Genomic DNA, 57671 nt, shown 5'->3' with positions numbered 1-57671 from the left:
GGCAATTCAACATTGCTACGGATAGGACGAGCGTAGCCTTGCGCTAGATTAATTTGGCCTTGGTCACTAAAAATGTACTCACGCGCTAATTTCGCCGCGTTAGGGTTTTTCGCAAATTTATTGATGACGGTGGTATAGCCGGAGATCACTGAGCCGTCTTGAGGAATTGAAACGGCAAAGCGTTCACGGTCAATTTGATCACGATAGCTCAGTGCATTGAAATCCCACAGAATCGCGACTTCGACTTCACCTTTTTCCAGATTCGCGATGCTCGGATCGGTAAATGAAAGGCGCTTTTGCTTAGCTAATTCAGCAAAAAAATCGAGCGCGGGTTGTAAGTTCGCCTCGTTCCCCCCTTTGGCAAAAGCAGCAGCAAGCACAGCATTGTTGGCTTGAGCCGCCACACCGACATCGCCGACGGCGACTTTGTAATCACCCTTGAGCAGGTCATCCCACGTTTGTGGCACTTGCTTCACCAGTTGAGTATTGGTGATAAAAGCGATGGTTCCTGTGTACGCCAACGCCCAGTGACCTTCTTTATCTTTCGCCCACGCTGGGATTTCATCCCATGTTGATGGCTTGTACGCTTGAGTCACGCCTTTCTCTACCGCAACACGCGCAAATGCAAAACCCACATCGCCAATGTCAGCGGTTGCGTTTTTCTTCTCCGCTTCAAATTTAGCAATCTCTTGCGCCGAACTCATATCGGTATCTTGGTGCTTCACACCATATTTGGTTTGCAAATCAACCCAGGTATCTTTCCAGTTCGCCCAGCTATCTGGCATACCTACGCTGTAGACTGCACCTTCTTTTTGCGCAGCTTCAATCAAAGAATTCAGATCAGCATCTTTTGCCATGGCACTGGCTGAAATGCCCATCATCAGGCTTGTAGAAAGTAGTATTGAACGGCTCAGTAACGTTTTCATTGTCTCCATCCTTCTGGACTAGGTCAGTAAGTTCTACCCGTTACCTTAAGCCGAGAATGTGACGATTTATCAGCAGTTATTTGACACTTTTGTTCGCTTTTGATGACACTTTGGTTGCTTTACCACTGCTCTCAGCCTGTCTTGTTGTCATCAATCTGTTATCTGCATCCACTATGCTCAATACACATCATTCCATTGGACTAGATCAGAAGATGAGAAAAGCGGGCTCGACCCAATTAAGTCGAATTACTCACAGTTTGCGCCAACAAATTGCAGATGGTGTGCTGTCTCAAGGACAGAAACTGCCTTCCGAACGCGAGCTCAGCGAACTTTTTAGCACCACGCGAATCACCTTAAAAGACGCGTTAATTGCACTGGAAACCGAAGGATTGATTTATCGTGAAGAGCGGCGGGGATGGTTTGTTTCACCCGATCGTATTGTCTACAACCCACTCTCGCGTTGCCATTTCCACCAGATGATTCATGAGCAACATCGCAGCGCAACCACTCGGGTTATTAGCACACGCAGTGAGATGGCCAGCGGTGAATACGCCAAAGCATTGGCCATTCAGCACATTACGCCCATTCATATTATTGAACGTTTACGCAGCATTGACGGGCGTGCCGTACTGTTTGTCGAAAACTTACTGAAAGCGGCACTGTTTCCACACATCTTACAGTGTGATTTAAGCCAATCGCTCACCGCGCTGTATCGAGAAAAGTACGGCTACCAAACCTGCCGTTCAATATTTGAAGTGATCCCGACCTCAGCGCCTAGCCATGTGGCGAAAGCACTGAATTTAGCGGCAGGTCAGCCTGTGTTGAAAATTTGCCGAATCAATTATCAGCAAGAGGGGCGCTTAATGGATGCAGAGTTTGAATATTGGCGGCCAGATGCGGTGGTGATTCGCATCGATAGTGACAATCACTGAGGCCGCCAAGCGTCTTCCGTTAGTTTAACGGTGTTTCATCACCCGTGGAGGGTTCATTCAAAAGTTCCGTGCTCGGAGCTTCGCCACTGGCTAAGGGAGTGCCGACCACTTCATCACTGATCGCCACAATGTCACTTTTTGGCGGCTCAGGAAAAGCCACGAAAGTCGTACTCGCCACCAACAACAAAGATAACGCAGTCACGACCGAAGATGAAAAATTCATCAACTTATCTTTACGTTGTACTTGTAACCAAGCCGGAATCCACAATGTCGTGCAGAGCAGCAGAATGATCGGCGTGTGCCACATCGATTCGCGCGTAGTCAGAAGCCAAGGCGCCGTGACAAAAATCAGTACCGTTTGCCAAGTAAAAACTTGTAATGAATGGCGACCAAGATAACTCAGCGGCTCATACACTAACGCGGTAGGGAAAAAACGGATCACAACGGAGATTAAGTAGATCCACACACTCAAGCTCAGTACACGTAACCATCCAAGCTCTGGTTTACTCGATGCCGCGTACACCATTTTCTTGGGAATACCAAGTGGCGTTAAAAGATCACGATAGGCCATAAAAATGATCAAGGCGATACCAGCACACAGCCACGTTAATTTGGGCTGAAACCAAGCCAAATCGCCTTGACGCTTGCTGTAGCCTAGCGCACCACCAAAGAAAAACAGCAGTTGCCAAGCAAACGGATCAAAGTAACCCAGCTCAGGAATGTATTCCGCCGAAAGCCACTTAAACATAGGGGTTAACATTGAGGATTGAATCCAACCACTGCTCGCCCATATCACCACACTCAGCGCGAGTATCCATTTGAGATAGCCACGGCGAAACCCATACAGAGCCAAAGGAAACACCAGCATATACATAATATACAGCGGTAAAATTTCCAAATAAGCGGGTTTATTGAGTAGCAAGAAACTCATCAGCATGGTCATAAACGGCATGTTTGGCAGGTTGCTAAAGCTGCCACCAAACACAGTCACTTGCTCGGCAAAATAGTGGCTGCCCAATAAGAACCACAACATGGCAATAAAGAGTGCGGCCATGTGGTATTTGTAGATCGTGAAAGCACGATGCCACACTTTATTGGTCGCCTGACGGTCAGAATACTCACGGCGGCTATAAACCATGCCAGCCAGTAATCCAGACATAAAAATAAAGCCCTCTGCCGCACCAAATACGCCGATAGGCTCATGCGTAAAGATTTGCAGAATGGTTGTACCGCCGCTGTACCAGATGAGATGGTTGAAGGTGATTAACACCAACAAGAGTCCTCGGATGCTGTCCAATGCGGGGATGCGTTTCATGGGTAGTCTCCCTGCATTTTCAGTGCAAAAAAATCGGCAATAGACGGCGATTTTCAATCAACTAAAAATGCGGATAAGCGGTTGAATATATTAGGTAATATGGCAGGACGGTGATATCTAGTTTGGACTTCCCTCTCCCTGAGCACGCGGATCCTTGCACCACCTGATGTCTTTGTAAATAGGGGGCATAAAAAAAACCGAGAGGTCGCACAGCCTGTGTTCATTTTCATGCAACACTTTACCGCCAATCAACCAAGGTAATGAGAATTAATTGCAACAAAACTCATCTTTCATTAAGCTGCCTGCATTCATGCATTACCAGATGCCGATCTCATGACTGATCCTGTTTTCTTCGCCAAACTCTTTGAACACTCCCGCCAAGTCACGCCTTATCTCAAAGGTCAATGGGCATCAGATTCCCCTGAAACAGAACCAGTGATTCAATGGGATCACTCCTGCTCTGAGCGTATTCAAACTCTCTATCGAAATTTGCAAGAAACCCACCCAGAAGCGGGCGCCGCCTACTGGTTAACGCGCACTTGGACGCTGCTGTGCTGGCAACCTATCTATGTGGCTTTTGTGGCGATTTATGCTTGCCGTGGCTTACCGCAGTTATCTTCCATCGCCCAATACACTCAACCCCAGTTTGTTACTGGTTTTCACTTCAATTCCTTGAAATATCGTCAAGGCGCGCCACAAGAATTGATTGCACAAGCTGGCAAAGAGCTGGTTGAACTATTCGAATATTTTCGTCACGAGATGGCGAAGTGGACACGCATCCGTCCCGGATTTACTCAGCATCTCTTTGCCGACAGCGTGTTGGGTTGCTTAACCCGATTCCAGGCGTTTTACCCCCACCTTTCTGAGCAGGCGTTACTGGAACAAGCTCATTTATGGTTAGAAGCCTGTGGTTTACCCACCAAGTTAGCGCAATCCTTGAGTTACAACCCTGAGGCTCAGACTCTCTCTCACATTCGAACCAGTTGTTGTTTGGTGTATAAGTGCCAAGGGCGCCAACTCTGTCAAAACTGTCCAAGGCATCCTGACAATAAAACTAAGAGCCCCCAGCGGCATGAGCGGACTTAAGTGAGACAGAGGAAAAAGCCGTCCACACAATCAGCAACGCGAATAGAAGACATAGGTAGATCGGATAATGGGGTGAAAGCGTTGCACTAAAGGCCAACAAAGACGCTAAACCATAACCAATTGTGTGTGACATGGAAATGTAACCCGCGACGGCACCTGGAGCATCCGAATACTGAGTGGTCGCCGCAGTGGTATAAGCAGGAACAAGCAATGCCGCACCACATGCCGTTAATACCATCGCCAAGGCCAATACCCAAACTTGGGTGACTAAAAATAAAGCCAAACCCACGACCAACAGCCCTGCTCCAAAGCGGTACATCTGCTCTGGTGACAATTTCTTTTTCTTAATCACCATCACTTGAGTCACAAAAGTACAAGCCGCGCTAATAGTGAGAAGCAAGCCAATCGCATCACTAATGCGGCTCGTCGGCCAATCGGTCAGTGCGCTGAGCAGTGGTGAAAAGCTGTATTGCAGTAATGAAATGGCCGTACACAGCAGTAATCCACTGGCGAGAAAACGCCACAAACAGCGACTAGGCAGCCAAGGCAGAGAAGAAGAAGAAGGACGGTTATTTGGCGTAGAAACCTGCGGTGCAGGTAGGAAGTAAGTACCGACAAGTGCAAGCAGAGGGAGCAGCACCATCATGAATAAGGGCGCGAATGGTGACACTTTCAGCGCTAACAACGAAATAACGGGGCCAATCAAACGCCCCACACTCAACCCAATGCTGACGGAGGTGATGGCTTGCAACCGATGTTGTTCACCACACAACACTATCGCCCAGTGCTGGCTAGCAGGTACCATCCCCGAAACAGTGCAACCGTAAATCACGCGTGCTACTGCTAGCCCCATCAAGCACAGCGTTGAGATTGAAGTGTAATCTCGACTGGCCATAGCAAATAGAGCGAGTAAAGAGAAGCTCATCGCCATTCCGGCAAGAGCCTGAATTACCACATGTTTAGGGCCATGTTTGTCGCTAACCCGCCCCCAAAATGGCGCCGAAGGCAAAAACAAAAAACTGCCGAGTGCGATCAAAATAGACCATGTGGGAAGGTCAAACGCCGATTGTTCGACCAAAAAAGGCAGTGAAACCAAAAGTCCGTTTTGGCCAATCCCCATTAACGCTGCTGCCAAGCCAATCACCCCCAATTGGGAAGACTGTTTTTTCAAAAGAAACATAGTGATAGTCACTGTTGTTGAGCCGTATTAAGCCATCAATGTGGTGGTCTAATAACACACGTGATGACAATAAAAACAATTATCATTTATACTTTGATGTGCTAACATAACCTGCTAATAACCAATAAATCAACTTTCCATTACATTATGTTTCGACTTGTCGACGCCTCATTTAGCATTGATGAGAAGCCTATTCTCTCAACCACTAATCTGACATTCGAGTCTGGCAAGGTCACGACTCTACTCGGTCATAACGGCTGTGGTAAATCTACCCTCATTAAACTGCTCAGCAGACAAAATAAGCCTACTTCAGGCCACGTTTTCTATGGCGACCAGCCTGTCCATAACCTGAATAATATCGAGTTTGCTCACCAAGTGGCTTATTTACCCCAACATCCACCACTGACTACTGGGGTTACGGTGCGTGAGTTGGTTTGTTTTGGCCGCTACCCGTGGAAAGGAGCTTTGGGTCGTTACGATGCGCGAGACTACACCATTGTTGATGAAGCGATTACCAAAGTGGGCTTGAGTGAATTTTCCGATCGTTTCGTTGCCACCCTCTCTGGTGGAGAAAGGCAGCGTGCTTGGGTTGCCATGTTACTCGCCCAGCAAAGTAAAACCCTCTTGCTTGATGAACCTACTTCAGCCCTTGATGTAGCACATCAACATGAGTTGTTGGCTCTGATCCGCGAACTGAACCAAAGCTTAGCGCTCACGGTGATCATGGTGCTGCATGATGTGAATATGGCCGCCAAGTTCAGTGATCATCTTATCGCTCTTCATTCCGGCCGAGTCATCGCACAAGGCACACCAGAACAGTTAATGAATCACGATACTTTGATGCAAATCTATGGCATGGAACTGGCGCTTTTTCCTCACCCACGCACAGGGCAAGCCATTAGCTATATCCCTTAAACAACGTAGAAAAGGATTCTGTTGTGAAGACGTTTATCACCCTGCTGGTTTCCATGTTGGCAGTTCATGCATACGCCTTAGACATTCAGCATGAGATGGGCAGCGCATCCTTCTCAGCGCCACCAAAGAAAGTGGTTGCACTGGATTGGGCATTAGCCGAAACCGTGCTCAGTTTAGGTGTGGCGCTACAAGGCGTAGCGGATGCCAAAGGCTATCAAGAATGGGTGGTTGAGCCTGCACTGAATCCAACCGTAACGAACGTCGGTTCAAGACGTGAACCCAATATCGAACTACTGAGCGAACTCAAGCCCGATGTCATTTTGATGAGTCAGCAGATGGCTGCCGCTTATGAGTCCCTCAATAAAATCGCGCCTGTGGTGGTCTTTACCCTTTACGGGGAGCAAAAACAGCCATTAAAAACAGCAGAATCCATCACCCGTTCCTTGGGTCAGTTGTTCGGAAAAGAGCAGCAAGCAGAGCAAGTGATTACGGAAACCCAAGCCAAACTGACAACCAATGGCGAGAAAATTCGCGCAAAATCCCCAACAACCAAAAGCCTTCTGTTCGTACGTTTTATTAACGACAAAACCTTGCGCATACATGGTCAAGGCTCACTTGCTAGTGCCACTATCTCTGCCATGGGACTCAAAAATAGCTGGCAAGATCAGACCAATATATGGGGCTTTACCACCACGGGCTTAGAAAAGCTCGCCGAACATCAGCAAAGTAATGTGATGCTGTTTGGCCCACTCAAACCACAAGATCGCCAAGTGCTACAAACGTCTCCGCTATGGCAGGTCATGGCGTTTACGCGCGAAAATGCTGTCTATGAGCTTCCTCCAATCTGGACCTTTGGTGGCCTTATTGCCGCGCAGCGTTTTAGTGACCACATCGCAGAGCTGCTAGTCACACAATGATGAATACTGTGAACCTTCCCCACCCCAACAAAATGAAACTCCCAACAAACACTCTGCTCTTAGTTGGGGTTTTCTGTCTGATTGCCGTTTTGCTGCAGACGACAGCACCTTATTCACAAGGTATTAGTCTCATTTGGGATACCGTGTGGCACTTTGACCAGAGCAATTATCAGCATGTGATCACCTACCTGACTTATCTGCCACGGCTTTGTGTTGCGCTACTATGTGGCTTTGCCCTCGCAGTAGCAGGTTGTGTCATGCAGTTTGTACTGCGTAACCCGATAGCGTCACCAACCACGCTGGGTGTGGCCACGGGGGCAGAACTCGGCATGGTACTGAGTTTGCTGCTGCTTCCAACGGGGTTGGCGATACCTAACTTCATACCTGCATTTTTAGGTGGCTGCTTCGCAACTGGGCTGGTGTTTTTGCTCAGTGCCAGCCGTGGTTTTGCTCCACTGCACATGATCTTAGCGGGTATGGTAGTTAGCCTCTTCTTTGGCTCACTCAATACCATGCTGCTGATGCTGCACGAGCAAAAACTCACCAGTATTTTTGTTTGGGGAGCGGGAGCACTCAACCAAAATGGCTGGAATAGCACGCAAGTTCTACTGCCTTTAATCACTCTCCCAACATTACTACTACTGATGCTGCAACGCCCACTGTCCGCGCTGCAATTTGGGGATGGCGTGGCTTCGTCTTTGGGAGTCAACATCAAGCAGATCAAACTACTCTGTCTTGGGCTGGCGATATTCATTACCGCGGCCGTGGTCAGTGAAGTGGGCTTGATCGGTTTTATTGGAATCGTTGCTCCAGCCATCGCACGATTGCTCGGCATCCGACAACTCACCGCCCAATTGCTGAGTAGTGGCGTGATTGGCGCACTGATACTGTTGGTTGTCGATTTAGCCATTCAACCTTTCTCTGGCGTGGGGGGAGAACTGCTGCCCACTGGCGCGATGACTGCCTTACTGGGTGCGCCTTCCCTGTTGTGGCTACTGCAACGCACTAAACTTCTTTCCGAGCTTCGCGCTCGCGAAGAGCCAGTTGAGCATTATCGAAAAGTCAGTACCACGCGAGTTTTCTTCATTATGCTTGGCCTACTTAGCATAGTAACCCTGTGCGCGTTAGTGTTCGGGCAAGGGCAAGCGGGCTGGAGCCTAACTCTTAATCCAATGCTGTTGGAGCTTCGCGCTCCTCGTGTGCTCACCGCACTCCTTGCGGGAGTTGGACTGGCATTAGCGGGAACCCTCATTCAACGTCTATCCAATAATCCTATGGCAAGCCCAGAAGTGCTTGGGCTGAGCTCCGGAGCCGCACTGGCGATTGTGCTCGGCAGTACATTCGGTATCGCGATTGAACGTGATGAACAGATGCTGCTAGGGACATTAGGCGCGCTGACCGTCACTTCTTTGATTTGGCTTATCGGGCGCAAACACAATTTTGCACCAAGCCAAACCTTATTGACGGGGATAGCCTTGAGCGCGGGGCTGGATGCCCTGCTGCGTGTTGTGATGAGTTCAGGACATGACAACGCCACGGCGCTGCTCACTTGGCTTTCGGGCTCCACCTATCTGGTTGCCACTGCCGATATCTATTTACTGGCGATAGGCGTTGGGCTAGTCGCTAGCGTGGCACTGTTGCTCGAACGATGGATTGCGATTATCGAGTTGGGCGAGGTAACCGCCCGAAGCCTTGGCATGAACGCCACTCGAGTTCGCTTGGTTTTACTACTGCTTGTTGCTGCCCTCACCACACTCTGCACCATAGTGATTGGCCCTTTGAGTTTTATCGGCTTACTGGCACCCCATATGGCACGCTCGCTACACCAATACCAACCGCGCGCACAAATGCTAACCGCCGCTTTGCTCGGTGCAATCGTGATGGTGCTGGCGGATTGGGTTGGACGTAATATCTGGTTCCCTTGGCAATTCCCGGCGGGCCTGCTCGCTTCACTGATCGGTGGTGGTTACTTCCTGTATCTGATGAGGCGTTAACCGTATGCGATCTTCTAGAAGGCTACGCCGTTAGCCTTCTCTGCTATTTCCTCATTACCTGCCTTCTCAACACACATCTAACAAACTGATTTAATTATTCAATTACTTTTTTAACAAAAAATTCGCACAAATCTACAAAAACCTATTGATCATGCAAATGATAATAATTAGCATTACCGTACATTTTGATTAATAAGACGGCGAGAAACGGAATGCATCGCAACAACGAGCGGATTAACCTCGAAAAATCAAACGATTGGGCCAACACAAATGAACCTTCTATCGCGTGTTTTCTCAATTCATTAGCCCGTGAGAGTCAATCAGTCCAACTACTTTGTGGTGAAGATGGAAAACGTGTTTATCGACTCCCTCTGGCAAACTCAGACTCCATTAATATCCCTCTCAGTTATTTTTCTTCCCTTGGGAGCCATGAATATTGCCTACCTGCTCTTTTGCATACGCAAGACAGCATTAAAACGCTGAGTGTTGAACAGCTCATTGAACACATAGTTAACGAGCCGGCACTCGTCGGCATAGTCAGCGAAACGCAAAAAGCCATTTTCACTAAACGAGTTCTAGAAAGTCATCGCAACACTGAACAGGCCATCGAACACTCTCCCTATCAAGAGCAGTTATTTACCGAACAACTGGATTTTAAAACCGCAGAACAAGGGTTATTGATCGGCCACTCTTTCCACCCTGCCCCCAAAAGCCGTGAACAATTTAGCCTGAATGATGCCAAACTCTACTCACCTGAACTCGGTGGTCAATTCAAACTCTTCTGGCTGAGCGTCGAACAATCACTTCTCACTAGCGGTAGCTCTGCTGACATTCATTTCAACCAACGATTTGCAGCACTCGTCGCGCACGACCCCAAATTAGTTGAAGCTTTGCAGAGTGCGCAGCAACAAGGTCATGGGCTGCTTCCCGTACATCCATGGCAATGGCATGTCATGGCAGAGAACCCATCAATAAAAGGCTACATCGCCACCAAGCAAATCCAGAATCTAGGCCAACTCGGTGCAACTTGGTATCCGACCTCGTCCACGCGCTCACTTTACGCGCCGGGTTTGCCTTACATGCTCAAGTTCTCGCTCAGTGTCAAACTCACCAATTCCATCCGTAACCTGTCACTGAAAGAAGTGATTCGTGGAACACGACTCAATGATCTGTTCCAGCATCCTCAGCTGGCACAACAGCTCGGTAACGGACGAGGTTTCCAGTTGATGCAAGAACCTGCCTACATCGGACTGAAAGATCTGAACGGCAAAATCATTGACGAGAGTCTTGTGGCATTTCGAGACAATCCATTGATGGATAATCCAGCAGAAGAAGCCGTGGTATTGGCAACGCTCACCCAACAAAACCCATATGGTGGCAGTAGCCTTGTGGCGGCGCGCATTCAGCATTACGCCACACAACAACACCTTTCTTCACACCAAGCAGCTAGCCTATGGTTTGATGCTTATTGCCGCCATGCCGTTGTGCCTTTATTCCACTTGCAGGCCAATTTGGGGATTGTGTTTTTAGCCCACCAGCAAAATATCGTCATGCAGTTAGAGCAAGGCTTCCCAGTGGGTATGTACTATCGCGACTGCCAAGGCACTGGCTATACCGATTTGGCATTTAAGCTGTTTGGCGAACAACTTGGCGATCAAAAAGAAGCGCTCGAAAACTACTGGAACCAAGACAAAGTACGCCGCTACTTCGCTTACTACCTCATCATCAACTCCACCTTCAATCTGATTTCTGCGATCTGCGCGAATTTGGATGTGGAAGAGAGTGAGCTCATCGAGATTCTGTATCACAACCTCAACGCTCTACTGCAGAGCGGAGTGAAGGATGATCTCTGCCTGCACTATGTACTGACCAGTGAAGCGCTGTGCTGTAAAGGTAACTTTTTCTGTTACTTACAAAACTTTAATGAAAACTCCATTCCTGATCCGGCTGTGATCTATTTCGATTTACCTAACCCTCTGGCTCGTATTGAGGAAATTGCTCATGTCTAAGTTCAATACCTTTATTTTTAGCACCGATCCACAGCCGATTATTGAGTTAACCCTGCACGCCAGTGATTTGGTTTGCTCTGAAATTGCCCCGCAGCTCGTGCGCGAAATTGACCAGTTGTTCAGCCAAGATAAACAGATTGAAGCGCTGAAAGTGGTGACTCGTGACTCTGAGATTCAAACCTGGATTGAGCAACTCTTACCTTTGATTGATCAAAAGGTATCTCGCTGCGCTTTTTACCAATTGCCACTCGCTTGGCACCAACACAAACCGTCAAGCAATTTCCCACTGCAGCTTATTCAGTCCAACAACCAGTACCGCCATCACCCTTTACGTCCGCCTATGCCGCAAGGCCAGGTGTACCAAAGGTATGATTTTGATGCCGAGTTGAACGTCAGTTTCCGAGTGATTGAGCTGGATAAAGATCGGCAACGCTTCACACGCTGGATGAACGACCCTCGCGTGGCGCACTTTTGGGAACAAGCATGGAGTGAAGAAAAACTCGCCGAATTTCTTGAGCAGCGCCTTGCTGATCCACACATCATTCCGCTGATTGGCGAATTTAACGGTGAACCTTTTGGTTATGTGGAAGCCTATTGGGTTGCCGAGGATCGACTCAGCCCGTACTACGCAGTAGAGAATTATGACCGTGGTATCCATTTGCTTGTCGGCGAGCAAGCCTTCCGCGGCCCTAAATTTTTCAACGCTTGGATGCGCGCCATCAGCCACTACTTGTTTATTGACGATGTTCGCACCAACCGCGTTGTGCTTGAGCCTCGTTCTGACAATGAACGCTTATTTAATCGCATCTTGCCACTGGGTTACCGCAAGTGTTTTGAGTTCAACTTCCCCCATAAACGCTCGGCATTGTTGATGCTGAGCCGTGAACAGTTTTTTGCGGAGCGGTGGTAATGGAACAGTTAGCGCTACATCGTTACTGGGCAGTCGCCAATCAGAAGATGGTGGGCAAAATCCTCAGTGAGTTCGCTTATGAGCAAGCGTTTCAATTTGAGCCAACCGAACAGGGTTATCAGCTCAACTTAGAAAATGGCACACGTTATTGCTTTGCTGGCGAAGAGAATATTTGGGGGCAGGTCATGATTGACCCGACTTCCATTACTCGCCATGCCGACATCGAGGCGGAGCAGCCGATTTCCGCCGCGCTATTGATGCGCGATCTGCAACCTCTGCTCAAGATGCCGGATGACGCCTTCGCAGAACATCTCGAGGATCTCAATGCCACCTTACTCGGTGATTGCAAGCTGATGCAGCGCAAGCAAGCCATGATGGCGCGAGATCTGGCCATGCTGCCGTGCGAGCAACAGCAAACCTACTTTGATGGACATCCGAAATTTGTGTTCAATAAAGGCCGCCGCGGTTGGGGCAGTGATGATTTAAAGCGGTATGCACCAGAAGCGGAACGCGCTTTCCAACTGGGTTGGGTCGCGGTTCATCACTCGATTTTGCAGCTCGCCACCAACGATGAAGTCACATGGCAAGCCTTACTGCAAAGCGCCATCGCGCCCGATGAAATCAAGCAGATGGACAGTTTGTTGGCTTCCTATCAACTTGAACTGCATGAGTATCGTTATGTTCCGGTTCATCCTTGGCAGTGGAGCAATAAACTGGCACTGCTGTTTGTACGTGAAATCGCGACTAAGCAGTTGGTGTATTTAGGTGAGTTTGGCGATCACTTCTTGCCTCAACTCTCACTGCGTACCTTAAGCAATGTCACTCGTCCTGCGAGTTACGACATCAAATTGCCGCTCACGGTAATGAACACCTCCTGCTACCGCGGGATTCCGGGGCGCTACATTTTGGCCGGCCCTACGGCTTCTGACTGGATAGATCAGGTCTTTAAGTCTGATCCCCTGCTTACCGCGAAACAGGCCGAAGTGTTGCAAGAACCCGCAGCCGCCTTCGCCGCTCAAGCGGACTATGCACTGCTGCCCAATGCACCCTATCGCTACCACGAGTTGCTCGGTGTGATTTGGCGTGAATCGGCGGCTTCCAAATTAAAAGCCGGTGAACGCGCCATCTTAATGGCGGCACTGATGGAAAGTGACAATCAAGGTCAACCACTGATTGCAGAATACGTTCAAGCCTCTGGGTTAACCCTCGAAGCTTGGCTCAGCAAACTGTTTGATGCGGTGGTCATTCCCTATTACCACTTGCTGTGTAAATACGGTGTCTCGCTGATTGCGCATGGGCAGAACGTCACTTTAGTGCTGGAGAACCACGCTCCGAAACGCATTCTGCTCAAGGATTTCCAAGGCGACATGCGCTTAGTCAGCAGTGAGTATCCAGAACAGGCTTCACTGGATGACAGCGTGAAAAAAGTCACCGTTCGCCTGCCAGAACACCTGATTATTCATGACTTACAAACCGGGCATTTTGTTACCACGTTACGTTTTATTTCGCCCTTAGTGGCCAAATTGGGCTTCTCCGAGCCGCAGTTTTACCGCCTGCTCGGTGACCGACTGAAAGCTTACATGGCCGCCCATCAAGAGTACCAACCGAGGTTTGAACAGTTTGATCTGTTTAAGCCGAGAATTTTACGCATCGGGCTGAACTTAGCCAAGTTTCGCCATAGTACAGATGCCAGCACATCAAGGATGCTGCCTGACATGGATGACATGCTCAACAACCCATTGACCAAAGCACTGGAACACCAAGGCTAACTAACCACATAACCATAATTTTAGTGTTAACGAAGCCGACATTACCCAAAGAAAAGGATTGCTCTTATGGAACACACTAACAACGCCAAACTTGATTTCGCCGGTGTCGGCGTCGGTCCATTTAACCTTAGCATTGCTGCTCTACTGGCGGACAGACCGCAAATTTCCGCACGCTTCTTTGAAAGCCGTGACCATTTTTCTTGGCACCCGGGACTACTGCTTGATAACACCCACATGCAAACCATGTTTTTGAAGGACTTGGTGAGCGCGGTGAATCCAGAAAGTCGCTACTCCTTCATCTCTTATCTGGTGAAGAACAAAAAGTTTTATCGTTTCTTGTCTGCTGAGCTCAAATGCATCAGCCGTCACGAGTTTTCAGACTACCTCGCTTGGGTGGCTCATCAGTTGGATAACGTTCAGTTTTCAACCCGAGTTGAACAGGTGGAATACACCGGCGAGGCATTCACGCTCCACACCAATCAAGGCACCTACCAAGCGAAAAATCTCTGCATTGGCACAGGCAAGGTTCCTTCAGTACCCGAATGTGCTAAAGCACACCTTGGTGAGCGAGTGTTCCACGCCGCAGACGTGGGGCTACAAGAGCGAAACTTCACTGGCAAACGTGTGCTGATCATTGGTGGCGGGCAAAGCGGTGCAGATATTTTCATTAACGCTTTGCAGCAGAAATGGGGCAAACCCAAGTCACTCGACTGGCTATCTCGCCGCGCCAATTATCAACCCCTCGATGAAGCCGCGTTTACCAATGAGTTTTTCGCGCCCGATTACGTGGATGCTTTCTTTCATTTGTCACCTAGCGTCAAACGTAAAGAGGTGGCAAACCAGAAACTGACCTCGGATGGCGTAACGCAAAAAGCCTTGTTAACCATTTATCAAGAGCTTTACCACCGATTCGATGTACTCAAGGAAGACAAATGGGTAAGGCTGCTACCACACCGCTCCTTAACTCAAATGAGTGCACAAGGCAGTGCGTTCAAACTGACCGCCAGCAATGCACTGGGGCAGTGTTTAGAAACGTACGAAGCAGACATCGTCATTCTGGCGACGGGCTTTGAAGCGCCCTATCCCGCCTGTTTGAACACGATTCTGCCTCTGCTCGATCTTGATGAGTACAACCGCTACCAAATGACACCAGATTTTGAGCTTAAGTGGGAAGGACAGCAACGTAACAAGATCTTCGCCGTGAATGCGGGGATGCATAGCCATGGTATTGCCGAGCCGCAGCTTAGCCTTATGGCTTGGCGCAGTGCACGCATCATCAATCGCCTTGCGGGACAAACTATTTTCGATGTTGATGCAGGCAAAGGAATGATTGATTGGCTATCGCCTAGCGCCATCGCGAAAAAATTGGTCGCTTAAGCTCACTTTTTTGTCACTCACTCCAAAGGTGAGTGGCATTTCAATCAGCCCCGAACACCCAAGTGGCCTAAGGGCTTATTTTTACCTACGTATAGAGAAGAAAATGAAATCTACAAAAGGAAAATTGCTACCATCCACGTCTTTGTCACTGTCTGCGGCAGCAATTGCCGTAGCCAGTGTCATCTTTACCACGCCCGCTGTAGCAGAAGAACAGACATTGTTTGACGAAATGGTGGTGGTTTCAAGCCGCACCCCGAAAGCGATCAGTGATATCCCGGGAACCGTTTGGTACATCGATTCAGAGCAGATTGAGCAAGAATATCGTGGTGGTAAAACGTTAGGCGAGATTCTCGCATCTGCCATTCCATCACTGGATGTCAGCTCAGGCGCACGGACCAACTACGGCCAAAATCTGCGTGGACGAAAAATGCTGGTGATGATCGATGGCGTATCCCTCGAATCTTCGCGTCAAATCAGTCGCCATATGGACTCTATCGACCCGTTTAACATTGAACGTATCGAAGTGCTTTCTGGTGCAACGTCTATCTACGGTGCGGGCGCATCGGGCGGTGTCATCAACATCATCACCAAGAAAGCGACAAGCCAAGAGCTCGAATTTGAATCTTACGTCGGCGCAACGTCTGGTTTTAATTCTAGCGAAGATTTTGACTACAAAGTCGGCCAATCCATCTCAGGCGGCAACGATAAAGTTCAAGCCCGCGCTTCTGTGGTGTACACCGAAACCCAAGGTTTCTTTGATGCCAACGGCGATATCGTCACACCCGACATTTCACAAGGCTCTCTGCAATTCAACCAAACCGTTGATTTGATGACGACTGTGGGTGTGAATATTTCTGAAACCCAAAAACTCAACCTGTTGGCGCAATACTATGATAGCCAGCAAGACTCCCCTTACGGCCTGTACATCGTTAATAACAAGTTTGTGGACGTGAGAAACGGCTTTGACTCAGACCGCGAACACGGCACGGAACGTATGATGCTGAGTGCGTCTTACGTCAATGATGAATTCTTGAATCACCAACTGATTGCCGAAGCCTCCTACCGTAAAGAAGATCAAACCTATACCCCTTACTACCAGTCCTCTAGCCAGCAGATCACGGATGTCATCTCACTTAAGGCCGCTCTGGCAAAGAATTTTGACAAACTGAATCTGGTGTATGGGATTGATGCTTACCAAGATCAGATGGAGAATAACCAAGCCCTGTATGACAAAACCATTGCCAATAATTCAGGAAACCTCATCAACCGTACTTACGCACAAATTGGTCGTTACCCAGGAATTAAAGTAGGTTCGGTCGCCGGCTTTGTTCAAGCAGGTTACGACATCACTGACGACTGGTCAGTGGAAGGTGGCTTCCGTTACCAACATATGGTCAATAAGATCGATGATTTCGTGGGCAACCAACAGCAAAAAAACATTGCAGAAGGTAAAGGGACTTCTGCCGATGCCGTACCGGGAGGCGAAACTGACTACAACGTGGGTCTGTTCAACTTAGGCACGCTTTATCATCTCAATAACCACTCGCAAGTGTGGGCTAACTTCTCACAAGGTTTCGATCTGGCTGACCCTGCGAAATACTATGGTCAAGGCAACTATAAACTGTTCGGCAGCCACTGGACGTTGCAAGACAGTATCAATGTCGATAGCTCTAAGATGTCAGGCATTAAAACCAACAGCTTTGAGCTGGGCTACCGTTTAGAAAAAGACAGTTTCAACCTGCAAACCGCGGCCTACTATTCCACCTCGGATAAATCCGTTTCTTACAACAAGAAAACTTTATTGATTGAAGAAGTGGCAGATAAGAAACGCGTTTATGGCCTTGAGGCTATGGCATCTTACTGGGTGCACACCAACGTTCAATTGGGTGCGTCAGGCCACTACGTGGTCTCGAAAGTCAAAGGTGATAACGGCTGGGCAGATATGGCCGCTAATAACGCCAGCACATCAAAAGCCAGTGCTTGGGCGGGTTGGTATGACGCGGATCTGGCGGTTAAATTACAGAGCCAAACCATGTTTGACTACAAAGATGACAAACAGAATAAACTGGATGGTTACACCATCTTTGACTTAGTTGGTAGCTACCAATTGCCAGTGGGCAGTCTCGGTTTTGGTGTGCTCAACCTGTTTGACCACGACTACACCACCATTTGGGGGCAACGTGCACAGATTGAATACTCAGCTCACTACGATGCTGCAGCATATGACTACAAAGGCCGCGGTCGTACTTATACCCTGAACTACCAAGTAAAATTCTAATTCAAGCGGCAGTCACTCCATTGAGGAGTGGCTGCTACTTTGTTTTCTCAATTCTTCTGTGCTGTATCCGGTCTATTCTCAATACATTGGATAGTCACCATCCTGCTATTCCACTCTTGGTGTTATGCGCAAGAGTGTGGCTCACACTAGCAAAATAAAACCGCAGAAATGAAAAAGCGCCAGCAAGAATTCACTTGCTGGCGCTTAGAATAATGGCACGCCCTACAGGATTCGAACCTGTGACCACATGCTTAGAAGGCACGTGCTCTATCCAACTGAGCTAAGGGCGCGCTACAGGGTGAGGATTATACGAGTTAAACGGGCTAGATCAACGCCTTTGTCTAACTTTCTGTTTCGAATGAGCAATATTTTACCGATCTCATCTCAACTGCCGAAAAACAGAACAAAGCAAACGTTTGCCTGTGGATGTTATCAAAAATATCTGCAACAATGCCCGCAAAAATTTTCGCTCCAAACCTGTAAGGAAAGTCATGACTGCTCAAAATATTGATGGAACGCTGATTTCGCAAACGGTGCGCTCAGAAGTAGCAGCCCGTGTTAAAGCTCGTGTTCAAGCTGGGTTACGAGCCCCAGGACTAGCGGTTGTGTTGGTGGGCGAAGATCCTGCTTCACAAGTGTATGTCGGCAGTAAACGCCGTGCCTGTGAAGAAGTCGGGTTTGTCTCCAAATCTTTCGATTTACCCGCTACCGCTAGCGAAGAAGCTTTGCTGTCACTGGTTGAAGAACTCAATAACGATCCGCAAATCGATGGCATTTTGGTACAACTGCCGTTACCTGCGGGTATGGATACCACCAAAGTGTTGGAAAGCATTCACCCAGAGAAAGATGTGGATGGCTTCCACCCTTACAACGTCGGCCGTTTGGCGCAGCGCATTCCTAAACTGCGCTCTTGCACGCCCAAAGGCATCATTACTCTGCTTGAGCGTTATAACATTCCACTGCGTGGTAAACACGCAGTGATTGTGGGTGCCTCCAACATTGTCGGTCGTCCGATGACGCTAGAGCTACTACTAGCAGGCTGCACTACCACCACTTGCCATCGCTTTACTCAAGACCTCGAAGGCCATGTTCGCCAAGCAGATATCTTGGTGGTCGCGGTGGGTAAACCTAATTTTATTCCGGGTGCATGGATTAAAGAGGGCGCGATTGTGGTCGATGTCGGCATTAACCGCTTAGATACTGGCAAGCTGGTTGGCGATGTGGAATACGATGTTGCCCGCACGCGTGCAAGTTTTATCACACCAGTACCCGGCGGTGTCGGACCTATGACCGTCGCAAGCTTGATTGAAAACACCATGATGGCGTGTGAGCAGTTTCATACTGAACGGTAATTCGACATTCCTCCTTAAGACAAAAAAGCCGAGGCATCTGCCTCGGCTTTCTATTACCGTTTTCTTCGCGGTTAGCCATTTTTCGGTGGCATGAATGCGGTGAGCTCCAACGCAGGTCCGGTGTATTTTTCAATACGCACCAGCGAGGAGTTCGCTGCACAGCCGTTGGCCAAACGTGAAGTCGGAATGTCTGAAGTCAGCACATTCGCTCCACCGTTCTTACATAAGCCGCTTTTTGCATCCAGATCTGGCCAGCCGCCTTCGTGAATACAAACTGAGCCTTGTTTGATTCGATCCGTCACCAAAGCGCCGACCAACACTTGGCCACGTTGGTTATAGGCACGAACCAAATCGCCCGTTTGAATGCCACGTGATGCCGCATCTTCTGGGTGGATCCAGATCGGCTCACGGTTAGCAATCGCATACTCTTCCCGCAATTGAGCGTAGTTGAATTGACTGTGCAAACGGTGCGCTGCGTGCGCCGTCATTAATTGCAACTCGCCCTGCTTCGCATTACCTGTAAATTCGTCGGGAGCCAACCACGTTGGATGGGCTGGACAATCAGGCAAATTAAAGCCCGCCAGAGTCTTAGAGTAAATCTCAATCTTGCCGCTCGGTGTGCCTAATGGATTGAGGATCGGATCCGCGCGAAAATCGGCGTAACGCACAAACTGAGCATTTTTCGCATTCCACTTCATTTCAATCAGCTGGTTATCTTCCCAGAACTTACTGAAGTTTGGCATCGCCACTCGTGCTGCACGGCCGCTTTTCTGCGCGGTTTTGTAGAAACCGTACAACCACTCCATCTCGGTTTTGCCTTCAGTAAACACATCACGGCCTCCGGGGCGGATCATTTCCGCCATATCGGCAAACACATCAAAGTCGTTACGCGCTTCGCCTTGTGGCTCCACCACCTGTTTCATCGGTACCAAGTGTTGGTTACTGTAGTCACCCGTCATGGTCAGGTCATTACGCTCAAACGTTGTGGTGATCGGCAGTACGATATCGGCATGCTTCGCCGCCGCTGTCCAATACGGCTCTGAAATCACAATCAGCTCAGGCTTTTGCCACGCTTTGATCAGACGATTGGTGTCTTGATGGTGGGTAAAGTTGGCACCGCCCGCCCACCAGATCATCTTGATCTCAGGGAAGGTCAGCGTGTGACCATTGTGTTGATAGGTCGCGCCCGGATTCTCTAACGCTTCAACAATACGCGCGACCGGGAAACTTTGCGTCGCCCCTGAAATCGCCCAATCATTCCCCGCTGAAGAGCCACCGCCGATAGCTGCCGAAATCGCAGGCAGTACACCCGCGTCACGCGCTGGGTTCCCGCCATTCGAGTAATGGTAGGAGAAACCAAAACCACCGCCCGGCAAGCCAATTTGCCCCAACATCGCGGCTAAGGTGACCACCATCCAGTGACGCTGCTCACCATATTGCTGACGCTGCATACCCCAGCCTGCCATTAGCATGGTGCGATGATTGCTGAAAATCTCAGCCAGCGTTTCTAGTTGCTTGGCTGGTACGCCACAAATGCCTTCTGCCCATTGCGCGGATTTTTCAACGCCATCTTCTTTACCCAGCAAATACGCTTCAAAGCGATCGTAGCCTACGGTGTATTTGTCCAAGAAGGCTTTATCGTGCTTACCTTGTTTGATCAGCGAGTGCGCGATGCCCATCATCATCGCCACATCCGTCATTGGGTGTGGGGCAATCCATTGGGCTTGCTCACCGAAAAACTCGATGGTTTCAGAGCGGATCGGATCAATACCGATAATGGTTTTGCCGGATTTTTTCAGTTGATGGAAGAACTCAAGGCCTGCGCAATCGGTCGAGCTCCACGCAATTTTCAACGTGTTGATCGGGTTTAACCCCCACAGTACCACCACATCACTGTGCTCTAGCACTACGGGGTAAGTGGTTTGCTGCTCATACACTTCAATCGAACCAACCACGTGCGGCATGATGATTTGCGCCGCGCCGGTTGAGTAATCGCCCAAGTGGCCAGAATAGCCGCCCGCCATACTCATATAGCGTTGCAATAAAGTTTGAGCTTTATGCAGCACGCCACTGGAGCGCCAGCCATAAGAGCCAGCAAATACCGATGAAGCGCCATAGGTTTTGCGAATGCGCATATGCTGCTCATGGATTAAGCGATACGCGTCATCCCACGATACGCGGACAAACTCATCACTGCCACGTACTCCTTTCGGCGCGGCAGGGTTCGCTAAAAAGCCTTTGCGAACCATAGGGTATTTAACCCGCGCTTGGGTATACACCTGATCAGGGCCTGTCGATTGCAAGCTGTTCGGTACGGTTTGCGCCAGCGCATTTTTGGTCGCAACCATTTTGCCATCTTGCACTTCACAGAGAAGTGGCCCCATACGTCCAGCCGTTAACACGCCTTTGCCACGCGCATTATCACTGGCAACAGAGAGTGGCGAGAATGAAGTGAAAGCCATTGCACCAGCAGCCATACCAGTGCCTTTTAAAAATCCACGACGGGTGATTTTAGTCATAACGTTATCCCTCTACTTGTACTCAGTGACCAACCACATCTTTGGCGTGGTGTTGGAAGAACTTGGTGAGAATTTCTAGGTTCTCGGCAGAAATATCTGTCCGTTCTCCCATACTTTTCGCCACTGGTCCCCAAGCATTCACCGTAAAGTGATTAGACGGGATCTTGGCATGGCACGTTGCACAATAAACGTTATCGAGTTGTTCTGCGTATGACCAAACCGGTTCTAAGCTATCCACCACTGGGGAAGTGATTTGCGCAGTCAAACTCACTGCACGCCACTGGTTACCATAAGCATCTGTCTTGTAGTTTTGCGTTTGCAGTGCTTGTTGGCCTTGCTCAGTTAAAGTAGCCACAACCGCACGTTGCCCTTCGCCCATATACAGAACTTGTTCGGCACCTTTCATTTGGTAAGCGTTAATTTGCACGGTACGTTCATCGCCCTTGGTACTCACAACATCCAGAGCAGTCGTCGGGTTAATCGTACCCAGTTCACCCATCGCAATCGCGGTTACGGGGTAAACTCGCTGCGCGTCAGCGGCCGTTTTTTCGGTAAAGGCCATCAAGGTTTCAAAGGCTTTGCTATCGAGCTCCGCTTCAGGCGCAAAGTGTGCAACCCCTTTATGGCAATCGATACAGGTTTGATTGTTGGCTTTGGCGTAGTCGTGCATTTTCACCGACTCCGGTGACTGCTCAAATGGCTCCATCGCATCAAAATCATGGCAAGAGCGGCACGTTGCCGAATCATTGGCGCGCATTTGCTCCCATACTGTCTCGGCTAACTCTTGGCGGTGAGCCTCATACTTCTCAGGCGTGCCAATCTTACCAGTGACAAACTCATGGTAGATATCTTTGGAAGCTCGCACTTTTGTGATGAGGTAATCAACCGGATCACTAGGAATATGGCAATCAGCGCACTCAGCACGGATGCCTTTCGCATTGGAAAAGTGAACAGAACCTTGATACTCCTTATAAGGGGTTTCCATAGTGTGGCAGGAGAGGCAAAACTCTGTGTTTGAGGTGTAATGCATCACAGCTGCACTGCCACCTAAAGTGACCCAGCCAATTGCCACACCAATGGCAACAAGCAGTGCAACATACCTTTTTTTGATCGACATACGCTGACATATCCTTTCACATTTATAAATATGCGATCATCCTACCCCTTTTGAGGTATGAGATATTGATCCGCATCATATACGTGCTACGAAAAGCGTGCTTATGTGATGTTGAGTCAAACCTATCGCGGGCTATCTTCACTTACCCTCCACGGATTTCAACCAACCTCTTTACTTATCGGTAACTCTCTAAACAAGTGCCATAAAAAATTCACCCCAGCGTAACTGGGGTGAAAATGGCGAACATAGAAACTCAACTAACGGATTTACTGAGCATTATTCATCTGGCTAAGTTTATCCCCAACCGGTTTGGAGAAATTAAAGCCGTCATGTTGATCCCAGTTGATTGACCAGGTCATTACCCCAGCATAATTAGGGTAGGCAAAGGCCGGTTTAATGGTGCCGCAACGGGTTCCTTTGGTTAAGCAATCTAGCGCATCAAGGATATTTTGAGTTGGTGCTTGCCCAGAATTTGCCGAACTTGGACCTGATGGCAAACCAATGGCCACTTGGTCGTCACGCAATGGTTCAAAGCGTGTCCCGTTGGCTAAAGTAAAGCCTTCAATCAACATTTTTGATTGGGCGACCATCATATCCACGGAGCCTTCTGGTGCAGCCCCCGGGGTATACGGATTAGGCAAACCACCATTGTTGTAGAGTTGAACATGTAGAATATCGAGCGTGTCACGCACTTCGTTAATCACCGGAATGTAAGCGCCCCAAATTCCACTGTAGGCAACCATACCACCTTGCACATAAGGGTGTTCAGGCGCCATAGTGAGGAACATATCACCACCGATGTTTTTCTCGATTTGCTTCAATGCTCGGCCTAAGCGTGCTTGAATTTGTGAGCCATGAACAAGGTTCGAGCCACTTTCGAGATCCACATCTAATCCATCGAAGCCCCACTCTTTGATCAATGCCGTTAAGCTGTTCACAAAGTTGGCTTCATCTTGATCATTATTAAGAGTGATCGTGCCTTCCGCACCACCAAGAGAGAGCACAAATACTTTGCCTTTCGCTTGTAGCGCTTTCATATCTTGCTTGAACTGCACAGGATCGAGCGCAGGGCAACTGCTGTAAATATCACCGGCATACAGGTTGAAATGCACCGTTCCTGTACTGTTGCGATCATTTTCTGCAAAGGCAATGTCAACCACATCCCACGCTTGTGGCATATCCGCCAAACGAATTGGGCAACCCGCACCATTGACGAAGTTATGCCAGTAACCGATCAGACGATGTTTCTTCTGAGTTTGCTCTACCACGCTGATTGCGGCTGCAGAAGAGGTCACGCTCGTTCTTGCAGCATCGGTCGCTTTCGCTGCAACGGTATAGTTACCAATCGCACTCGGCGTCCAGCTGTAAGCAAAAGGCTCTGTTGTATCCGTTGCCACTACCGCACCATTGACCACGAATTCCACTTTCGCCACATTATTGGTTAGTGACGTGGCATCGGCGGCAATGTTAACCGGTTTACCTAGACCAACGGTTTGACCGGATGTCGGCGAAGTCAGTGAAACCACAAGATCTTGATCGCTCACCGTCACGCTGACTGCGCTTTCACTGGTGTTACTGTCGTTGTCCGTGGCCACTGCTTTCAGGGTTTGATTCCCCGTGGTGGTTGCTAGCCAGTTAACCGCGTAAGGCGCTTGAGTCACCACCCCTAAGCTGTTGTTGCCCGCAAAAAACTCCACTTGCGTGACCGAGCCATCGGCATCACTGGCTTGCGCCGCCACACTGACAGTGGAGCCAGCAAGAATCACTTGGTTAGCCGTTGGGTTGGTTAATGTCACTACAGGTGGGGTTGAACAAGCACCGAAACCACTCCATGCTTCTTTCCAATAACTTCCAACACCTGGCTCATACGCCCAACCGGAGCTGGAAGAACACCAGCCGGCGATATCACAGCGGTATTTTTGGTTCTTATTTTGTACCAACTGCCCTGCCGAATACGCGGTTCCCGCCGAATAAACAGGTAAACCCGCGCAACCTGCATTCGAGCCACTGCTGACCGTTAAAGTCACTTCTTGGCTCACGGTAGATTGGTTGTCGTTATCAATGGCTTTGGCTTTAAAGGTATGGCTGCCGACTGCGGCATTCCAATTAAACTGGTAAGGCTCAGAGCTATCGGTCACAACAAGTTGACCATCAACATAAAATTCAACGGCGTTGACAGTGCCATCACTGTCAGTGGCATTTGCGGCCACGGCTAGAACATCGCCCACGGTTAGCTGTTCACTACCCGTCGGGCTAGTCAACGTCACAGTTGGCGGAACTGGGTTACCGGTAGGCGTTACGCTGATGTTCACCGTACTGCTTGATGTTGCGCCTTGGTTATCGGTCGCAATCGCGGTCACTGAAGTAGCTCCTAGCGTTGCCGTCCAATCCACTTGGTATGGGGCTTGCTGGTCAATCGCGATACGCTGTGTGCCGACTAAAAATTCCACTTGAGTGATGCTGCCATCGCTATCTGAGGCATTGGCTTGTAATCCGACGACGGAGCCTTGTGGGATCTTGGCATTATTGAGCGGCGATTGAATGGAAACTTGAGGAGGATTATTGCTTCCCCCGTCACATTGGCCAAGAACTTGCCATGCATCCCATGAGCCAGAATGGGTTGCCGGATCGTTACCCTGAGTCCAGTAACGCGCTTGATAAGCGGTGTTGGTTTTTTGAACTTTGTCGCTGCTGACATACACGGTGTTGCTGTCCCACACTGGCACACCGGCACAATTGTAAGCTTGTGCGGAGTAACTTACTCCCAAGCTGGCGGCAATTACTGCCGCTAAGCAATAGCGCTTCATGTTTCTCTCCTGTATTAGATGATATCGCCTATAACTAATACTCTAGAGTGAAAGTTTTGCATGTTAATCGACTGAATAGTTTACGATTCTCGGCACAGTGTCACTGCACACAGTTCGATGAAACATCGCTTTCAATACTTTTTCGGCGCGATTCACGAATCGAAACATAGCTTATTTGCCTTGGCCAAAAAGCCCATAAAAAAGGCCAGCATACTCGCTGGCCTCAATCCATCAATCTGTGATCACAGAGATAAAATCACCCCAGCGATCGATGCGCTCATCAGGTTAGCCAATACGCCTGCACCAATCGCACGGAAGCCGTATTTTGAAATAAAGGCGCGACGCTCAGGCACCAAACTGCCCAAACCGCCAATCAAAATCGCCATGGTGGAAATATTCGCAAAACCACACAGAGCAAAAGTAATGATCGCTTGTGAGTGTGCACTCAGCTGCTGCTTCACTTCGATGAGTTGAATGAAAGCCACAAATTCGTTCACCACCACTTTATTACCAATCAGCGAACCTGCGGTGATCGCTTCCTGCCATGGAATACCAATCAGCCACGCCACAGGAGCGAAAACATAACCCATGATCAGTTCAAAGCTCAGCTCGATGCCAAACCAGCCACCAACCCAGCCTAACAAGCCATTTAGCAGAGCAATCACACTCACGAAAGCGAGCAGAGTCGCGCCCACCGCAACGGCAATTTTCACACCCGACATCGCACCATCGGCAATGGCTTCAACCACATTGGTTGCCTTCGGCAGATCCAACTCATCTTCTGCCGTTACAACATCAACCTTTTCGGTCTCAGGCAACATGATTTTCGCCATTAATAGCCCTGCTGGCGCAGACATAAATGCTGCTGCGATCAGGTAGTTAAGTTCCACGCCTAAAGAGGCATAGCCCACTAAAGTACCACCTGCAACCGAAGCTAAGCCGCCCGTCATCACCGCAAAGAATTGTGAATCCGTCATTTTATGGAGATAAGGTTTTACCACCAGCGGCGCTTCAATCATACCGACAAAGATGTTTGCGGTAGCGGAAAGGGATTCCGCACGGCCTGTGCCAAGCAGTTTCTGCAAGCCACCGCCAATCAGGTTGATCACTTTCGGCATGATGCCTAAATGGTAAAGGCCAGAAATCAGTGCGGAAAAGAAAATGATGATGCCGAGGACATTGATCGCAAACACAAAACCCACACTGCCATTGGCAAGGCCACCAAACACAAAACCAATTCCGTCTTGTCCATAGTTGATCAGTTGTGACACTGCGCCTGTCACACTATTCAGTGCATCTTTACCGGCTGGCACGTACAGCACCAGTAACGCGAAGAAAATTTGCAGCAGTAACGCTAACGAGACTGTGCGCAAATTGATATTTTTTCTATTGGTAGAAAATAGCCACGCAACCAGCAAAATTGCGCCCATACCGAGGAGTGATGACATAACGCCGCCCAAAATGTGAGTAGAACAGGAAAAGCGGCGATTTTAGTGAAGGAAATCGTATGCGCAAGGTCAGTTTGTTAATCACTCATTACTGAACTGGGGCGTAAAGTGCGAATTTTCATAACTTGCTGATTTTATTGAGACTAAACGTTTGCTTAAAACTTATCTTTTCCATTTGGAAAATATCTTTTGAAAATCAGCAACAATCGATTACGCCTTATCCCGTGGTAAAGCGCACATAAGGTTGTAAGCGTGAATCCCAATAACAAGGATTGCCTAGCGTATGTTTGATGAACTCGATGACCGCCGAAGTCTTTTTCGGCATATGTTGACGGCTTGGGTAAACCGCATAAAACGGCATTTGCTGGTTGGCACACCATTCAGGAAACAGTTGAATCAACTGCCCTGTACGAAATTCATCACGCAGTAAATATGTCGCTAAGTAGGCGATGCCCCACCCTGCCACAGCGGCATCGCGCACCGCTTCTGCCAAATCGACTGAATAGTTACCGGAGACTTTAACGGTTTGACTTTGCCCATCCCGACTGAATGACCAACGCGTATAATCACGCTCCCAACTACGATAAATCAAACAGTTATGATCCATCAGCTCCACTGGTTGAGTCGGAGTGCCATGACGCAGTAAATATTCTGCTGATGCAGCCACCACAAAACGACAATCTGCAATGCGTTGCGCCACATAGCCTTCCGGCAGTTGCTCGTTACTGGTGATCCACAAATCGAGCCCTTCTTTAAGCATATCGACTTTATGATCAAACAGATGTACTTCGACTCTAAGATCGGGGTACTGCTGGCGAAGTTGTTCTAAGGCAGGTAACACATGCAAAGTACCGAACGATTGCGATAAACCAAGCCGGAGGAGGCCTGCCACCTCATCACGCTGATCTTCCATTTCACTTTGTGCATTGGTCACAATCGTCAGCAGCTCACGGCACTGAGAGTAGAAGAGATTTCCCGCATCGGTCAGAGTGAAACTGCGCGTGGTACGCTGCACCAACTTTACCCCTAGCGAGGCTTCCAACGCGGCAAGCTGTTTACTGACATGGGAAACCGACACCCCTAGCGCATGCGCGGCGGCGGTGAAACTTTGATGTTGAATTAACACCGCAAATAAAGCCATTTGGCTAGCGCGTTCAGCAAGCAAGCTTGATTGTCTCCGTAAAAATACTCTAACGACCTAAAAACAAAGGGCTCAAATGAGCCCTTGTGTTGGATAGGCAGCACTCAGAATTTGATCCGATCCGCCAAATGGCTAACTGCAAGAGCGAAGTAGTATGAGCGGTTCCACTTCATCAATACATTGTAGTTGTTGTACACGAGGTAAATACGCCCGGCTTCATCATCCGGCATGATCAGCCACGCTTTCATGTCGTCAGAAAGCACCGGCAGTGGCTTACCGTCATAACGCGTTACGCCCAGTTTGCCCCACTCTTGCAGCGTTTTACCTTTTTCTGGCTGACGCCCTTCCAAATTATGATCAAAGCCTTGAGGGATTTTTACTTGGCGTCCCCAAGTATATTTGTCATCCCATCCTGACTGGCTAAGATAGTTCGCCGTGGAAGCAAACACATCTGAACGCGTTCCCCAAATGTCTTTTTTGCCATCGCCATTGCCATCTGCGGCAAAATTCAAAAATGAACTTGGCATAAATTGGCATTGACCCATCGCGCCCGCCCAAGAGCCTTTCATTGCTTCAGGGGCAATGTGGCCTTGTTCTAAAATCTGCAAAGCGGCCATGGTTTCTTTACGGAAAAACTCTTCACGGCGACCTTCATAAGCCAGCGTCGATAAAGCATCAATCACACTGAAGTTACCCGTCAGCGCACCGAAATTACTCTCTACCCCCCACAACGCCACTATAAATCTGGGTTGCACGCCGTATTGCTGCCCAATGCGCTGCAATTCATCATAATGCTTTTCATACAAAGCTTGAGCTTGTTTAACCTTCCACTCCGGCACTGCACGTGGAATATATTCATCCAACGTCAGTTTTTTCTCTGGTTGGTTTTTATCCGCCACCACCGCACGGGGTTTGTATTCAACATTTCGAAAAGCCGCTTCAAGAACACGATCAGAAATTCCCTCCTGACGTCCCTGCTGTTTTAAGCTTTCCACATATTGTTCAAAACTGACTTCATTGGCGAGCACTGGTGCTGACAGAGTCAAGCCCAATACTATCGATAATAATTTTTTCAAGATGCCCTCCTTGAGCGATCTTCATCAGGGAGTTTGGCGCGCTTTGCGCTCCTTATGTTGCTCCAGCAAGTTCTCTGGTGGCGGCGGTAATTGTAGGAAAAAACCCTGCTCTTGCAGTGAAGCTTTCACTTTTTCCACATTGACCTGCGCCAGTTGACGCTGCTCAAGATTGACCAACATGACAAAAATAGGTTTACCAAACATCTGTTTCAAGGTGTCAGGAACCTGTGAAAAATCGTCCCGTTTCGGAATATACAGATAAGTGCCTTCTTTTTTAGGACTTTTATAAATCGAGCAAAGCATGACAAGCCTTTTAATTAGATGATTGACCACTTAGGGCGTTTTGTCTTAATTCAGTTAACTTTGACCAAAATTGATGCCAAATCACTTATTTCACCGCAAGAGAACTTGCTGTGCTTTGGCGCTGAATATAACATGACAGCCCTGTTCTCAGCCAATGCTCTCTCCGCAAGGCATAGAGTTTATTGAGGTCAACGTTACCATGTCGAAAAACCCTGACCTGAAAGGTAGTAGCTTTACTTTGTCGGTGTTACACCTTTCTGACAACCAAATTGAACAAACTGTTCAATTTCTTCAAGAAAAGGTCGCGCAAGCCCCTGCTTTTTTTGCCCATGCACCCGTAGTGCTGAATGTGGCGAAAGTCGAGGGTGATCTTGACTACCCCGCATTAAAGCAAGGGATCCGCCAAGCAGGTTTAATTCCGGTTGGTGTCACAGGATGTAAAGACAAACGTAGCCAGAATCTCGCTGCCGAAGCAGGTTTTGCGGTAATGACCGCAACCAACTCCCCCACTCAAGCCCCAGCTAAAATGGCCCCCACCAAAGTGGTACGAACCCCAGTGCGTTCTGGCCAACAGATCTATGCCAAAGATGGTGATTTGGTGATTTTGAGCCATGTGAGTGCGGGTGCCGAAGTGATTGCCGATGGTTCGATCCATATTTATGGCACGTTACGTGGCCGAGCGATTGCGGGAGCCAGTGGCCAAAGAGAAGCCCGAATTATTTGTCATGATTTGCAAGCGGAACTGATTTCTATCGCCGGCCATTATTGGTTGAGTGACCAAATTGAAAGTCAGTTTTGGCAACAGAGAGTGATGCTCAGTATGACTGACGAATCACTCTACCTCGAAACGCTCACGATTTAAGATTGAAAGGAAAATATAACATGTCGCGCATTATTGTCGTCACGTCAGGAAAAGGCGGGGTTGGCAAAACCACCTCCAGTGCTGCTATTGCTTCAGGTCTCGCACTGCGAGGCAAAAAAACCGCAGTGATCGATTTTGATATCGGTCTGCGTAATCTCGATTTAATCATGGGCTGTGAGCGCCGCGTGGTGTACGACTTTGTCAATGTCATCAATGGTGAGGCCACACTGAACCAAGCCTTGATTAAAGACAAACGTAACGAAAACTTATTCATCCTGCCAGCTTCTCAAACCCGTGATAAAGATGCGCTAACCAAAGATGGTGTTCAGCGTGTACTCAATGACCTCAAAGAAATGGGGTTTGACTTCATCATTTGTGACTCTCCTGCTGGTATCGAACAAGGCGCATTAATGGCGCTTTACTACGCTGATGAAGCAATTGTCACCACCAACCCAGAAGTCTCATCAGTGCGCGACTCTGACCGCATTCTCGGCATTCTCGATTCGAAGTCACTGCGTGCAGAACAAGGCCAAGCGTCTATCAAGCAACACTTACTGCTGACCCGCTACAACCCAGCGCGGGTAACTCAAGGTGAAATGTTAAGTGTACAAGACGTCGAAGAAATTCTGCATGTACCGCTGCTTGGCGTAATCCCAGAAAGTCAGGCTGTGCTGAATGCCTCTAACAAAGGGGTTCCAGTGATTTTTGATGACCAGTCAGATGCAGGACAAGCGTATCAAGATACCGTTTCTCGTCTGCTGGGTGAACAAGTCGAGTTTCGTTTCCTGACTGAAGCGAAGAAAGGAATTTTCAAACGCTTATTCGGAGGTTAAGGCTATGTCATTGCTGGAATTTTTCCGCCCACAGAAGAAGACTTCCGCGAGCGTTGCCAAAGAGCGTTTGCAGATCATTGTTGCCGAGCGTCGCAGTCAAAACGATCCGGCACCGAGCTACTTGCCACAGCTCAAGGAAGACATCTTGAAGGTGATTGCCAAATACGTCGCAATTGACCCTTCGATGGTCGAACTCTCTTTCGAGCATAAAGACGATGATATTTCAGTGCTCGAACTCAACGTCAAACTGCCGGATGACGAGAAATAATCGGTTTAAGGCCCTCAAATATGAGGGTCTTTTTTTACCGCTCTTTAAATCATAAAACATGGCAACATTGACCAAACCATCACCTTAAATCGAAAGCGTGAGACGTTTTATTATCTGTTGGGAAATGTCACTTTTATTGAGCTAGATCACACAAAAGTTGTCGCTAAAATGACGCGCGTTTGACCCAGACTTAACGGCGCGAGTTCATAGTGGCCGAGTTTCTGATGGTCAACATTTCTTAACCAAGGATTTATGATGAAAAAAAGTATTTTTGCCCTGAGCGCGCTGACCCTCATTCTTGTCGGATGCGACAACCAACAAGACGCAAAAGTGGAAGTAGAAAAGATCGTTGATGTTGCGACGCAACCTGTAGAGCAATCAGCAGCTCAAGCGTCAAACGAAAGTGTCGATGCGGCGCATAATGCACAAAACAGCCTGGATTGGGCTGGCATCTATCAAGGTACCCTACCTTGTGCTGACTGTGGTGGCATTGAAACAGAACTGACGATCAACAGCGATGGTACTTACAAATTAACTGAACAGTATCTCGACAAAGAGGGGGCACCTTTCATTTCTGAAGGCACATTTGCTTGGGATGAAACGGGCAGCATCGTTACCCTGCAATCTGGCGATCAAACTGGCAGACAATATCTTGTGGGTGAAAACACACTGACCCATTTGGATATGCATGGTCAACAAATCGATGGTGAGCTGGCTGAATTTTACGTGCTAAGCAAGCAATAATCTCTGCTTGCCTGATCGCAAAGGATTTCACACTAAAACGCGCCATAATCTTGGCGCGTTTTGTTTATCTCTACCGTTACTGTTTATTTTTTGCTTCAAAGGCGGCTAACTGTTCAGGTGTCGCTGGTGGTTGGTGGTTAGCCTTCCACTCATCGTAAGTCATGCCATACACACGCTCACGGGCATCATCAATATCCAGATCTAGCCCCTCTTTCTGCGCTTCAGCGGCATACCATTTACAGAAACAGTTACGACAGAAACCGGCCAAAATCATCAGATCGATGTTTTGCACATCTTTATTTTGATCCAGATGTTGCAACAGTTGACGAAAAACCGCTGCATCCAATTTATCTTGTTCAGCTTGGCTAAGTTGTTGATGTTTGAATTGAGCCACGTCACTTTCCTTTTGTGCAATGTTGAGTGCCGCGAGTATATACCCAAACTCCTCATCATTTCAGGAATGGAATCCAAGTATCGACGCTTCTGAAGATAAAAAAACACCCAGTCAAAGCTGGGTGTTTTTTTAGCATGATGCAAATCCGTGGGTTTCGATCAACTAGCCTTGAATCCCAACGATCAACCAAGGTGCATTAGGAACCGTAAGGTCACGCTCTAAGTGCCATACGTCTTCGATGTTCTCTTCAATGCCTTCGACGGCATCACGGTAACGACCGCTGAACTGCAAGCTCAGCTGAGCACGGTTTGCATCGTAGTCAGCACGCACAATTTCGGCGTCCACGTACATTACATCGGTGTGTTGCTCACCTTCGTAGTTCGCACGCTCGGCTTTGAGATCATCAAACAAACTTGGTGACACGTATTCACGAATCGTTTCTAGTTGATTGTGGTTCCAAGCACCTTGCAGGATTCGGTAGTGTTCACGCGCACCATTCACAAACGCCACGCGGTCAAAACCGGCTGGATAGTTATGCGGAATGTCACTTTGCGCTGCGCTACCAAAACCACCACCCATAGATTGTGGCTGTTCGAAGTTGTGCACATTAGGCTGCTCAAACGGCGTACGGTTCATACCGCCAAAAGCCGGTTGCTGCTGAGACTGATTCATGCTGCCCTGTTTTGAAGCCAATAAGCCGCGCATCAGCTTAAAGATCACAAACGCAATCAAGCCCATGATCAGAATATCCATGAACTGGATACCTTCAAACGCGCCGCCAAAGAAAGCCGCGAGTAAACCACCCGCCAACAAGCCACCTAACAAGCCGCCCATCAAACCTTTTTTCGTTGAGCTGGCAGGGTTAGCCGTATCATTCTTTTTTAAAGTATCGGTTTTTTGTTGCTTCGGTGCTGGCGCAGTTTTGTAACTGCTACCAAACGATTTACCGCCACCAAATTTTTTGGCCTCAGCAATCGGAGTGACTGCCACCGAAACCATGATTAACGCGATCAGCGAAAACAAACGTTTCATACACTTCCTTAGGGTTTGATGTTATGGGGCTTGTGAAAGCCTACCTATCTTTACTGGGTCACTATAGCTACTTCATCTCGCAATGGAAACGTTTTGCATTTATCGACATGTATCAGAATATTGCAAATCGATGCGTTGACGCTCCCGTAGGGGATGTTTAGACTATCGAACGTTGTTCATTATTGAATCCAGATCATGGCCAGACGAAACGATCACACCCGAGAAGAGCTGGTAGCTCTCACCCTAGATAGAGTTAAACAGTTTCTCGATACACACTCCTATCATGAACTGAGTTTACGTAAAGTCGCGACCATGATTGGTTACGTGCCGAGCACCTTAGTCAACGTGTTTGGCAACTACAACCTCTTGCTACTTCATGTGGTGGCACAAACTCTAGATGAGTTGGCTTTAGAAGCACAGAAATCCGTAAAATCAACACCTTATCCAAAAGATGCGTTGTATCAATTAGCCTATTGTTATCATAATTTTGCCAAACGGAACCCTTACCGTTGGCAACTGATTTTTGAGCACAATATGAACGGAGAAACTTTGCCAGAATGGCAAGCTCAACGAATTGATAACATGACCAGCATGTTAGAAGGATTGTTGAAAGTGATTGCGCCGTTGCGTTCAGAGCAAGAGGTGTTGCAAGCGAGCCGCGTATTGTGGTCTGGCGTACATGGCATCACGATTTTGAGTGTGGATGATAAGTTTTTTGCCAATGAGCCGATCGATGGTAATGCATTGATTGATAACCTTCTTAGTCACTATCTGGCCAACTGGTAATGGATGAACAACATGGCGAATTCGACTACGGCGCTGTTAGCTGAGCGCCGTTTTTTACCTTATTTCATCACCCAGTTTCTTGGGGCATTTAACGACAACATTTTTAAAAATGTTTTGTTACTGTTTGTCGCCTTTGCGGGATCTCAAGCTCTCCCGATCTCCAGTAATCTGTTTATCAATCTTGCGGCCGGGTTATTTATTCTCCCTTTTTTCCTATTTTCAGCTACAGCTGGGGTGCTGGCTGATAAATATGAAAAATCACGCTATATCCGCAAAGTTAAACTGCTAGAAATTGTCATCATGTTCGGTGGGGCGATCGGTTTTCTCTCCCAAAGTTACGGCATTTTATTGTTTTTACTGTTTTTGATGGGTACGCAATCCGCTTTCTTTGGCCCCGTCAAATACGCTCTCTTACCACAGCAATTGAAATCGGAAGAACTAGTTCCCGGTAATGCGTTAGTCGAAACCGGAACCTTTCTGGCTATTTTGCTCGGCACCTTGGGAGCGGGAGTCATTGCCTCAACAGAGTATGCACACTATTTTGCCGCCGCTGCGGTGTTAATTTTTGCACTGCTTGGTTATCTCTCTAGCCGTGCGATTCCATTGGCACCAGCCAGTGCACCCGATATTGAATTTCGTTGGCAGCCGATTGCTCAAACAAAGCAAACCTTACGCATTGCTAAGCGTGATCGCGCTATCTTCCAATCCATCATGGCGATCAGTTGGTTTTGGTTCCTCGGCGCGGTCTACCTCACCCAGTTTCCCAATTTTACTAAACTCTATCTTCACGGTAATGAAGCTGCTGTTTCTTTCCTACTTGCCTTATTTTCGATTGGTATCGCGGTTGGTTCACTCACCTGCGATAAGCTTTCAGGGCATCGGATTGAAGTCGGGATCGTACCTTTGGGCAGTGTTGGTATCAGCTTATTTGGTTATCTGATGGCAACCAGTATTCCCGCCGATCTTCCTGTTTTTAGCACTTTTGTAGACTTTGTGTCTTACTCCGCTTTATGGCCACTTTTTGCTTATTTACTGTTGATTGGCGTATTTGGTGGTGTGTTCATCGTTCCGCTGTATGCCATGTTGCAGCAGCGCGCCAAAGTCACCGAACGTGCGCAAGTGATTGCGGCACTCAATATCTATAACTCGTTGTTTATGGTCGGCAGTGCCCTTCTTGGCATTGTTTGCCTCAGCGTGTTAGAGATGAGTATCCCGCAATTGTTTGCTGTGCTAGCCGTACTCAATGTACTGGTTGCCTTGTATATTTTCCTGCAAGTGCCGATTTTCGCCGTTCGCTTTCTGGTGTGGGTTCTCACTCATACGCTATACCGAGTTCGGCACAAAAATCTGCACCACATCCCTGAACAAGGCGGTGCACTGCTGGTATGTAACCATGTCAGTTATATGGATGCCTTACTGCTGAGCGCGGTTTGCCCACGGTTGATTCACTTTGTGATGGAAGAAGAGTACGCCAACCTGCCACTGCTCAAAACGTTTTTAAAACGCGCAGGGGTGATCCCGATTTCCGCCAATAATCGAGCTTCACTTCGCCGTGCTTTTGCGGAGATTGAGCACTCACTCGATGAAGGGAATTTGGTGTGCATTTTTCCCGAAGGTCGATTAACCGCTGATGGAGAAATGAACCCGTTTATGCGTGGCTTAGATTTAATCCTCCACCGCAGCCCTGTCCCAGTTGTCCCTTTGGCGCTGAAAGGGTTATGGGGCAGCTATTTCAGCCGCCATAAAGGGCGTGCTTGTAAAGGATTGCCAACTCGTTTTCGCTCACAATTAGAAATTGAAGCGGGAGAGCCAGTGGCGGCGGATCTCGCTAACGCCGCGTTGATGCACGAAAAAGTTGCACACTTACGAGGCGATTGGCGTTAATCTGTTCCACTCGCAATACGCAAATGGAACCCATGATGAAAGGATTATTCAATCTCAGTCACCTCTCTGCGGGCTTTACCACGGTTTTGGTTGGTTACACGAGTTCGGTGATGATCGTGATTCAAGCCGCCACAGCCTCAGGAGCAAACCCTGCTCAAATCGAAAGTTGGTTACTGACTTTGGGTGTGGTGATGGGGTTGACATCACTTATTTATTCTTGGGTTTACAAAACGCCTATTTTAACTGCGTGGTCAACGCCGGGCGCAGTGATGCTAGCCGCATCGGCGGGTCAATACTCGTTATCCGTTGTCGTGGGCGCCTTTATGCTTTCTGGTTCGTTAATTGCTTTGACTGGCATGATCGCGCCTTTGACTCGCGCACTGAGCAAAATTCCGGTTCCTCTTGGCACGGCCATGCTCGGCGCTATTTTGCTGCCCTTTTGTGCCAAAGCCTTTGCTCCACTCACCCATACGCCCGTGCTTTTTTTCCTGCTGTTTGCCAGTTATTTGCTAGCCAAACATTTTGTGCCTAGATACACCATGCTGATCCTGCTGATTGCAAGCATCGGTTGTGCTATCGCTCTAGGTAGCTTTGCTGACACAGACCTCTCATTAAGCATTGCAACTCCTCTCTGGGTTGAACCGGAGTTTGATTGGTTGGCTTTGCTCAATCTGGCTCTGCCGCTTTACCTCATCACCATGCTTTCGCAAAACTTACCGGGGATTGCGATGATGAAAAGCTATCAATATGAAGCGCCGATCAAACCAATTTTGCTCGGCACCGGATTGACCAACATGCTCGCCGCCCCCTTTGGTGGTTTTAGCGTGAACTTAGCCGCGATTTCAGCTGCGATCTGCATGGCAGAGGAAGTCGACAGCGATAAAACTCAGCGTTATCGCGCAGTGATGTGGGCAGGTGTGTTTTATTTATTGGCAGGGATTTTTGCTGCTGCCGTGGTGAACCTTTTCCTCGCGCTCCCCCAACCCATTTCTGCCATGCTCGCGGGTTTAGCACTGCTCGGCACTTTGATGATGTGCCTGCACACCGCCTTTAAAACGGATGAATACCGTGAGCCAGCGCTGTTTACTTTTATCATCACGCTTTCAGGCGCAACACTGTTTGGAATGAGTGCCACTTTGATTGGCCTTGTAGTGGGTTTGGTCTACTTACGTTTGAGCGCGACATCGAAAAAATAGCGGCAAGAGAAACTTGGCGTACTGGCAGCGGTGGATACCATATCCACTGCAGCCAACCCAAGTCATTTAAGAATTACAGTAACTTGAAGGTCGTTTGTTGAGCGGACAACCACGCTTTAATCGCTGCGCGAGAGACTTTAATTCCCCCATCCAGCAAAGTATCGGGGAGTAAAAAGTACATGATAGGCCATTTGAATTTTTCGAGTTTGCCTTGGCACCAAGCATCACCGATGGCTTGGCTCCACTGTGCTTCACTACGAATAATCGCAACAGGTCGCGCTCCATATTCGCTATCTTGGACAGGAACCACGATGGCTACGTGCACTTGAGGGTGCTGATTTAATACTGCCTCTATCTCTTCACAGTGAATATTTTCACCGCCAGAGATGAACAGATTATCGGCACGACCATCAATCAGCAGGTTGTTGCCCTGCCAACGACCGAGATCTTTGCTGTCAAACCAACCCTGCTCATTAGTGAGAGGCACTAACTGACCTTGCCGATAATAGCCTTGTGCCAGCGTCTGCCCACCAATGAAAATCCGCCCATCAACAATGCGCAGCTCACGATGAACCAAAAGTTCACCATTACCCGCAAGCCCATCGACCCGCTTCGCGGTAACCGTCGAAGCCGCTTCAGTCATGCCGTAGCCCAGCCAAGTATCAATACCGCGCTTTGCCGCCATTTGAGCGAGTTCAACGGGGATATGGCTGCCGCCAAGCAGAACACGTTTGAGCGTCAATGGACAGCGACTGTCCAACAGACGTTTAAGCTGAGTAGGCACCAATGAAGCGTGAGTGACGCCAGCAATATCGTTTTGCAGATCGCCAGTGCCGATCTTGAGTGTGGCACCGACAGCAAGCCAGCGATAGAGAATGGCCACCCCAGAAATGTGATACAGCGGCAAGCTCAGTAACCAACAATCTGACTCAGTAAAAGCAAACTGAGCCAGCAAACCACGCGCCGAAGCCAAATGTTGCTGATGAGTATGCGCGACGGCTTTGGCTACGCCCGTCGAACCCGAGGTGAAAATTAACGTCGCCAGTTGTTCACAAGAGAACTGGCTAGAGACTTTCTCACCATCAACAGTTTCATCCCGCTCATCGGGCAAACTCAGGCGATGGGCATTAAGCTCAGCAATCTCTTCTTCACTTAGCGTGCAAGAAGGTGCTAACCATAGGTGCTTCGGGCTTTGCTCGGCATAGAGTGTGGCGAGCTTTTCCTGCAAACGAGCCAAAGGTTGTGGTGCGACAAAGGCGCACAGTGCGCCCACTTGAGTGCAGGCCAAAAACCACAGCACAGTGTGCAGATGATTTTTCCCCACCAGCGTCACTACCTCTCCAGCTTGCACCCCTTGCTCACGCAGCGCTTTGGCGTAGTGTGCGACTTGGCGGTCTAGGGCTTGCCAAGTCAGTGTTTGCCCGGCATGGTTCAGCGCGACCTGATTGGGGTCGCGCTCAATCCAAGCATGCCAAAGGCTGTTCACAGGGTCGGTTCCGAGCGCCATACGATTTGCTGCTCTTGCAGGGTAACTACAGGCAGTGAGCTATTTGGCCAAGGCGTTTCTAACTGGGCACGGAATAAACCTATGGTATCGAGCCCCGGCACTTCATTGGGCAACAATTTATGCGCTAAACGCGCCAACTGGTTCAATCCTAAGCTCGACTCTAAGCTAGAACTGATCACTGCTTGTAGCCCAAGCGCTTTCGCTTTCTCGACCAAAGCCTCAACACGGTGCACAGAACCAACCAAGGTCGGTTTGATAACAATAGTTTTGACGCCCAGCAGGTCATCCAATTTGAAATTCGCATCGCGAACCGCTTCTTGTAAGGTTTCGTCCCACGCAATCGCAATCCCCGTATCAATCGAAAATGCGATGCTTTCACTTGGCGACTGGCACGGCTCTTCCAAAAACGCAATTCGGCTGCGTAAAGACGGCGCGACGTATTGAGCAAACTTGAGCGCTTTAGCTGGAGTCCATGCGCGGTTGGCATCCAAACGCAGGGTCAAATCCGGCATGGATTCCAAAAACAGGTTGACCAGCATGCCATCCCGAATCGGCTCATACAGCCCAACTTTAACCTTAGCGACTTTCTGCCCCGGTAAGTTGTTCAATACCGGCAGCAGCTCATCAGGATCGCCCGTGCACAGCGGCGCAACATAGTAGTTGCCTTGCGCGGGCAGCGCTTGTTCTAGCTCGTAGTGCGCCATCGAAATACCAAAGGCGACCGAAGGGTGCTGTGCATCCCACTCGATAGCGTGACCTTTGACCCAAAGCTCAAGCAGCGCTTGTGCTTGTAGGCCCGCTTCTTCCAACGTTTCGCGGCTAAAACCGGGCAGTGGAGCAATCTCACCGCGCGCAGTACGGCCGTTTTCGGTCAGTTCGACAATAAAGCCTTCACGCTGAGTCAGTTTCTCATTGCGAAGGATGACACCGCTATCCATCGGCAGTTGGTAGCGATAGAGGGTTGCATGACGCATGCTGATCTCTTCCTATATCCAATACATCCACATAAACGGGGTTTATGCTCAAAGAGAAAGAGCGGCAGGACGCCGCTCTGAGAAGAATTATGGGTTACGCGGGAACTTGTTGAAGTCCGGACGGCGTTTTTCATTAAACGCATTACGGCCTTCCTGACCTTCTTCGGTCATGTAGAACAGCATGGTCGCGTTGCCAGCCAACTCTTGCAGGCCTGCTTGACCATCACAGTCGGCATTAAGTGCTGCTTTCAGGCAGCGAATCGCCATTGGGCTGTGTTGCAGCACTTCGCGACACCAGCGCACGGTTTCTCTTTCCAGCTCTTCAACCGGCACAACCGTGTTCACCAGCCCCATATCCAACGCTTCTTGGGCATTGTAGAAACGGCACAGAAACCAGATTTCGCGCGCTTTCTTCTGGCCGACAATACGCGCCATGTAAGAAGCACCCCAGCCGCCATCGAATGAACCCACTTTCGGGCCAGTTTGACCAAATTGCGCATTTTCTGCTGCAATGGTCAGGTCACACATCATGTGCAGCACATGACCGCCGCCCACTGCCCAGCCAGCCACTGCCGCAATCACAGGTTTTGGACAAGTACGGATCTGACGTTGGAAATCGAGCACGTTCAGGTGGTGAGTACCAGAATCATCACGGTAGCCGCCGTAGTCGCCACGGATTTTCTGATCGCCGCCAGAACAGAACGCATCTTCACCTAAACCGGTCAGGATAATCACACCCACCTTGTCATCGTATCGAGCATCTGACAGCGCGTGAATCATCTCTTTCACAGTCAATGGACGAAACGCATTGCGCACTTGCGGTCTGGCGATAGTGATTTTCGCAATCCCATCTTCAGACTTGTGGTAGTAAATATCTTGATAGTCACCGGTGCAATCTTGCCAAATCACTGGTGCGTAAAGTTCTTGCTCAGAAATGCCTGTAGTTTTAGCCATGGTGGTTCCCATTGTCGTTATCACTCAATCTGCGACCGAGTGGATCATCGCTTGTACAATCTTTGCGAAGGCTTGCGGCTGTTCGTGGTGTACATTGTGGCCCGCATTCGCAACTTGACTGTAACTCAACCCGCAATGCTGTGCGAGTTGCTGAAATTTATTGTCTTTATCGCCACACACATAGTGTATCGGTAGAGTAAGTGCTTGTAGTGCTGGCAATAAATAGGGCTGCTTAGCCAAACTTGTTGCCAGTAACATATGTGCTACTGATGAACCAAGATTAGCACTACGTTGCGCAATTAAAGTTTGTCTTTGCTCATGGTTTAGTGAACTAAATACCGCTTGCTGATACCAATCGCTCAACACATGCTCAATCGGTTGCTTAGCAAATCGCTGCGCCCATTGTTGATCATTTTGCCAACGCGCCGCTTTTTCCTCATCCTCTTGCAGTCCGAAGTGACCGCCTTCGATGATCGCTCCACATAGATTAAGGCGCGAAAAATCGCCCTGTGCTAACCCATTCATGATTAATCGCCCGCCAAGCGAGTACCCCACCAAAATGACTGGCACCTCAGGAGTGATATGTGCTTGTACGGTTTGTTCAATCATAGAAACCGCTTGAGCAAAATCATCACAATGCAATTCTGGATTGGCACCATGTCCAAGAAGATCAAGCGTCAATACCGCACACTTCATGCTAGCCATATGAGAGAGAACCGGTTGCCAATCCGCACCACTACCAAGCAAACCGTGCACCAACACCACCAAGGGTGTTCGCGCAGTAGGCTTGGCAAAGTGCAGTTGGTTAGAGAGCATGGAGTTGCGACGTCAGTTGTTTGATGTGCATAGAGGCTTGTTGGGGTGGTGTTTTCACTTCGATCAGCAAAGTGCCTACACCTTGCGCGAAATGTTCCTCCACCAAGGTTTGGTAATGCTCTAAGGTTTGTGCCGCACAATACGCCAAGCCAAATTGCTGGGCTGCGTGGGCAAAGTCCATTCCATGCGGCATTTGATAGAGCGCTTCACGCTGCTCACTCGGTACAGGGAGGAGATCGAAAATCGCCCCACCATCGTTATTCGTCACCACAATCACCGTTGGCTGCGGTGGATTGCGCATCAGCGCAAGCGAATTGAGATCGTACAGCAGCGAGGTATCACCCATCAGCATGAACAGAGGTTTCTGTCGTGCACGTTGAACGCCTGACGCCGTTGCCACTAAACCATCAATGCCGGATGCACCACGATTGGAGAACACTTCACGCCCATCGAGAACGCTGAACATATCCACCAAACGCACAATCAGGCTGTTACCCAAAAACAGATCCGCTTGCGTGGCGCGCTCGGTTAAATCCAACGCCAGAGCCACTTCGCTCAGAGCAGAAGAAGAAAAATGCAACTGCGCCAATTGGCGAACAGATTGCGCATAACGCGTTAACTCATCCGCCCAGCCCTGCTGCGTATTTTGACCCGCTAACCGTTTACTGAGCACTGCGTCTACCCAGTTGGGAATATCACACACCCACTGCTGCTGCATCGCATGCCAAGGGTTGTTACGCTCCGTCTGTGGAGAAACATAGTGATATTCACCACGGGCTTGCCCACACCAATTAGCTAACCATTGCGCTAAGCGTTTAGAGACAATTCGTGAACCAAACTGCACCACGACTTCACACTGATTGAGCACATCACGCGCAGGTTGATGTTGTAACCACAAATCGAAATGAGCCCACTCACTGCTGATGCCCGATTGCGGATCACACAGTAACGGCCACCCCATCGTTTGTGCAAAACGCTGCGCGGCTTGTGCTTCATCCAATGTCAACGAACCAAAAATCACCACACCTTTGGCTAAAAAGCCGTCCAATGATGCAGGTGCACTTTGTGCCAAAGTTTGGTGACGCTCAGTATAGGGACGTTGATGTTCGCGCCATCTTTGCACACTGGCCAGATAAGGCTGATAAATCGCTTCATCACCAGCCGAATACAAAGGCTCAGGGAACGGGCAATTGATATGTGCACTGCCACCCAGCAAAGATTGGCGAGCCATGACATCATCAATTGAAGTGAGTAACCAAGGGAGTGGATGGTGTATCGCAGGACTTGGCAGCTCAAGGGTTGCATTAACGTGATGAGAAAAAATGCCAGACTGAACAATAGCTTGATTGGCACCACAACCCACCAGCTCTGGCGGGCGATCGGCGGTTAATACGACTAAACGTTCACCAGTGAGTTTGGATTCGGCAATGGCAGGCAACAAGTTTGCCACCGCGGTGCCCGAAGTCACGATCACTGCTACTGACTGTTGGCTGGCTTTCGCTAAACCAAGTGCCATAAAACCTAAGCCGCGCTCATCATAGTGAGTATGTAGTGTGAACGCCGCATTGGCATGAGCTTCAAGCGTCAAGGGTGTAGAGCGAGAGCCAGGAGCCACACACACTTGTGTTACGCCTAAACGACTTAACTCTTCGAGTAAAACTCGCGACCAAAGGCGGTTCAGTAAGGCTTGGTCGTGATTCATGAGGCCACTCCCAGCGGTAAACGGTCGGTAATCAAACTTAGTAAGGTAGAGAGCTTTTTATCCAGCTCCTGCCATTCATGCTCAGCAATCGAGCCAGGTACAATACCCGCGCCCGCAAAAAGCTGAACTTGTTTATCCACCACTAAAGCACTGCGAATCGCCACACAAAACTCCGCTTGTGCATGGCTAAAGTAGCCCATAGAACCGGCGTACCAACCGCGCGCAAAAGGCTCATTTTCAGCAATAAAAGCCAGCGCACTTTGGCGTGGCAAGCCGGCCACGGCCGCCGTCGGTTGCAGTGCACTCAGTAGTTGCACGCCATTGACCCCTGATTTCAACTCCACATCAATCCGCTTCTTCAAGTGTTGCACTTTACGCAGTCGCACTAACTGAGCTTCGCTCTGACTATGAATTTGCTCTGCATATGGCGCAAGACTTTCAATAATGTCTTCCACCACCAACTGATTTTCATTGAGGTTCTTGCTGTCGTGAGCCAACCAGTTTGCTAACTCCATATCTTGCGCGGCATTCATACCGCGCCCGATAGTGCCAGCAAGCGCTTCGGTTTCGAGGGTTTGGCCGTGACGCAAATAGAGCCGCTCCGGAGTCGACCCCATAAAGCTGTGGCGAGAATCGAGTGCCAGTAAAAAATGAAAACTGTGATGGTTTTGTGTATGACTGGCTTTAAGCAGTTGCGCCGCACTGATCGGCGCATCCAGCGAAAGTTTGGTTTTACGCGCCAGTACCACTTTTTTAAACTGCTGCTGAGTAATGCCATTCAGCACTTTCTCAACCAACGCATTCCACTGCAAAAGCGCGGGAGTGTGTTCAACATCGTTAACTTGCGCCGTCAATGGACGTAATGCGGGAACCTCAAGCAACAGTTTTTGTAGCGCATTAAGCGTGCGTTGCGGTTCGCTGTTGATGTTCACCGCCAATGACCACTGTTCATCAAAACGTGTTAATTCAATCTGCGGTAAAAAAAAGAAAGAAGACATGCAACGCGGATTTTTCTCCGTATTGCCATCAAATGAACGCCCACCCCATACTCGCTGCTCATCACCTAAAATAGCGTAAGCCGGTGCCGGATCAGTAAAAGTGTAGATCTGCCCCAGTGCGACCACTTCTTCACGGGTATCGCGCGACTGCCAATAGAATTTGGGGAAAATCGGTTGAGCGTCAAGCCAATCAATCAGCGCAAACGGCGGTTTTTCTGCCAACGGCTGAGTAAAACGAACATCATGATCCTTCGCGCCACGGATTTGCTCCATCAATTGAGCAACGGCCTGAAAAAAATGCAACAAAGCGACCTCGTACGGGGGGAGATTCGGTAAACTGAGGCTACTCTATTGAGAGAGCCTTATGAAATCAAGGTTATGGGGTATCTTTTACTTCGCGGAGTGATCAACGCAACATGTCTTCTGTTTTTAAACCTAGGTTATCTTAGATTTTTATTCTAAAAAATGGCAAGTTAGTGTAGTTTAATCAAGAAAACAGATTATTTTCAGGAAAATAACAATGCAAAATATCGGGATGTCGTCAAAACTCGATAATGTCTGCTATGACATTCGAGGACCAGTGCTTAAACATGCTAAACGCATGGAAGAAGAAGGGCATAAAATACTGAAACTAAATATCGGTAACCCTGCCCCATTTGGTTTCGACGCCCCAGACGAGATCCTGGTCGATGTGATCCGTAACCTGCCAACATCGCAAGGTTACTGTGACTCCAAAGGCATTTATTCCGCTCGCAAAGCGGTTGTGCAGTACTACCAGAAAAAAGGTATCCGCAGTCTGGACGTCGAAGATGTGTACATCGGCAACGGTGCATCAGAGCTTATCGTCATGGCGATGCAGGCCCTGCTCAACAATGGCGATGAAATGCTGGTACCTGCCCCAGATTACCCACTATGGACAGCCGCGGTTGCGCTTTCTGGCGGCAAAGCCGTGCACTACATCTGTGACGAAGAAGCGGATTGGTATCCTGATCTCGATGATATTCGCAGCAAAATCACCCCGAAAACCCGTGGCATTGTACTGATCAACCCGAATAACCCAACAGGTGCGGTGTACAGCCGCGATTTCTTGCTGGAAATTGTAGAAATTGCCCGTAAGCATAAGCTGATCATTTTCGCTGATGAGATTTACGATAAAGTGCTGTACGACGGCGCAGTGCATACCTCAATCGCCACTTTGGCGGATGATGTGTTAGTGGCAACCTTTAACGGTTTGTCCAAAGCCTATCGTGTGTGCGGTTTCCGTGGTGGCTGGATGTTCCTGACTGGCCCCAAACAACTAGCACAGGGCTATATCGCAGGTCTGGATATGCTTTCCTCCATGCGTTTGTGTGCTAACGTGCCAATGCAGCACGCGATTCAAACCGCACTTGGCGGCTATCAAAGTATTAATGAGCTGATTCTGCCGGGCGGCCGTTTGTTGGAGCAGCGTGATCGCGCATGGGAGATGATTAACCAGATCCCAGGTATTTCTTGCGTGAAGCCGAAAGGCGCAATGTACCTGTTCCCGAAAATTGATACCAAGATGTATCCGATCAAAGATGACCAGAAAATGGTGCTCGATTTCCTAGTGCAAGAAAAAGTGCTGCTGGTACAAGGCAGTGGTTTTAACTGGCCAAAACCGGATCACTTCCGCATTGTGACTCTGCCACATGTGGAAGATTTGGAAATCGCCATCAGTCGCTTTGAACGCTTTATCACGACTTACAGCCAATAATAGATTGGCAGCAAGTCGCAAAATGACTTGCTGTCGTGGGTAGGCGAAGCAGGCTCTCTTTCGGTACACTGAAGAGAGCCTGTTTTTTTATCTTCTTTTCAGCGCTATTTGGCCGCTGAAAAGCCAATCCATCAGCAAGGAAGTGAGTGTGCTATGCAAGAGAGCCATTTTTTCGCCCACCTCGCGCGCATGAAACTGATTCAGCGCTGGCCATTAATGCGTTCCATCTCCAGTGAAAATATTTCTGAGCACAGCCTGCAAGTCGCCTTTGTCGCTCACGCGCTAGCGGTGATCAAAAACAAAAAATTTGGCGGAACGCTCAACCCTGAGCGCATTGCTATTCTCGCCATGTATCACGATACCAGCGAAGTGCTGACGGGTGATTTGCCCACGCCCATCAAATATTTCAATCCTGAGATCGCTAAAGAGTACAAAAAAATCGAAGCGGCGGCAGAGCTGCGTTTATTAGAGATGCTCCCAGAAGAACTTCACGAGGATTTTCGTCCGTTTCTGGTTTCTAACGCGGCCGATCCACAAGAAAGCGCCATCGTTAAGCAAGCCGATGCGATTTGCGCGTATTTGAAATGTTTGGAAGAACTCAGCGCAGGTAACCACGAATATGCTCAAGCGAAAAAACGCCTCGATGTGACTTTGCGTGAACGGCACAGTGAGGAGATGGAGTATTTTCTGCAAACCTTTGCCCCAAGTTTTGAACTAACACTGGACGAAATCAGTTAAGTCGCTATAACTTAAGGCATTGTAAGTTATACCTAAACGACTTGGAGTTGCAGGTAGGCGGCAAGTGAGTGAATCCCCATGAGCATAGACAGACTATGTAATTGGGGTGAACGAACGTAGCCAACACCGCTGCAGCTTCAAGTAGGAAGGGTATAAAATAAAACCGTGCAAGGAGTAACCGCGATGCAAATATCCCTAAGCCCTGAGTGGTTAGCTCGTAACAACGATGAGCACAAAATTCGCCGCAACGATCACCGCAGCCCATTTCAGCGCGATCGCGCACGCATTCTGCATTCGGCGGCTTTTCGGCGCTTGCAAGCCAAAACTCAAGTCCACGGTACTAGCTTGAATGACTTTCATCGCACTCGCCTCACCCATTCACTGGAAGCGGCACAAATTGGTACGGGCATCGTCGCGCAAATTAAACTCAAACAACCAGAATTTCGTGAGCTATTACCTTCTGACAGCTTGATTGATTCACTCTGCCTTGCGCACGATATTGGTCACCCTCCTTACGGACATGGCGGTGAAATTGCCCTCAATTATATGATGCGCGATCACGGTGGCTTTGAAGGCAATGCGCAAACTTTTCGTATCGTCACCAGCTTAGAACCTTACACTGAACATCACGGCATGAACCTGTCGCGCCGCACGCTACTGGGACTTTTGAAATACCCTGCGCTGCTGAGTGCCACGCGTGCCGCTACACCACCGCCTGCGGTTGCCCACCAACGCCAACTGAAAGCCAAAGATTGGTCGCCAGCGAAAGGCATATACGACTGTGATTTGGCCAGTTTGGACTGGGTGCTAGAGTCGCTGTGTGAAAGTGACCGTGAATTGCTGGGGCAAATGCGTGCAGAACCCAACTCACCCAAAGAGCACCGTAAAACTCGCTTTAAGTCGCTTGATTGCTCGATCATGGAACTGGCGGATGACATCGCTTACGGCGTACATGATCTGGAAGATGCAATTGTGCTGGGTATGGTAACCCGTGCGCAGTGGCAAGAAGCCGCAGCGGCGCAGCTTGCCGAGTGCGGCGATCCTTGGTTTGAAGAACATATTGCCGAGCTCAGTGAGATGCTGTTTTCTGGCAAACACTATGTGCGCAAAGATGCGATTGGCGGCATTGTGAATGCGCTTTTAACCAGTATCAGCGTGAAGCCAGTTGAAGCGCCCTTCCATAATGAACTGTTGGCGTTCAATGCTTATATCGAGCCGCACATGGGCAATGCGCTTGAAGTGCTCAAACACTTTGTGAGCCAATACGTGATTCAAATTCCGCAGGTACAGCGCTTTGAATACAAAGGCCAGCAACTGATCATGGATTTGTTTGAAGCGTTAAGTGCTGACCCTGAGAGACTACTGCCACAAGCCACCGGCGAAAAGTGGCGCAAAGCCCAAGAGCAAGACGAAGGGATGCGCGTGATCTGTGATTACATTGCGGCGATGACGGATGCTTACGCGCAGCGGTTACATCAGCAACTCTTCTCAGCGCAGAGTCATTACTGACGGTAATTTCGCTCGAAAACGCCTTCTGGCATCTGATCGATCTGATATTGAATCATGGCATCAAACACCTTGAGCAGTGGCGAAAAGTCACGCTCAGGTTGCCACTGCTGGAGCAGATGATAACCCGCCTCCACAGTCGAAAGCGCGGTATCATCTGGCGCTTTGCGAATTCGGTAATGCCCAACACACTCGGCCGGCAAACGCAGACTCGGTAACTCATGCAGTTGAGTGTTGATTTGCCACATCTTGTAGGCTTTTTTCCACGTCCCATCGAGCAAAATCACCCGCTTTTTGCGCGCTGTCGCAAGGCTTATCTCTGTGCACTCTTGCGCCTGTTCGTTCGGATAAAGCACATAGTGGTCCACATCCGGCTCTGCCAGTAGTTGGTTTAGCTCGTCATGCTCACGAAAATCTTCGCCCACCAACAGACGACTATTGGCCAATGACAAGCTAAGAATACGCGCGCTACCCAGTGGGCGCTTTTGTTCCGTTGGGTGTTGAAGAATGATAAGATCAACCGCACTTTCCAGCGCGACAATTGACGGACACAAGCACGCTTTACGCGCTTTACCACACTCTGAACAATAACGGGACATGACGTGAATCTTTACCTGCTGTTATTGGCTATAAGCCTGTTGAGTTTAAGTCTGCAGTGGCCACCACTGCATGAGCTGACTCTGTGGCACTTCAGCGCCATAGAACAAGGTCAATGGTGGCGAATCCTAACAGGAAACTTCGCACACACCAACTTTGCCCACTGGGCGATGAACCTTGCCGCTTTGTGGATCATCAGTTTTGTGTTTAAACCGACTGCTCGTCAGCTGCTGATCACTCTGGTACTGATCAGCCTTGCGGTGGGGGTGATGATTTTAGCTTCCGACATGCAGTTTTATGTTGGGCTCTCTGGCACTTTGCATGGTCTCTTTGCTTATTATGCGATGAATGAAGCCCTTAATGGACGACGCAGCAGTTGGCTATTAGTGCTTGGCGTTATCGGAAAAGTGGGATGGGAGCAGTGGTTTGGCGCATCCACTAGCACCGCAGAACTGATTGGCGCGCGAGTAGCGACGGAAGCGCACTTGGCCGGTTTAGTCAGCGGTTTGTTGCTTGCTGTTGGGCAGTGCTTCTTGCGGCGTAAACTATCGCAATAAACAGGATAAAAAAGGCCGAACGCTATGCGTTCAGCCTTTTTATTTTTCAGTACGTGAGTTTCACTAACAACCTAATTAGCAACCGTAATGCTTGGCAATGTACGCCTCAAATTGGCGGCACATCTCTTCATCCGAATCACGGTTAGCAGCCAGCTCAGTGGCGCCATCAATCACTCGAATCTGCGCATTTAATGAAGCGGGGTTGGCTTGCTCACGCGTCGCCAATTGCGCCATTTTGTGCTGCTGCTTTTGCCATGCTTCTTCCGGAGTTAAGTTACAGGCATCGGCAAGATAGCGAGCATTAAAGCCTTCACCTGTGAGGCTCACAATGGTGTCATTGTGAGAAAGTGCGTTGCCTTGATGCCAATAATGCTTCGCCAGTAGTGGCCCAATCGCAGGGTTATCAGTGAGATAACCAAACTGCTCAAGGAAATAAGCGCGGGTTTGGTACACCGCCATGTGCGCCAACAAGTAACCGTGATAAGCACACGCCGATTCATCGGATAACAGATGTGGGATCGCCATCAGCGGACGCGGACTGCATTCTAGGCCGATAATACGCTTTTCAGTGGCTCTCGCCAGTTCGGTTACTCGCTCTGCGGTCAGCTCTTCCTCGCTCAGTTCATACAACGCTCGCTCAAAATACGGCACTAATAAAATACTGCGCTCTTCGTAAGCTTTAAACGGTTGGCGGCTAAACACCATGGCTTTAATGGTTTCGTCAGGTACGGTATTACCCTGTGCATCTTTAGCATAGGTTTTCAACCAGTCAGCATCCATCAATAGACTATCGCAGAACATGGATTGCGTTTCGGCGTACGCCATCGAAGTGGGTGCAAATTCTTGTGAAAAACATGGCGCGTTCATCTTCACATTAGCAAAGTGCGCCGCGTGCCCACCTTCATGGAACAAGGTGTTGATGCCATCGTAACCACTACCCACCTGATCTGGCTTAGCATTACTGGTGAAATTAACTTTTGCAGCCACCCACTGACCTTGGTCGTAAAATGCCGGAATTGGCCCATGGCAGAAACCGTTGGGGTATTTGCCTTTACGATCCAGCAAATCGAGCGTCAGCTCAGCGCCACTAAATTCGATGTTGAGGCGACCAAAAGACTCCACCCAACGACGCAGCGATTGCGAAAATGGCACGTATGGATCCAGCTCACGCATCACATCGCCCGCAAACGAATAGATGAAGTTATGTCCTTGTAGCGCTTGCTGCCCCTTGCTTTGCGAAAGTTCAGTTAAGCTGGTGAAGTGGCGATCACGCGTGCGCTGTTCAAAATCATCCAAAATGGTGAACAGTTGCTCGGTGGTCATCTTCTCTTTTTTGGCAACCGAGTAATCAAAAAAGGTTTGATAACCTAAACTGCGCGCAAAATGGTTACGGCGCTTCACCAGCTCTAAAAATCCATTTTGTAATAGCCACTGTTCTAAGCCTAAGAAAGCCTGATGGGCGCTGCGACGTACTACTTCTTGATCATGAGTACGCACCGTGGAACCTAAAGTGACAATCGAGGCTTCTACCGCTTCGCCCTGTTCGTTGGTGTAAGTCAGCACATGCTTCTGTTTTTTCTCGAACAGATCAGCTTCAAATTGGATCAATCCGGCTTTGAGTGACTGCGCTTGCTCTGATTCCAGCGCATGACTTTCAAACATCGCGAGCCAGCCTTGTAAACCCGTTAAGGTTTGCGCTTTTTCTTCGCTATCGGTGATTTGTTCAGCCAATTTGATTTGCTGACGAATTTCCTCAATCCGCGCACCATTGCTCAGAAACTGAGTCCACTCGGTTTGTGCTTTTGCAGAACCCGCATGATCATCACTCAGCCCCATGTAGGTATCCCAGAAGAAATCTTCTTTCACACGATGGATGTTCAGATAACGGTGGTTAAGTTGGTTGAGGTAGTGTGTCGCAGACATAACAATCCTTATTGATGATTATCCTTGCTCTTCTTCATGAGATGAGAAGAGTCGATGAAGGCGCATTATCGCACGATGCTGCGCGATGCGAGTAGGCACTCCGAGAAATGTGATAGTGCCTACTGTCCATTGAATTTTACTGGCGGAAAAATGCGTGAATAAAACGCCTATTCTCAAACGACTTGGCGCTGCAGCGCCAAGTCGGAAGGGGATTATTTGGAGACGAGCGTATTGAGCTTCTCGCCAAGTAATGGCAAACGCCACCCTTGCATTAAATCAGGCAAGCGTGCTGGATCGCGATCGCGTTTCCACACCCAACTGAGCAGTTGGTTAAGCTGTTTTTTCGAGGCCAGAAACTCAGTCGCCAAACCACTGGTGTTCGAAACGCTCTTTACTTCATCTTTCAAACGTTTGAACAACTGCTTATAACCTGGGTATTCCATGATCGGCACGATTTCTGGCGGGTAAGCATCGGCTGGCGTTTCTAGCGCCGTTTTCACCATAGCGATGATTTTGCTGCTGTGACGACGGATCGCATGCGGGTCTACACCCTCTTCTTCCATGCGTTTCGGGCTACGGAGTGCCAAACGCGAAATGGTCAGTAAGTCCGTTTCTTTAATCACGAAGTTGAGTGCCAAATCTCGATTTACGGCTTCATGGTAACGCCATGTTGCTAGGGGTTTGAGGATCGCCAGCTCTTTAGGTTTAAGCTGCCAAGCCCCTTTGATGTCTAAGTAAGCGAGCTCTGGGTTGCTGACTTTGGTGCGCTTCGCGACTTGCAGTTCACTTTCTTGCAGCGCCGCTTCCCACCAGCCGGCTTGGGTCACTCGCTCGACCAGTTTTTCGTACATCGGTAGCAGGTAGAACACATCGGCTGCGGCGTATTCGAGTTGCTTGTCACTCAGCGGGCGCGCTAACCAATCGGTACGTGATTCGCTTTTGTCTAACTCCACTTGCAGTTGATCTTGCACTAACGCTGCAAAACCGGTGGATAAACCGTAACCCAAAAACGCGGCCATGATCTGGGTATCCACCATCGGAAAAGGAGTACAGCCAAACGCGTTCTGGAATACTTCCAAATCTTCGCCACAGGCATGCAGCACTTTTAATACCGAAGTGTCCTGCAATAACTCGACAAACGGTGTCATTTCATCCATCACAGTCGGATCAATCAGTGATAGGTTTTCCCCATCAAACATCTGGATCAATCCCAGTTGTGGGAAGAAAGTACGGGTGCGGACAAATTCGGTATCCAGCATCACCACATCCGCATCACGGGCGGCAAGACAGACTCGTTGTAGATCGCCAAGTTGGGTAATAATTTGATAATTCACAGATAACTCGCTGTTGTTGCTCAAAAGAAGAGACACTTCTTTTGAAAGAAAATGCCGGCAGTTAAGGCCGGCATTCTAACATTAAAAACACTCTCAGCTGGGTACAGCTTATGCGCTTTCTTTAGCCTTTGCCGCTAATTGTGCGTCATTTTCTTCACGCAGCACACGACGCAGGATTTTGCCTACGTTGGTTTTTGGCAGATCGTCACGGAATTCAACCAATTTTGGCACTTTGTAACCGGTCAGATGTTTACGACAGTGAGCAATCACTTCGTCTTTGGTTAGGCTCGGATCACGCTTCACCACATAAATCTTCACCAACTCACCCGACGCTTCATTCGCTTGACCAATCGCCGCGACTTCCAGCACTTTGCCGTGCAGTGCGACCACATCTTCAATTTCATTCGGATAAACGTTAAAGCCTGAAACCAAGATCATGTCTTTCTTACGATCAACAATGTGGATCAAACCTTGGTCATCGAATTTCACGATATCGCCGGTTGATAACCAGCCCTCAGCATTGAGCACTTCTTTGGTCGCTTCAGGGCGCTGCCAGTAACCTTGCATGACTTGTGGGCCGCGCACTTGCAGTTCACCGACTTGATCATTAGGTAATGCATTACCGGCATCATCCACAATACGCACTTCGGTTGACGGAACAGGTAAACCAATCGCGCCCGTATAGTCCGTCAAGTCGTATGGGTTGCCAGTAACCAATGGCGAACACTCGGTCAAACCATAGCCTTCTAGCAAATGGACACCGGTAGTCTTTTTCCAACGCTCGGCGACAGCACGTTGTACCGCCATACCGCCACCTACCGCTAACTTCATATTTCTGAAGTCGAGCTCGTGGAAATCTTCGTTATTAACCAATGCGTTAAACAGGGTATTTACGCCAGTAATTGCCGTGAATGGGTACTTTTGTAACTCTTTGACAAAACCCGGAATATCACGCGGGTTGGTGATCAAGAGGTTGCTGCCACCCATTTCAATAAACAGCAGGCAGTTTACGGTTAGGGCAAACACGTGGTACAGCGGCAGCGCGGTGACCACCAACTCACGCCCCTCTTGCAGCACTGGGCCGTATGCGCCTTTGGCTTGCAACACATTTGCCACCATGTTGCGATGCGTCAGAATTGCGCCTTTAGCCACACCGGTTGTTCCGCCAGTATATTGCAGGAAAGCGATGTCTTCTCCGGACATAAACGGCTTCACATACTGCTGGCGACGACCTTTGTGCAGCGCTTTGCGCATCGAAATCGCGCCCGGCAGATCGTACTTAGGCACCATGCCTTTAACGTATTTCACAACAAAATCGACAATCGTGCCTTTGGCGCGTGGCAGCATCTGTCCAAGACTGGTCAGAACCACATGCTTCACCTGAGTATTGGCAACGATCTGCTCTAAGGTGTTGGCAAAGTTAGACACGATCACAATCGCGCGTGCATCAGCATCGTTCAATTGATGTTCGAGTTCTCGCGGTGTATAGAGCGGGTTCACATTCACCGCAATCATACCGGCACGTAAGATACCAAATAACGCGACGGGATATTGCAGCAAGTTTGGCATCATCAGAGCGACTCGGTCGCCCTTTTTCAATTTCAGATCATTTTGTAAGTAAGCGGCAAAAGCGCGGCTGCGCTCTTCCAGTTTACGGAAAGTCATCACCGAGCCCATATTCATGAAGGCTGGCTGATCCGCATACTTGTGTACCGATTGTTCAAACATTTCGACCAGTGATGGGTACTGATCAGGATTAATAGTTTCCGGTACGTCTTTCGGATAACGTGAAAGCCAAGGTTTATCCACGGTAATACTCCTCGTTATTGGCTGGCGCTATTCTTGTTGTTGTCATGCAGTTGTCATGCAATTGCTGACCGCTATTACAGCACAGCCAAAGTGGTTGAGCACGTAACTCTCAAACACTTGTTTAAATTTTGTTAACTAAGCCAAAGATCAATTCAGCGACCGATTGTGGCTGTTCTAAATGGCAGTGGTGGCCACCCGTTACAGTGTGAATAGGGATGGCGGCAAGATTCTCTTCTTGCACTCTCTGCTGGAGCGAAGCAAACCCCTGAGTTCCTAGAATCACCTGCTGCGGGCAACACACTTGCTCACGGATCTGCGCCGCTTGCTCAGGTGACATCCGATACAAAGAATCCGCTTTGAGTTTGGGATCGTGTCGCCAGAACCACTGTTCATCATGCCGGTAAGTGCCACGTTCCACCAACGGGCGCAGCAACTCTCCGGACAACTGATTGACCAAAGCACGATGGCGCAGTGCATGATCGAAGCTCGAATAACCGCGAGGTTTGGCGTTACGTAACGCATGGCGAGAGCATACCCCTTGCCGTAAGCGTGTGACACTCTCTGTGGCAGGCTCAGAAAGTGGGCCAAAGCCTTCTATCTGCACTAAACCGCTGACTTGCTCAGGAAAGGCGGCACTATAACAACTTGCGATTAAAGCACCAAGCGAATGACCTACCAACACGTGTTTGTTTGGCGATAAGTTGAGCAAAAGCTGATCAATATCGTCGATATAGTCATGAAATGGGTAATAACCCGCTTTATGCGGTGATAACCCATGTCCCGGAAGATCAATGGCACATAAATGGAGCTCAGGAGCCAAAGCATGCAAAGCTTGCATCAATGATAAAAAGCTCGCTGCATTATCTAGCCAGCCATGAATAAAAATGACCGATACCTCGGCCATTTTTGCATCACCCACTTCCACTGCAGCGAGTTGCCCCAGCTCTAGCGAGTACGTGGTTTCGTTCAGCTTCATTTGACTTCTTGAATAATCTTCCCGTCACGTTCTGGCAACGTTCGCGGCCAGCAATGGAAACCACGACAAGGAAACATATAAGGGCCAATGTCATCAATTTGTACTCGCTCTTCAACGCGCCACAAATGATAACCTTGAGCATTCACTACCGGATAACGGTGTTGATACTCACCCACTTTACCTAGCTCAGGCTCGGCAATTGTACCGTACACGGTAAGTAAACGCCCTTCACCAAAAGTGATAGGGTCTAAAAAGCCCGGCACATAAGCGACAAAGCGACCTTGTGGTTCTTGATGAATATTTGGACGTCCTGCGCTATCAATCGGCAGGTTGACCAATTCAATACGGGTACGATCTTTTTGGTTGCTGATATTGGCAACAACCCCACCCATTCGGACAGGTGATTTCGCAGCAGGATCCAGATCGAGCCAAGCCGCATACTGAGTCACCACTGTTTTATCATCCGGATTGCCCAACTCAGGTGGCAAACTCGCACAGGCAGACAGCAGCAAAGCGATGGCAGGAATAAAAAGTTTCATCAAATGTATCTTCACTGAATTGACCTCATTTTTAGATGTAGATATCGACCCCAAGCAACTGCGCAAGTTCCTCTTTACGTGCTTGGTTCATCACATCCAGATACTCTTCCATCGCCTTGCGAGCACGCCCTTCAGGTAAATCGTACTGCACTTGTGCGCGGTGAATATCCGACTCACTGACTTGGCGAATCGATTCCGCAACCGCATTGGCAACTTTGCTGGTCGATGAAACGCTCTTGCCACTCTCGCTCTGGCTAACTTCGCCCTTTTTCCCCGCTTTGGAGGTTTTATTGGTGCCGGGCAGCCGCGCCGGAGGTAATCCATTAATTGAAACCATACTGTTCCTATCGATTAGCGAGTGAGTGAGCGCTCATCTTCTGCCTTACTCTCGGCCGGGAAGCTTTTTCCAAGCCACGGTATCACGCAGATACACTGGGCTTGCCTGCTCAACACTCATGGTATTGCCTTGCGCCAATTCAAACTGAGCCAAATAAGCAATATCTTGCGAATCTGGGTAAAGCACTTCACTGGTTTGCACTTGCAGCGGCAGATCCGCCAGTGCTGGGTAAGCGGCCCACCCTGTTCCGGCTTTGCCCCAAACCTGCTCGTCTTGCGTCAAGGTCTGCGCCAACAGCGCAGGTGCAATCACACACTCCGCTTCCGCGGCTTGCCAACTGCCATCTTCTTGACGCACATAGCGTCCCCAATACACTTCTTCCATGCGCGCATCAATCGCGCTGGCAACATGGGTCATGCCTTGTAGACGATACGCGGCTTGCGCCATCGCCGCTAAGGTGGAAATGCCAATCATCGGCAGATTCGCCCCAAAGGCTAAACCTTGTGCAATTCCAATGCCAATCCGTACCCCAGTAAAACTACCTGGGCCACGACCAAAAGCCAAAGCATCCAATTCTTGTAGCGTTACGCCTGCTTCTTTTAATACTTCATCCACCATAGGCAATACTTTTTTGGTGTGATCACGCGGGGCGATTTCACTGCGTGAATAAACGGTATTGCCGACGAGTAGCGCGACAGAACATCGCTCGGTGGCGGTATCTAAGGCGAGAATTTTTACGCTCATGAGTCTCTCTGATTGATTTCAGTTACAGCTAATTGTTGTAGAAAAGTGGTCACTACGTCCAGATCCCGCGTGCGCGGAATCGGCGGTAAACTGGCGAGGAACACCCCGCCATAATCGCGCGTGACCAGTCGATTGTCACAGATGATCAACGCGCCTTTGTCGTTTTTATCGCGGATCAGACGACCCACACCTTGCTTTAAGGTGATCACCGCTTCCGGCAGTTGCACTTGGGCAAACGGATCACCACCACGCAGGCGGCAATCTTCAATGCGAGCTTTGAGCAACGGGTCATCGGGTGCGGTAAACGGAAGTTTGTCGATGATAACACAGCTTAAGGTATCGCCTCTAACGTCAATCCCTTCCCAGAACGCGCCTGTGGCCACCAATAGCGCATTGCCCAGTTCCATAAATTCGGCCAGCGTTTTCTGTTTGCTGGTTTCCCCTTGCATCAAAACCGGTAAGGTTAAACGTTCGCGAAAACGTTCGCCTAAATCACGCATCATGCTGTGCGAGGTACACAAAAAGAAGCAGCGCCCTTGGTTGTGTTCAATCACT

49 protein-coding genes and 1 tRNA gene (2 of these 50 cut by a window edge) are annotated in these 57671 nt (G+C 49.0%); 22 read left to right on the top strand and 28 right to left on the bottom strand.

The features are described from left to right. Positions 1-926, bottom strand: partial view of an ABC transporter substrate-binding protein gene (locus EPB59_RS03815; protein ID WP_154171604.1) — the 5' portion only. The gene continues 139 nt to the left of window position 1, outside the view; only the first 926 of its 1065 coding nucleotides appear in the window; its start codon is at positions 924-926; its stop codon lies beyond the left edge, outside the window. 212 nt (positions 927-1138) lie between these two features. On the opposite strand from EPB59_RS03815, the gene EPB59_RS03810 reads away from it, so the two are divergent. Continuing rightward, on the top strand, positions 1139-1858 hold the full coding sequence (locus tag EPB59_RS03810; protein WP_154171603.1) for a UTRA domain-containing protein: 720 nt from the start codon (positions 1139-1141) through the stop codon (positions 1856-1858). Positions 1859-1877: 19 nt separating this feature from the next. Here EPB59_RS03810 and EPB59_RS03805 read toward each other — a convergent pair whose 3' ends face one another. Further along, entirely contained in the window at positions 1878-3173 is a 1296-nt protein-coding gene (locus EPB59_RS03805) for an OpgC domain-containing protein (protein ID WP_154171602.1), read from the bottom strand. Between the two features lie 333 nt (positions 3174-3506). Here EPB59_RS03805 and EPB59_RS03800 point away from each other — a divergent pair, with 333 nt between their 5' ends. Then, positions 3507-4259: a siderophore ferric iron reductase gene (locus EPB59_RS03800; RefSeq protein ID WP_154171601.1), complete on the top strand. Its 753-nt coding sequence runs from the start codon at positions 3507-3509 to the stop codon at positions 4257-4259. Here EPB59_RS03800 and EPB59_RS03795 read toward each other — a convergent pair. Then, complete coding sequence (locus EPB59_RS03795; RefSeq protein ID WP_154171600.1) at positions 4228-5439, bottom strand: MFS transporter; 1212 nt, start codon at positions 5437-5439, stop codon at positions 4228-4230. The two genes, EPB59_RS03800 and EPB59_RS03795, sit on opposite strands and share 32 nt — an antisense overlap. A gap of 147 nt (positions 5440-5586) precedes the next feature. Between EPB59_RS03795 and EPB59_RS03790 the strand changes: the two genes are divergently transcribed. The 8 genes from EPB59_RS03790 (at position 5587) to iutA (ending at position 17608) form a co-directional block, all read left to right on the top strand. Further along, positions 5587-6354, top strand: coding sequence for an ABC transporter ATP-binding protein (locus EPB59_RS03790; protein WP_154171599.1), 768 nt, complete (start codon positions 5587-5589; stop codon positions 6352-6354). Between the two features lie 23 nt (positions 6355-6377). Then, complete coding sequence (locus tag EPB59_RS03785) at positions 6378-7271, top strand: iron-siderophore ABC transporter substrate-binding protein (RefSeq protein ID WP_154171598.1); 894 nt, start codon at positions 6378-6380, stop codon at positions 7269-7271. 32 nt (positions 7272-7303) lie between these two features. Continuing rightward, on the top strand, positions 7304-9265 hold the full coding sequence (gene fhuB, locus EPB59_RS03780) for a Fe(3+)-hydroxamate ABC transporter permease FhuB (RefSeq protein ID WP_241666226.1): 1962 nt from the start codon (positions 7304-7306) through the stop codon (positions 9263-9265). 212 nt (positions 9266-9477) lie between these two features. Further along, positions 9478-11274, top strand: coding sequence for an IucA/IucC family protein (locus tag EPB59_RS03775; RefSeq protein ID WP_154171596.1), 1797 nt, complete (start codon positions 9478-9480; stop codon positions 11272-11274). Continuing rightward, on the top strand, positions 11267-12184 hold the full coding sequence (locus EPB59_RS03770) for a GNAT family N-acetyltransferase (protein ID WP_154171595.1): 918 nt from the start codon (positions 11267-11269) through the stop codon (positions 12182-12184). The genes EPB59_RS03775 and EPB59_RS03770 overlap by 8 nt, the downstream gene beginning before the upstream one ends. Continuing rightward, the gene (locus tag EPB59_RS03765; RefSeq protein ID WP_154171594.1) at positions 12184-13953 is read left to right on the top strand and encodes an IucA/IucC family protein; all 1770 of its coding nucleotides are present in this window, start codon (positions 12184-12186) and stop codon (positions 13951-13953) included. The genes EPB59_RS03770 and EPB59_RS03765 overlap by 1 nt, the downstream gene beginning before the upstream one ends. Before the next feature lie 66 nt (positions 13954-14019). Continuing rightward, positions 14020-15330: a lysine N(6)-hydroxylase/L-ornithine N(5)-oxygenase family protein gene (locus tag EPB59_RS03760; protein WP_154171593.1), complete on the top strand. Its 1311-nt coding sequence runs from the start codon at positions 14020-14022 to the stop codon at positions 15328-15330. A gap of 103 nt (positions 15331-15433) precedes the next feature. Beyond that, positions 15434-17608: an IutA-like xeno-aerobactin receptor gene (gene iutA, locus EPB59_RS03755; RefSeq protein WP_154171592.1), complete on the top strand. Its 2175-nt coding sequence runs from the start codon at positions 15434-15436 to the stop codon at positions 17606-17608. 213 nt (positions 17609-17821) lie between these two features. On the opposite strand, the gene EPB59_RS03750 is transcribed toward iutA, so the two are convergent. Then, positions 17822-17898: transfer RNA gene (locus EPB59_RS03750), tRNA-Arg, on the bottom strand. 201 nt (positions 17899-18099) lie between these two features. On the opposite strand from EPB59_RS03750, the gene folD reads away from it, so the two are divergent. Beyond that, positions 18100-18960 carry a bifunctional methylenetetrahydrofolate dehydrogenase/methenyltetrahydrofolate cyclohydrolase FolD gene (gene folD, locus EPB59_RS03745; RefSeq protein ID WP_195707046.1) on the top strand — a complete coding sequence of 287 codons (861 nt, stop codon included), beginning with the start codon at positions 18100-18102 and terminating at the stop codon, positions 18958-18960. A 71-nt stretch (positions 18961-19031) separates the two neighbouring features. Here the strand turns inward: folD and EPB59_RS03740 are convergent, their stop codons facing one another. The 7 genes from EPB59_RS03740 to EPB59_RS03710 all read right to left on the bottom strand — a co-directional run bounded on the left by EPB59_RS03740 (position 19032) and on the right by EPB59_RS03710 (position 29371). Next, entirely contained in the window at positions 19032-21479 is a 2448-nt protein-coding gene (locus tag EPB59_RS03740; RefSeq protein ID WP_154171590.1) for a molybdopterin guanine dinucleotide-containing S/N-oxide reductase, read from the bottom strand. 22 nt (positions 21480-21501) lie between these two features. Then, positions 21502-22596 carry a NapC/NirT family cytochrome c gene (locus EPB59_RS03735; protein ID WP_154171589.1) on the bottom strand — a complete coding sequence of 365 codons (1095 nt, stop codon included), beginning with the start codon at positions 22594-22596 and terminating at the stop codon, positions 21502-21504. A 266-nt stretch (positions 22597-22862) separates the two neighbouring features. Next, positions 22863-25403, bottom strand: coding sequence for an Ig-like domain-containing protein (locus EPB59_RS03730; RefSeq protein ID WP_154171588.1), 2541 nt, complete (start codon positions 25401-25403; stop codon positions 22863-22865). A gap of 242 nt (positions 25404-25645) precedes the next feature. Then, the gene (locus EPB59_RS03725; protein WP_195707045.1) at positions 25646-26851 is read right to left on the bottom strand and encodes a NupC/NupG family nucleoside CNT transporter; all 1206 of its coding nucleotides are present in this window, start codon (positions 26849-26851) and stop codon (positions 25646-25648) included. A 217-nt stretch (positions 26852-27068) separates the two neighbouring features. Further along, positions 27069-28016 carry a LysR family transcriptional regulator gene (locus tag EPB59_RS03720; RefSeq protein WP_055051029.1) on the bottom strand — a complete coding sequence of 316 codons (948 nt, stop codon included), beginning with the start codon at positions 28014-28016 and terminating at the stop codon, positions 27069-27071. Positions 28017-28096: 80 nt separating this feature from the next. Then, complete coding sequence (locus tag EPB59_RS03715; protein WP_055030021.1) at positions 28097-29068, bottom strand: lytic murein transglycosylase; 972 nt, start codon at positions 29066-29068, stop codon at positions 28097-28099. A gap of 24 nt (positions 29069-29092) precedes the next feature. Continuing rightward, positions 29093-29371, bottom strand: coding sequence for a YcgL domain-containing protein (locus tag EPB59_RS03710; RefSeq protein ID WP_000882648.1), 279 nt, complete (start codon positions 29369-29371; stop codon positions 29093-29095). A 199-nt stretch (positions 29372-29570) separates the two neighbouring features. Here EPB59_RS03710 and minC point away from each other — a divergent pair, with 199 nt between their 5' ends. The 4 genes from minC (at position 29571) to EPB59_RS03690 (ending at position 32078) form a co-directional block, all read left to right on the top strand. Beyond that, positions 29571-30233, top strand: coding sequence for a septum site-determining protein MinC (minC, locus tag EPB59_RS03705; protein ID WP_055027803.1), 663 nt, complete (start codon positions 29571-29573; stop codon positions 30231-30233). Between the two features lie 20 nt (positions 30234-30253). Continuing rightward, positions 30254-31066 (top strand): septum site-determining protein MinD, encoded by an 813-nt coding sequence (gene minD / locus EPB59_RS03700; RefSeq protein WP_055044394.1) that lies wholly within the window; start codon positions 30254-30256, stop codon positions 31064-31066. Positions 31067-31070: 4 nt separating this feature from the next. Beyond that, positions 31071-31334, top strand: coding sequence for a cell division topological specificity factor MinE (gene minE / locus EPB59_RS03695; RefSeq protein WP_000054415.1), 264 nt, complete (start codon positions 31071-31073; stop codon positions 31332-31334). 252 nt (positions 31335-31586) lie between these two features. Further along, the gene (locus EPB59_RS03690) at positions 31587-32078 is read left to right on the top strand and encodes a copper resistance protein NlpE (RefSeq protein ID WP_055030686.1); all 492 of its coding nucleotides are present in this window, start codon (positions 31587-31589) and stop codon (positions 32076-32078) included. A gap of 76 nt (positions 32079-32154) precedes the next feature. Here EPB59_RS03690 and EPB59_RS03685 read toward each other — a convergent pair whose 3' ends face one another. Both EPB59_RS03685 and EPB59_RS03680 read right to left on the bottom strand, forming a co-directional pair. After that, positions 32155-32472, bottom strand: a complete 318-nt coding sequence (locus tag EPB59_RS03685) for a DUF1244 domain-containing protein (protein ID WP_000046696.1) — start codon at positions 32470-32472, stop codon at positions 32155-32157. Positions 32473-32634: 162 nt separating this feature from the next. Further along, positions 32635-33504 carry a Tim44 domain-containing protein gene (locus EPB59_RS03680; RefSeq protein WP_000825377.1) on the bottom strand — a complete coding sequence of 290 codons (870 nt, stop codon included), beginning with the start codon at positions 33502-33504 and terminating at the stop codon, positions 32635-32637. 195 nt (positions 33505-33699) lie between these two features. Between EPB59_RS03680 and EPB59_RS03675 the strand changes: the two genes are divergently transcribed. Genes EPB59_RS03675 through EPB59_RS03665 form a run of 3 tightly spaced genes read left to right on the top strand, consistent with a single transcriptional unit; the run spans position 33700 to position 37370 of the window. After that, the gene (locus EPB59_RS03675; RefSeq protein WP_055051027.1) at positions 33700-34290 is read left to right on the top strand and encodes a TetR/AcrR family transcriptional regulator; all 591 of its coding nucleotides are present in this window, start codon (positions 33700-33702) and stop codon (positions 34288-34290) included. 12 nt (positions 34291-34302) lie between these two features. Further along, on the top strand, positions 34303-36174 hold the full coding sequence (locus EPB59_RS03670) for an MFS transporter (RefSeq protein ID WP_195707044.1): 1872 nt from the start codon (positions 34303-34305) through the stop codon (positions 36172-36174). Positions 36175-36209: 35 nt separating this feature from the next. Further along, complete coding sequence (locus EPB59_RS03665; RefSeq protein ID WP_195707090.1) at positions 36210-37370, top strand: benzoate/H(+) symporter BenE family transporter; 1161 nt, start codon at positions 36210-36212, stop codon at positions 37368-37370. Between the two features lie 73 nt (positions 37371-37443). Here EPB59_RS03665 and menE read toward each other — a convergent pair whose 3' ends face one another. The 6 genes from menE to EPB59_RS03635 all read right to left on the bottom strand — a co-directional run bounded on the left by menE (position 37444) and on the right by EPB59_RS03635 (position 44627). After that, positions 37444-38877, bottom strand: coding sequence for an o-succinylbenzoate--CoA ligase (gene menE, locus EPB59_RS03660; RefSeq protein WP_154171584.1), 1434 nt, complete (start codon positions 38875-38877; stop codon positions 37444-37446). After that, positions 38853-39851, bottom strand: a complete 999-nt coding sequence (menC, locus tag EPB59_RS03655) for an o-succinylbenzoate synthase (RefSeq protein ID WP_154171583.1) — start codon at positions 39849-39851, stop codon at positions 38853-38855. Before menC ends, menE begins: the two co-directional genes overlap by 25 nt. Before the next feature lie 87 nt (positions 39852-39938). Continuing rightward, a complete protein-coding gene (menB, locus tag EPB59_RS03650; RefSeq protein ID WP_001140803.1) occupies positions 39939-40805 on the bottom strand; it encodes a 1,4-dihydroxy-2-naphthoyl-CoA synthase in 867 nt (288 codons plus the stop codon). A 24-nt stretch (positions 40806-40829) separates the two neighbouring features. After that, entirely contained in the window at positions 40830-41621 is a 792-nt protein-coding gene (gene menH, locus EPB59_RS03645; RefSeq protein ID WP_154171582.1) for a 2-succinyl-6-hydroxy-2,4-cyclohexadiene-1-carboxylate synthase, read from the bottom strand. Beyond that, positions 41611-43323 carry a 2-succinyl-5-enolpyruvyl-6-hydroxy-3-cyclohexene-1-carboxylic-acid synthase gene (gene menD / locus EPB59_RS03640; RefSeq protein WP_154171581.1) on the bottom strand — a complete coding sequence of 571 codons (1713 nt, stop codon included), beginning with the start codon at positions 43321-43323 and terminating at the stop codon, positions 41611-41613. Before menD ends, menH begins: the two co-directional genes overlap by 11 nt. Next, complete coding sequence (locus EPB59_RS03635) at positions 43320-44627, bottom strand: isochorismate synthase (RefSeq protein ID WP_154171580.1); 1308 nt, start codon at positions 44625-44627, stop codon at positions 43320-43322. The genes menD and EPB59_RS03635 overlap by 4 nt, the downstream gene beginning before the upstream one ends. A 214-nt stretch (positions 44628-44841) precedes the next feature. Between EPB59_RS03635 and EPB59_RS03630 the strand changes: the two genes are divergently transcribed. The 3 genes from EPB59_RS03630 to EPB59_RS03620 all read left to right on the top strand — a co-directional run bounded on the left by EPB59_RS03630 (position 44842) and on the right by EPB59_RS03620 (position 48303). Further along, complete coding sequence (locus EPB59_RS03630; protein WP_001179460.1) at positions 44842-46056, top strand: pyridoxal phosphate-dependent aminotransferase; 1215 nt, start codon at positions 44842-44844, stop codon at positions 46054-46056. Positions 46057-46209: 153 nt separating this feature from the next. Then, positions 46210-46794: a 5'-deoxynucleotidase gene (yfbR, locus tag EPB59_RS03625; protein ID WP_154171579.1), complete on the top strand. Its 585-nt coding sequence runs from the start codon at positions 46210-46212 to the stop codon at positions 46792-46794. 183 nt (positions 46795-46977) lie between these two features. Next, on the top strand, positions 46978-48303 hold the full coding sequence (locus EPB59_RS03620) for an anti-phage deoxyguanosine triphosphatase (RefSeq protein ID WP_154171578.1): 1326 nt from the start codon (positions 46978-46980) through the stop codon (positions 48301-48303). On the opposite strand, the gene EPB59_RS03615 is transcribed toward EPB59_RS03620, so the two are convergent. Continuing rightward, complete coding sequence (locus EPB59_RS03615) at positions 48297-48899, bottom strand: tRNA-uridine aminocarboxypropyltransferase (RefSeq protein WP_154171577.1); 603 nt, start codon at positions 48897-48899, stop codon at positions 48297-48299. The two genes, EPB59_RS03620 and EPB59_RS03615, sit on opposite strands and share 7 nt — an antisense overlap. Positions 48900-48902: 3 nt before the next feature. Here EPB59_RS03615 and rrtA point away from each other — a divergent pair, with 3 nt between their 5' ends. Continuing rightward, positions 48903-49454: a rhombosortase gene (gene rrtA / locus EPB59_RS03610; protein ID WP_154171576.1), complete on the top strand. Its 552-nt coding sequence runs from the start codon at positions 48903-48905 to the stop codon at positions 49452-49454. Positions 49455-49529: 75 nt separating this feature from the next. On the opposite strand, the gene EPB59_RS03605 is transcribed toward rrtA, so the two are convergent. From EPB59_RS03605 to EPB59_RS03570, 8 genes are all read right to left on the bottom strand, one after another. After that, positions 49530-51377, bottom strand: coding sequence for a M3 family metallopeptidase (locus EPB59_RS03605; protein ID WP_154171575.1), 1848 nt, complete (start codon positions 51375-51377; stop codon positions 49530-49532). Between the two features lie 212 nt (positions 51378-51589). Next, a complete protein-coding gene (rnd, locus tag EPB59_RS03600) occupies positions 51590-52711 on the bottom strand; it encodes a ribonuclease D (RefSeq protein ID WP_195707043.1) in 1122 nt (373 codons plus the stop codon). A 108-nt stretch (positions 52712-52819) separates the two neighbouring features. Then, complete coding sequence (fadD, locus tag EPB59_RS03595) at positions 52820-54520, bottom strand: long-chain-fatty-acid--CoA ligase FadD (protein WP_055051015.1); 1701 nt, start codon at positions 54518-54520, stop codon at positions 52820-52822. 121 nt (positions 54521-54641) lie between these two features. Continuing rightward, a complete protein-coding gene (locus EPB59_RS03590; RefSeq protein ID WP_154171573.1) occupies positions 54642-55496 on the bottom strand; it encodes an alpha/beta fold hydrolase in 855 nt (284 codons plus the stop codon). Further along, positions 55493-56050 (bottom strand): Slp family lipoprotein, encoded by a 558-nt coding sequence (locus EPB59_RS03585; RefSeq protein WP_154171572.1) that lies wholly within the window; start codon positions 56048-56050, stop codon positions 55493-55495. The genes EPB59_RS03590 and EPB59_RS03585 overlap by 4 nt, the downstream gene beginning before the upstream one ends. A gap of 16 nt (positions 56051-56066) precedes the next feature. After that, positions 56067-56372 carry a hypothetical protein gene (locus EPB59_RS03580; RefSeq protein WP_000253638.1) on the bottom strand — a complete coding sequence of 102 codons (306 nt, stop codon included), beginning with the start codon at positions 56370-56372 and terminating at the stop codon, positions 56067-56069. 45 nt (positions 56373-56417) lie between these two features. Continuing rightward, positions 56418-57116, bottom strand: a complete 699-nt coding sequence (gene tsaB / locus EPB59_RS03575) for a tRNA (adenosine(37)-N6)-threonylcarbamoyltransferase complex dimerization subunit type 1 TsaB (protein ID WP_154171571.1) — start codon at positions 57114-57116, stop codon at positions 56418-56420. Beyond that, positions 57113-57671, bottom strand: the final stretch of a protein-coding gene (locus EPB59_RS03570; protein ID WP_154171570.1) for an ATP-dependent DNA helicase. 1382 nt of this gene lie beyond the right edge of the window; the window shows 559 of its 1941 coding nt (coding positions 1383-1941); the start codon falls outside the window, past its right edge — the gene reads right to left on this strand; its stop codon occupies positions 57113-57115. The genes tsaB and EPB59_RS03570 overlap by 4 nt, the downstream gene beginning before the upstream one ends.

Source organism: Vibrio metoecus (assembly GCF_009665255.1).
In the GTDB taxonomy this organism is placed as follows: Bacteria; Pseudomonadota; Gammaproteobacteria; order Enterobacterales; family Vibrionaceae; genus Vibrio; species Vibrio metoecus_B.
This window is presented reverse-complemented; position numbering and strand designations above follow the sequence as displayed.

Coding starts and splice junctions, on each gene's coding strand:
- EPB59_RS03810 (WP_154171603.1), top strand. CDS start 1,139: ATGAGAAAAGCGGGCTCGACCCAATTAAGTCGAATTACTCACAGTTTG.
- EPB59_RS03805 (WP_154171602.1), bottom strand. CDS start 3,173: ATGAAACGCATCCCCGCATTGGACAGCATCCGAGGACTCTTGTTGGTG.
- EPB59_RS03800 (WP_154171601.1), top strand. CDS start 3,507: ATGACTGATCCTGTTTTCTTCGCCAAACTCTTTGAACACTCCCGCCAA.
- EPB59_RS03795 (WP_154171600.1), bottom strand. CDS start 5,439: ATGTTTCTTTTGAAAAAACAGTCTTCCCAATTGGGGGTGATTGGCTTG.
- EPB59_RS03790 (WP_154171599.1), top strand. CDS start 5,587: ATGTTTCGACTTGTCGACGCCTCATTTAGCATTGATGAGAAGCCTATT.
- fhuB (WP_241666226.1), top strand. CDS start 7,304: ATGAAACTCCCAACAAACACTCTGCTCTTAGTTGGGGTTTTCTGTCTG.
- EPB59_RS03775 (WP_154171596.1), top strand. CDS start 9,478: ATGCATCGCAACAACGAGCGGATTAACCTCGAAAAATCAAACGATTGG.
- EPB59_RS03770 (WP_154171595.1), top strand. CDS start 11,267: ATGTCTAAGTTCAATACCTTTATTTTTAGCACCGATCCACAGCCGATT.
- EPB59_RS03765 (WP_154171594.1), top strand. CDS start 12,184: ATGGAACAGTTAGCGCTACATCGTTACTGGGCAGTCGCCAATCAGAAG.
- EPB59_RS03760 (WP_154171593.1), top strand. CDS start 14,020: ATGGAACACACTAACAACGCCAAACTTGATTTCGCCGGTGTCGGCGTC.
- iutA (WP_154171592.1), top strand. CDS start 15,434: ATGAAATCTACAAAAGGAAAATTGCTACCATCCACGTCTTTGTCACTG.
- folD (WP_195707046.1), top strand. CDS start 18,100: ATGACTGCTCAAAATATTGATGGAACGCTGATTTCGCAAACGGTGCGC.
- EPB59_RS03740 (WP_154171590.1), bottom strand. CDS start 21,479: ATGACTAAAATCACCCGTCGTGGATTTTTAAAAGGCACTGGTATGGCT.
- EPB59_RS03735 (WP_154171589.1), bottom strand. CDS start 22,596: ATGTCGATCAAAAAAAGGTATGTTGCACTGCTTGTTGCCATTGGTGTG.
- EPB59_RS03730 (WP_154171588.1), bottom strand. CDS start 25,403: ATGAAGCGCTATTGCTTAGCGGCAGTAATTGCCGCCAGCTTGGGAGTA.
- EPB59_RS03725 (WP_195707045.1), bottom strand. CDS start 26,851: ATGTCATCACTCCTCGGTATGGGCGCAATTTTGCTGGTTGCGTGGCTA.
- EPB59_RS03710 (WP_000882648.1), bottom strand. CDS start 29,371: ATGCTTTGCTCGATTTATAAAAGTCCTAAAAAAGAAGGCACTTATCTG.
- minC (WP_055027803.1), top strand. CDS start 29,571: ATGTCGAAAAACCCTGACCTGAAAGGTAGTAGCTTTACTTTGTCGGTG.
- minD (WP_055044394.1), top strand. CDS start 30,254: ATGTCGCGCATTATTGTCGTCACGTCAGGAAAAGGCGGGGTTGGCAAA.
- minE (WP_000054415.1), top strand. CDS start 31,071: ATGTCATTGCTGGAATTTTTCCGCCCACAGAAGAAGACTTCCGCGAGC.
- EPB59_RS03690 (WP_055030686.1), top strand. CDS start 31,587: ATGATGAAAAAAAGTATTTTTGCCCTGAGCGCGCTGACCCTCATTCTT.
- EPB59_RS03680 (WP_000825377.1), bottom strand. CDS start 33,504: ATGAAACGTTTGTTTTCGCTGATCGCGTTAATCATGGTTTCGGTGGCA.
- EPB59_RS03675 (WP_055051027.1), top strand. CDS start 33,700: ATGGCCAGACGAAACGATCACACCCGAGAAGAGCTGGTAGCTCTCACC.
- EPB59_RS03670 (WP_195707044.1), top strand. CDS start 34,303: ATGGCGAATTCGACTACGGCGCTGTTAGCTGAGCGCCGTTTTTTACCT.
- EPB59_RS03665 (WP_195707090.1), top strand. CDS start 36,210: ATGAAAGGATTATTCAATCTCAGTCACCTCTCTGCGGGCTTTACCACG.
- menE (WP_154171584.1), bottom strand. CDS start 38,877: ATGGCGCTCGGAACCGACCCTGTGAACAGCCTTTGGCATGCTTGGATT.
- menC (WP_154171583.1), bottom strand. CDS start 39,851: ATGCGTCATGCAACCCTCTATCGCTACCAACTGCCGATGGATAGCGGT.
- menB (WP_001140803.1), bottom strand. CDS start 40,805: ATGGCTAAAACTACAGGCATTTCTGAGCAAGAACTTTACGCACCAGTG.
- menH (WP_154171582.1), bottom strand. CDS start 41,621: ATGCTCTCTAACCAACTGCACTTTGCCAAGCCTACTGCGCGAACACCC.
- menD (WP_154171581.1), bottom strand. CDS start 43,323: ATGAATCACGACCAAGCCTTACTGAACCGCCTTTGGTCGCGAGTTTTA.
- EPB59_RS03630 (WP_001179460.1), top strand. CDS start 44,842: ATGCAAAATATCGGGATGTCGTCAAAACTCGATAATGTCTGCTATGAC.
- yfbR (WP_154171579.1), top strand. CDS start 46,210: ATGCAAGAGAGCCATTTTTTCGCCCACCTCGCGCGCATGAAACTGATT.
- EPB59_RS03620 (WP_154171578.1), top strand. CDS start 46,978: ATGCAAATATCCCTAAGCCCTGAGTGGTTAGCTCGTAACAACGATGAG.
- EPB59_RS03615 (WP_154171577.1), bottom strand. CDS start 48,899: ATGTCCCGTTATTGTTCAGAGTGTGGTAAAGCGCGTAAAGCGTGCTTG.
- EPB59_RS03605 (WP_154171575.1), bottom strand. CDS start 51,377: ATGTCTGCGACACACTACCTCAACCAACTTAACCACCGTTATCTGAAC.
- EPB59_RS03590 (WP_154171573.1), bottom strand. CDS start 55,496: ATGAAGCTGAACGAAACCACGTACTCGCTAGAGCTGGGGCAACTCGCT.
- EPB59_RS03580 (WP_000253638.1), bottom strand. CDS start 56,372: ATGGTTTCAATTAATGGATTACCTCCGGCGCGGCTGCCCGGCACCAAT.
- tsaB (WP_154171571.1), bottom strand. CDS start 57,116: ATGAGCGTAAAAATTCTCGCCTTAGATACCGCCACCGAGCGATGTTCT.